This is a genomic window from Streptomyces sp. NPDC041129, from assembly GCF_055592265.1.
The window spans coordinates 138,368-194,871 of the sequence record NZ_JBVIYV010000012.1 but is presented as its reverse complement, the minus strand read 5'-3'; the positions used below and the strand labels follow the sequence as shown (position 1 = coordinate 194,871).

Here is a 56,504-nt window from a genome sequence, read left to right as displayed (position 1 = left end):
TGCTTCTGCTCCTATACCGCCTCCTCCCTCTATCCCGCCGACTCCTGCCACCGGTCGTCGTGTTCCCTCCCGGTGGATCGCGCCGTTGGTGGCTGCCGTCGTCGCCGCCGGTGCGGGCATCGGCATCGGCTGGGTCCTGTGGGCAGGCCCGGGCAGCGCGGCGTCCGGGACCGGCCTCGACAACGCGGCGGCGGATGCGGCGGGCGCCTGCCAGGCGTGGAATCGGGTTCCGGAGTTGAGCAAGATATACAGCGACGACGACACCTCCAGGGCCTACTTCACCCGCGCCGGCGGTGCTGCCGCTCTGGCCCAGTCCGCGGCCCAACTGGACCACCGTTACGACGCTCTGGACAAGGCCTTCCAAAACATCACCAGACGTCTGCAGACCTTCGATGTGAAGGGAGCCGAGGCGGTGGCGGCCCACAAGAAGGTGAGCACCCTCTGCGCCGGCCTGGACAGCTGACAGGCAGGCAGACACAGAGTCCCCTTCCCGCAGTGCCGGCTGACGGATCGTCTCCCTACCGGACAGCGCGCACGCCTCCGCGCCACATGCTGCGTGATGTAGACGTGCTTTGTGGTCAGGCCGCGGGCGGAGCCGAACGTGATGAGAACAGCGCCGGCGTGCTGGTGGGCGTGATCACTCCCACCAAAGTAGCTTCCGGCCAGAGCTGTTCCGCCGACCGCGTGTCCAAGGCGTTGCGAGGATCTTGCCCTTGGCAGTGAGGGCGGCCACCTGTCACGATCAAGCCGTGGTCAACCTTGCAAGGATCGCGACGCGGATGGACATCCTCCTCCCAACGATCGCGAGGCAGGTGAATCTTCTCCTCGATCTGGTGGGTGGGCCCGTGGTCGGTGCACTGATGCTGTCTACCGGGATCGAGACCTACCACGAGGGTGGATCCGTAGGCTGGCCCATTGCGGGATCCACACTGCTCCTGATCAACCTGTGGGTTGCCTGGCGACGATTCTTCCGACTCAGGAGGCGCGCTACGCCGCTGTAGCGGCGCACAGACGCCCTCGGCCGAGGCCAAGACCACGGGGAAGAGCTGTGACACGCGGGACAGTGGTCATCAGCACCTGGCCGTGGAAGACCCTGATCACCCCTTAGCTCAGGTGGGCGGTGACAGGGGAGGCCGGCCAGCCGGTCGGCCCCTTGCAGGCACCCGCGAGCCCCAGGCGGTAGCGGGCTGGGCAGGGCGGCATGCAGAACCGGGCGCATGTAGGCCGAACGAGTGATGCCTTGTCGTATGGATGCGCGCGACCGGCGGCGAAACGCAGGGGTTTGTGCACTGCCGGTGTCGGCGGCCACGAGTACGAGCACCCGACGCCTCCAGTCCGTTCGGCTCCCAGTCGAAGGCGGGGACGACGTAAGGCGTTGCGCCGGCCTCCTGGAGTCGAGAAACGAGCAGCGGCGATTGCCGCTCGGGATCCGGACCTGCCTGCTCTCCCTGGCAGCTTCTTCGTTCATCGCGGTCGTGGACCGCCGAGGGCGGTTCGCTCACCCTCACTCACCGTGATCGTCTGGGGTGCGCAGCCGCACCCCGGCACCTACCTTCGCTGGTGAAACCAGCCAGGGAGCGGACATGAGCCCAGCCAGGCGCAGCAGGACCCGCAGCACGGCCCGTAAGCGGGCACAGAGAATCACGTCCCACATTGTGGCGACACCCGTACCCGAGTCGCTGCAGTCGCCACCGACCCGCGATCGCACGTCCCCGGACACTCCACCGCGTCGATCCAATCGCATACGAATATCCAGAACCAGCCCCTGGTCGGTAACGGCGATGGCCTTCCTCCTCCTGGGGGGCCTGGGGGTGTGCGTCCTCGGCGCTGTGCTCGCCACCTCGGTGCTTCTGGACATCGTTGCCCCGGGTGCCTGGCTGACGCCGTCGCAGACGCTGGTCATCGCCGCTGTGATCGTCGCGCTCGAGGTACTCCTGGGCACCGTCGTGGCCTGCCTGTGCGGCCTCATTTACAACCACACCGCGCGGTTCGGAGGCGGCTTCGAATTGACACTTACCGACGACCTCAGCGATCCGCTGTCAGGCCAGCCCGACAAGTCCCATCGGCTGCCCCGCCTGTAGTCGGCACTGAGGGGCGGGCACGTCGGTGACCGAGGTCAGGGTCGCCCTGTCTGCCAGACCGGGTCATCAGGTGTGGGGCGGCCGTCGAGGCGCTGGAGCGGGCCCCCAGTGAGCGAGAGATGGCCACCGGCGACGGCTATGAAGTTCCCCTGTGCCGCAACGACTCTCCCTCGAAGTTCCATCCAGTCCTCCTCGGGCGTCAGACCCCGCCGAATGGCGATGTGAAACCGCCAGAGACGAGCTGGACTACGCCGAGGAGGACCCCTACGCGCTCGCACTGCGACCCGGCCGTGAACCGGTGTATCTGCGGCTGGCCGACGGGCGTCGGATCCCGACGCCGGTGCACCGCCAGACGCCAGCAGTCGGCACCAACACCCAGTCCTCCGCCGGCTCCGACCCTGCCCGGCGACGACGCCGACACCGAGGAAGCTACCTGCGGATCAGGCACACTCGGACGAGTCGCTGCCGACGTAAAACACGTATCCGCCTGACCAGTTGACGAGGTTCGACGTGCCGGCCTCGTTCTTCATGAGCGCGGAGATGCCGACACAGCGACCGCCGACCGCCTGGGTGCTGCTGTACACGGGGCCCGCGTATTGCGAGAAGGTCCCATAGTCCCGGTCACCTGCGGCCTTGTTGTCGCCCGGCCAGATCCGCAGATCCATGTAGTTGGCCGCGCCACCCGTGTTGTTGTCGAGAATCGCGCAGGCACTGTCGCCCTTCATGTAGAAGAAGAGCGTCGCATAGCGCTTGTCGGCGCTGGGCAGTGCCTTGGCATCGGTGAACTCGTAACCGCTGCCGCACACCGTCGCGGAGGCGGCGGCCGCCGGCGTGCTTGGTACTGCGACACCCATTGCAGCAACGGCAGAAGCCGCGACGGCGACGCGCATCAAGTTCTTACCGAGCGAAGACATAAATCCCCCAGGATTGCGAGTGTTGCGGATGTTCGAATGCGTGAATACAGCAGGACTCTAGTCACTCGGATTCCTCGCGGACAACAGCGGTGCGGTCTGCGGCAGTTGGGTAAGAGCGCGAAGAGTAGCGAACTGATCTCTGCGTCTGTATTTTCTGCCGAAATTTCCAGTATGCACCCATTTTGGCAGCCACTCTCCGTGGCGATCCAAGATTATGCTGTGCGCCACAGTCGGACCGAGCGGATTCCGAGGGCGTGGGCCTGACGCAAGTCGTGCAGGGTGCCCATGCCGGGGAGCAGAAGCGTGGTGGGCACCGCGTGGTGGACGCAGACCCTGCACGGCGACAGCATGAAGCAGTGGCAGCGCCTGGTCCTGTACGCCCTGACCGACGACCTCGCCCACAACCCCCTCCTGGTCGGCACTCTCGCCGCCCACCCCCAGCACCAGGACTTCGACTTCGACCTGCTGTGCCGCTACGTGCAGTCCCCCGACCCCGACCGCCACATCACCCGCGAGGCCGTGCAACACCTCGAAGGCCTCACCGGCGCAGTGCCCGAGGAAGCGGCCGAGCCGGTGCGGATGACCGTCGGGGGGGGGGGGGGGCATCGCCCGCGACGGCAGCTGACGACCGGACCGGGCAGCACACGTGACTTCGCTGGAGTCAGGCGAGGGCGGTGCGCAGGTAGGCGGGCAGGACTTGGCGGATGGCAGGATCCGCTTTCCAGCCGGGCTCGGTGAGGTGGCCGGCGGTGATGACGGCCTGGCAGCCGTTGGGGGTTTGGACGACGACGCGGCACATTTCACCGCGGCTGTCGCGGGCGGCGAGGGAGGCGCCGCGGACGGCCCGGCCCAGCTCGGCGGGATCCGCGCGGTGGTCGCGCGGCCGAAGCCTTGCAGATACACACGTCGCTGAACCGTTCGTGCATCAGGCTTTCCCACCGCACGCAGCCGGTCATGTCTTCGCACCAAAGACGGCAAGTATCACGTGATCCACCCCGTCATCATGCGGCGGAACGAGCCCGCATGGAACTGGGCTGGAGCGGTCGTCGCGGCCCGGGCTTCATACATCGGCCGCGGTGGCCTCCATCGGCGGCGCTGGCCCCCGCATCGGGGCAGCGCGCCCAGCTGCTCCGCGCTGGGCTTGTCCTGCCGGGACTTGGTGTTCGAGACCACCGCACGCCAGACCGGGCCCGGCGGGAAATGAACGCCGTCGGACGGGGTAGTCGGGCTGCTGCCGTGTAAGACCCGTCTGAGGAGAACTTGTGAGCGAACCAGCAGGTCTGGGTGTCGAGGTGGCCGTGATCAGCTCCGACGCCGCGATCATCACCGTCTGTGGACAGCTGGACGCCGACACCGGCCTCGTCCTTCAGCACCAGTTGGCCGGCCAGGTGGTGCACGGACGACGTCACCTAGTGCTGGACCTGGCGGACGTGCCGTTCATGGACTCCTCCGGGCTGCGTGTCATCATACGGACCGTCAATGACATGCGGAACGTCGACGGGTCCGTATCCCTGGCCGCGCCCAGCCAAGTGGTGCGACGTGTGCTCGACCTGACCGGGGTCGGCATGACCTGCCGGATATTCGACACCACGGACGCGGCCTGTGAAGCCCTCCTCGGCCGGAAGGGCGAGGTGCCTGATCGCACGGCGCGCGACACGGCGGATCGATAGCGAATCCACCATCAGCGGCGCCGCTGTTCGGGGCGCAGCTCGTGGTCGCCGTAGCTGGCGTGTCATGGCGAGAGGGAAGCACCGCCGGGATGTGAGGCGTCACCCTTTCCGGCGTGGGTACCTCGCCCGATAGGTGTGTATTGAAGGCACCGTATGTCGATGCCCGCCAGCCGTCGAGACGGCGCATATTCGGTCACGCTGACCGATGGAACCGCCACCCGAACCCGCAAGGCGGCCCCTGAAGACCTGGTGCCTGGTGACCGCTCCCACCGAACGTACGGACCACATCATCGCCATGACGAATGTCATGCGCACCGATCAGCAAGGGGTGGGTCGATGCTCCGTCATGAAATCGGGGCGTGGCCGGGGCCTTCGGCCGCCCCCGAAGCGACGTGACCGTGGCCTGGGTAAGCGGCCTCCGGGCTGCTGTCGCACCGGCCCCTGCACGTGCGCCCCGTACGGCTGCCCAACTGGTCGAAGTGACGCTCCAGTCCGTGTCCTCGGCGAACCGTCCGAGGACCCGCCGGAGGTGGCCGGCCCGGCGCCTCCACACACAGCCAGTCGGCCCGGACGGCGCGCGGGTACGGCTCGGGGCGGGCGGCGTGCAGCCGCCCGGCGACGGCGGGAAGGCTGGCCGCGTTCGCCCCGCTGGGCTCGGCAAGCTCACAGGCGGCCGGGCTCTCCACGGTCGCCTCCGCCGGCGACTTGCGGGTCGGGTCCGGAACCTCGCGGTCGGCCGCGGCGTAGCCGACGAAAACAACGCCCAGCTCCACCCAGCGTTCCGTCCCCTCTGGGGACACGGAGGCCCCGGCGACGCTGATCTCCTGTTCCGTGACCGGCTACAGCGCGAATTCGAGGTCTATCAGGTCGCTGAATTCTCGTGGACGCGCACCATGCTGGAGCCTGCACGAAATCCTCCAGGCGGGCCACGGATGATCACCGCAGGTACTGGTCGACCCTGGCAGAAGGGATGGCGCGGGCGGGCGGACGCCAGTGCGGCGCCGTCGGCGGTTCCTGCCCTGAGGCGGCGGAGCTCGACGCCCTGCCCGCTCCACGGCTTGACGGCCCGGCCGGTGGGCGGCGGAAGCGCGGATGATCGCCGGTAGGCTGCGGTGGTGCGCACGGTCGAGGTTCTGTTGGATGAGGCGGCAGAGCTGGCGGTTCGGGAGGCCTGGCGGCGGCTCGCGGGCGCGGGGCTGCCGAGTCAGGCGCGTCACCGCTCACCGACCAACAGGCCGCACCTCACCCTGGCCGCCTGCCCGGAGCTGACCGCTCCGATCCGCTGGGAGCTTGCCGAGGTGGCAGCCGTCCTGCCGCTGCCGGTGCGGTTCACCGGCGTGGTCCGCTTCGAGCGGCCGACCTCGGTGCTGGCCTGGGCGCTGGACCTCGACTCCGCGCTAGCCGGCTTGCACCGCCGGGTGTGGGAGGCGGTGGCCTCGGACAGTCCGCCCGAGACCCTCAACCCATTGCACGAACCTGGGCGCTGGAGCCCGCACGTCACTCTCGGGCGTACTCGGCGGCCGGGTGCCTTCGCCGACCGGCGGGTCCCCGAACTGCTGCCGGCGCCGCCGCTGTCGGTTCGGCTCATCACCCTGCGCAGCTACGACACCGAGACCGGCGCCCTGGAGGTGCTGGAGCCTCGCCTCTGAGCCGCCCGACCCGGGCCGGCCGTGCGGCCCCTGCCGGCCGTCTTGCCCGCGGTCCGGCTCGTGGTGGGAAAACGTTCAGGGCCGTGCTCGTCATCGGCAGCGGCGGCCGTCTGGCCGTCTCGGCGGACGAACTTTGCTGTTGCCGTCCACCGACCCGGGAACCGCGCCGACCCGCTACCCCACTGTCCCCTCGGTCGCCTTTCTCCAGCTGTACAACCACCTCGTCGGGGACGCCACCATCAGAGACTGCGTCAACGAAACTTGCCGCTGCCACTTCATACGCCAAGGCGGCGGCGCCGAGTAAGGCCAGAAGCGCACCAGGGGCATCGCGTACTGCACTCCCACGAATGCGCCCACGGCCGCGGGGGAGGGGAGTCTCAGTCGGTGCGGCTCACTGTCGCGGCCCGGCGGATCCGGTTGGCGGCTCCTGCGCCAGCCGCTCCTTCTCCGCCTTGAGCTTGCGCCACACCGCGCCGAGCGCCTCGAGATCGTGCTCGTCGAGGAGATCGGTGAACACCGGTGCCAGGACCTCGCGGCGGGTGGCGTCGGCCTGCTCGAAGAGGCGGCGGCCGTCTTCGGTCAGTGAAATCTCGACCGACCGCGCGTCACGAGCGGACGGGGTACGGCTGACGAGACCCCGGGCCTGCAGGGCGTCGACCACCCGTGAGACCTGGCTACGGCTGAGCATGGTGCTGTTGCCGAGGACGGACGCGGGTACCGGATCCGGGCTGGAAGCCAGCCAGAGCATGACCTCGAACCAGGACACCGGGAGATCGTGCGCCTTGGTGAGAGCCCGGTCGACGCGTTCGGTCATGACGGTGCCGGCCCAGACCAGTCCGTAGAAGGCGTAGTCGGCGGCGGGCATCTCGGCCTGGGGCAGCTTCTTCGGCATGCGGCGGAGTATACGGGGTTGCGTGTGCACACACATAAAGCTATGTTGTGTGTGCACGCACATAAATGGAGCTGCGTGAGAACCCGAACGCTCGGAAGGCCCAGCATGTCCGCAACCCCCCGCACAGTCCTCATCACCGGTACCTCCTCCGGTATCGGCCTCGCCGCCGCCGTCGCCGCCGCACGGGCAGGCTGGCGCACCGTCGCGACCCTCCGCGACACCACGCGTGCCGACGCGCTGCGCAAGGCCGCGGCCGAGGCGGGCGTCCAGCTCGACATCCGGCGGCTCGACGTCACCGACGAGGCCTCGGTGACCGCCGCGATTGACGGCGTGATCGCCGACTACGGCCGCCTGGACGCCGTCGTCAACAACGCGGGCGCCGGCCACCTGGGCACCCTGGAGAACGACTCCCTCGCGGACGTCCGCAAGGTGATGGAGGTCAACTTCTTCGGCGTGCTCAGCGTCTCCAAGGCCGCGCTGCCGCACCTCCGCGCCGTCGGTGGCCGCCTGATCACCGTCACCAGCGTCGGCGCAGTCGTCGGTCAGCCGTTCAACGAGGCCTACTGCGCGGCGAAGTTCGCCGTGGAGGGCTATATGGAGAGCCTGGCCCCCGTCGCGAAGACGCTCGGTGTGAGCGTGTCCGTCGTGGAACCCGGGGCCGTGGCGACCGAGTTCGTGAACAACATCGGTTTCGACCTCGAAGCCGGTATCGACGCCGGCCCGTACACCGACGCGCTGCGCCACTACATCGACCGCACCGTGGAGCAGTTCCAAGAGGGCACCGCACAGACCCCGGCCGGTGCGGCGGAGGCGGTCATGGATGCCCTGGACTCCGAGCGGCCCGCGTTCCGGATACAGACCACCGACTGGGCCCGTGCCTTCGTCGCCACCAAGCTGGCCGACGCCGACGGCGCCGCGGTGCAGACTCTCACCGGTTCCTGGGTCGCCTGACCGGGCGGCGAGATCGGGTCCGCCGAGCGTCAGAGCCCGCTGAAGGGAGCCGCTCGCCGCGCGCGCCGCGCTCGGGACGGCTTCTCAGGGCGCTGCACGCCCGGCCGGTGCGGACTTTACCGTCCTCGTGCCCGGCCCCCCGTACCGTTTCGCCATGCAGCAGTCCGGGGAACTCGGAGCGAGGCGTGGCTGCGTGCGGTCGAGGAAGGACGGAGCCTGGAACGGAGCGCGCCCGGACCGCACGACTGCCGGGGAGAGGCGGTAGCCGGCCGGGCTGCGGTCCGTCGGCGCCACGATTCCGCGATCGGACTGGAACCGAATGGTCCAGACCACCAAACCGGTCCGCCGAGCCAGTCGCCGATCGAGTCAGCACGGCCGACGGTAGGGCACTTTGCCGAGGTAGCGACGCCATTGCTCGTGAGTGACGGGTTGGCCTGCGTATGTGCATGCGTGGGTGAGGAGCCGGCCGAAGTCGGCCGGCAGCGTGTGGACGGTCCCGTCGAACACACCGGTGACCAGCTGTTTGCCGTCCGGAGTGAACCTGAGTCCCAATACCGCGGTGGGGAACCCCGTGAGCACGGCCTCCCTCCGGGGCCGCCCGGGTGACGACAGTCGCCAGATCCGGGCGGTACGGTCGTCGCTGCCCGCCGTCAGCATGCGGCCATCGGGGCTGAACCCGACGCTGCCGACCACGTCGGTGGGCCCGTCCAGCGCGGCGAGCATCACCGGGCGGTGCGTCCCCGCGACGCGCCACAATTTCACCGGACGGTCCCCGCCGCCGGACGTGGCAAGGACGCCGGTGCGCGGGTTGAAGGCGACGGAGAGAGCGATCGTGGTGTGCGCCTGCCAGGCGGCGCGCTCGACGGGGTGATCCGGAGATGTGGTGTCCCAGAGGATGACGCGTTCGTCACCGCCGCCCGCGCTCGCCAGCAGCCGTCCGTCCGCGCTGAAGGCGACGGCCCGGACTTCGTCGTGATGGCCGTGCAGACTGACGCCGCGGACGGGCTTCCTGAGGGACCGGGTGTTCCACAGCACCATGTCCCCGTCACTGCCGGCGCTGACGAGGGTCTGCCCGGAGGGGCTGAAGGCGAGCGCGCGTACCGTCTTCGTCTGCGTCCGCAAGGTGGAGAGCCGGTGCGGCCGGTGCGGGTCGGCGATGTCCCACAGGGTGAGGGCTCCGTCAGCCCCCGCGCTGGCCAGTACGGGGCGACTGGGGTGCATGGCGACCGCGTAGACGGCGTCCTTGTGGCCGGTGAGCACGGCTGTTTCGCGGGGGTGGCGTGGAGCACGCATGTCCCACAGGCGAACGGTGCGGTCCCGTCCTGCCGTGGCCAGGATGTTGCTGTCCGGGCTTACGTCCATGGCGTACATCTCGGCCCTGTGCGCGGTCCACGTGGACATCAGTGTGCTGAGGAGCGCGTCGCGGCTGTGCCGGCCCGGCTGTAGCCGGTAGGCGGCGAGGGCGATCTGGGTGGCGAGGCCCGGTGACCGGCGCGACAGTGCGGTGGCTGCCGCGCTCGCGTTGCGGGCGACGGCTTCGTCGCGCTGGGCCGTGACCTCACGGTCGGCGTGCACGGCGAGGACGGAGGTGGCCAGAGAGATTACGAGCAGCACCGCCGACGCGGCGATCATCAGACGGCGTCGGCGCCTGCGCCGGGCCGCAGCGGCCCTGTCCGCGCTCTCCGCTGCCAGACTCGCATCGAGGAACGCCCTCTCGCGCGCGGTGAGGCCCGCGTCCTCGGCCCCGGCCAAAGGGCGAGCCGCTTCCAGTCGAGTGCCTCGCAGCAGGGCGCCCGGATCCTGCTCCAGGTGCGCCCAGGTCGCGGCCGCTTCCGTGAGCTGTCGACGGGTGCGCAGCAGCTCGCGGTCCTCCGCGAGCCATCCGCCGAGTCGTGGCCACCAGCGGATGAGTGCTTCGTGGGTCAGCTCCACGTGCTGGCCGTCCACGGTGATCAGCCGTTCAGCGGCGGCCCGATCGACGACCGCCATGGTGTCCGGGTCGGGGGACAACTCGTAGCGGCCGATGCGGCGCTTGCTGTAGTCGATGCCCTCGCCGACGGCGACGAGCCGCAGGAAGAGATGGCGGGCCGCGTCCTTCTGCCGGGCGGTGAGTGCCTCGTAGAAGCGTTCAGCGGTGCGAGTCAGGGCATGTTCGATGGATCCCGCGCTCCGGCAGGCCTCCATCGTCAGCAGCGTGCCCCGGCGGTGCCTCCATGTCTCCCGGAGCGCGTGGGAGAGCAGCGGGAGCATCCCGGCGTTGTCCCGGGCCTGAGAGATCAGGTACGCCAGCAGCCGCCCTTCGACGCGGCTTCCGACCGCCTCCGCAGGGCGGCAGATGGCTCGGTGCAGCTCCTCGCTGTCCATCGGGCCGAGCGTCACCATCGCCGCGTCAAGGGCCCTGGCGAGGTCGACGTGGGCGATGCAGCGGGCGTAGAAGTCCGCCCGCACGCCCAGCACGACGCGGCACGCACTGTTCTCGGCCCTGGCGGCCAGCAGGAGAGCGTCGATGAAGTGGTCACGTTCCTCGGGGCGGGAGCAGAGCGTGAAGAGTTCCTCGAACTGGTCGACGATGATGATCACCTCGTCCCGCCCGGGCCTGTCGGCGGCGATCTGGCGGAGCAGGAGGTGCAGGTTCCCGGGGTGCGCCCGCAGCTCCTCCAGCAGCCGGCCCGGCGTGGTCGAACCGTGGCCCGCCAGACGCACCGCCAGTTCCTCCAACGGCCGGACGCCTGGAGTGAGCGTGATGACGGCCCGGTCCTCGGATCGCAGGTACGGCGACAACCCCGCGTGCAGCACCGAGGACTTCCCGGCTCCCGAAGCGCCGAAGAGGGCGATGAACCGTTGTTCCGTGAGCCGCCTCCGCAGTTGCTCGACCACGCGCTCGCGCCCGAAGAAGAACCGGCTGTGCCGCGAACCGAAGAAGGCCAGCCCCGGGTAGGGCGAGTCGTCCTGATCCGGTGGGGGAGCGGCGGCATCCGCCGGTTCCTCCTCGAGAGCGATGGCGGCGGCCGTGGTGTGCCAGAAGGTCTCCCACCGCTCCACGTCGCCGCCGCAGGCACCGACATACCCCCGGGTCACCTCCAAGGACGGCAGCCTCCGGCCCGCGGCGGCGCTCGACAGAGTCGCCACCGAATAGTGCGCCCGTGACGCGAGATCGCGGTAGGAGGGCCCGCCCGCTGCCCGGCGAAGTTCCCTCAGCTCCGCGGCGAACCGCACCACCGGGCCGTCGCCCTCAGGAAGCGGTGACTCCTTGCGTGGCATGTTTCCCCCGATCCGGCCTGCTCCACGACAAGTGTCGTGGCCTGTGGAGGTCGCCGGTGCCGGGGCGATGACTTTCGGCCCGGTCACAGCCGTCGGCTCGGCGGTGTTCAGCCCCTCCGTCCAGCGGAGAACGCCTCACGCAAGGAGCCGTCACCGGCCGGACAGCTCGTCTGACCGGCCGGTGACGCGATGTTCCGCGATTGATTGTTCATCGCTCCGGTCCGGACACCGAACAAAGAACTCCGGCTATCCCTGAGACGAGACCCCAGGGGACGGCCCTCGGGGCGCGACACCCTCACACAGGAGGCTCGATGCGTTCGGTACTCGTCACGGCGGCGGTGTTCGGCCTGGTGGTAGCAAGCGGCGCGGCGTCTGGTGCCGCGGAGACGGCCCAGCCGTCCAGCGCGAGCTGGACATGCGCGAAGGAAGTGTGTCTGCGGGTGGGCGGCCCGGCGCAGCTGAAGGACGCGCGCGGATGCAACCACAAGGTCTGCATCAGCGTGACCGGCAACGCGTCGGGCTACACGACCCGAGGCAGTTACAGCGGTACGAACCGGTTCTACGGCCACATCAACGTGTGGGGCCCCAACATGAGGGTCAACGGCCAGGACAGCGCCTATCCCGGCGTGGTGGGGTCCGGTAGGGGGACCGGCCAGACCTGCGCCGAAGGGTGGGAGCTGTCCGGCGGCACCTACAGCTCCGTCGGACTGCCCTGCAAAGACGTCAGCTGACGCCCACGGACGGGCACCGGGGACGAGCCGAACTGTGACCGGTGCCCGGCGGAGATCGACCACAGGAAAGCCCAGGGCGCGGCATGACCTCGGCCGGAAACCACCGGTCGCCCCGGTCGAGGGCCCGGGAGCCGACCGGACTGACGGGCCGGGCGGCGCTGCCCCCTGCTGCGGCGGACTCGGAGACCGCAAGTGGCGGCTGGGCAGCGGCCGTCGGCATACCAATCCTCGACTCCCTCCGGCGCAGCACGAGAGAGGTCGTATGCTCCGTATCCATTTCACCCCCCGCGACTTGCAGAGCATCCGGATTTCACGCCGCCCCCAGCCGCTGTGGGAACTCGTCTGTGCGACGTGCCGATACGTCACCCAGCAGGGGCCGCTCGAATTCGGGGCATGGCGCCGTTCGGTGCGTGAGCGGTTGGCCGGGGATCCGGTCGCGAACCGGGCCGTGTCCACGCTGCAGACACTCGTTCCTCCGGTCGGGTACATCCCGGACTTCCTTACTCCCTCTGTTCCGGAGGGAGGCCTGCCCGGGGCCCTGGAGGAGGTGCGGGCCACCCCTCCCGACCGGCTGCGCCGCGACCTGTCCAGACTCCGGCTGACCACCCCGCTCCCTTCCTGGACCACAGAGCTCGGCCGGCCGGGAGGTCGCGGTATGCGATCTCTGACCAAGGTCCTGGAGGTCTCCAGCAGGGCCCTGCTCGAACCGCGCTGGGACCACATCCGAAAAGCCATCAGCGAGGAGATCGACAGGCGTTCTCGTGTCCTGCTCGACGGCGGCGTGCTCGCCCTGCTGGAGAGTCTGCACCCGCTCGCCCAGTGGCGTCCGCCCGTACTGGAAGTTGACTATCCCGCCCACCGGGACCTGCACTTGGAAGGGCGCGGACTGCTGCTCATCCCCTCCTATTTCTGCTGGCGCAGACCGACAGCCCTCGCCGATCCCGCCCTCGGCCCCGTACTCGTCTACCCGGTCACGGCACGGCCGCTCGACGTGATCCCCGAGAGGGACAACCGACTGGACCGTCTGCTGGGCCGCACTAGGGCATCCGTTCTCATCGAGGTCGCCCGCGGACGGCCCCGGAGCACATCCGAAGTCGCCACAGCCGTCGGCATCGCGCTGGCGAGCGCGAGCTACCAGTTGACCGTCCTACGCGACGGAGGACTGGTGACGAGCCGCCGAGAAGGACAGCACGTGCGCCACTCGGCGACACACATCGGCCACCGTCTTCTCGAGGGAGATCAAGCAAGGCTGCACTAGGCGGTTTTGTTCGGGGGGGCGTTTGCACGTCCAGCGATCCGGCCGGACGTGGGCAGGCCCAGGTGGGTGACCGTGGGCTTGAGGGCCGCATCGAGTTGGGTCGGCTTGTCCTCGGCGCCGGCCAGGCTGATCTCCACGCCCTCGACCTCGCCGAGCCAGCCCTCGCGCTGAGCATCGACGCTTCCACCCGTACAGCCTCACTCGACCGGGCACAGCATCTCGCCCGGTGCGGCCTTGCGCGTCGCCAGGGACGCCCAAGGCCGCACCGGAGACAGCTGGGTGTGCCGCACCACAGAGAGGTTGGGTGTACGGGACGGCCGGTCAGGCGGTGGGCGCGGTGTGGACGCGTTGTCCGTTGACGTAGGTGAGGTCGACGCGAGTCTCGGCGATGGCCTCGGCCGGAACCGCGAAGGGGTCCCTGTCGAGGACGACGAGGTCGGCCCGGTTGCCGGGGCGGAGGCTTCCGGCGTCGTCGAGGTGGTTCACGTAGGCGCTGCCCGCCGTGTAGGCGGTGAGCGCGGCGGTGAGATCCAGAGCTTGCCCGGGCAGGAACGGCTTGTCGTTGGCGCCGGGCAGGACGCGGTTGACCGCTACGTGGACGCCGGCCAGGGGATCGGGACTGGAGACGGGCCAGTCACTGCCGGCGGCGAGGGTGGTTCCGGCGCGCAGGAGATCACCGAAGGGGTACTGCCAGGCTGAGCGTTCCGGGCCGAGGAAGGGGATGGTGAGCTCGTCCATCTGGGGCTCGTGGGCGGCCCAGAGGGCCTGGATGTTGGCGGTGGCCCCCAACTGCCGGAAACGGTGAATGTCGTCGGGGTGGACAACCTGGAGGTGCGCCAGGTGGGGGCGGGTGTCACGGGCGCCGTTGGCGGCGCGAGCGGCGGCGACGGCGTCGAGGGCTTCGCGCACCGCGCGGTCGCCCAGAGCGTGGAAGTGGACCTGGAAGTCGGCGGCGTCCAGGGCGGTGACGTACCGCTTGAGGGCCTCGGGATCGACGAAGCTCAGACCGCTGTTACCGGTGGCGCATCCGCAGCCGTCGAGGTAGGGGGCGGTCATGGCCGCGGTGTGGTTCTCCGCGACCCCGTCCTGCATGATCTTGACCGTGGAGCAGCGGAGATTGCCGTGGGTGAGGCGCTGCCGGTTGTACAGCAGATCGGGGATCTGTTCTTCGCCCACGGACCTGCGCCACCACAGCGCGCCGGCCACCGAGGCGGTCAGGGTGCGGTCGCGGGCTGCGGTGAGATAGGCGTCGGAGGGATCGGGGTAGCCGTCCGCCCCGCACAGCAGGGCGTCCTGCCAGGCGGTGATGCCGAGGCCGTGCAGGAGTTCCTGGGCGCGCAGCAGTCCGGCGAGCCGGTCGGCCGCGGTCTTCAGCGGCAGGTGGGTGCCGACCAGGCTCACCGCGCCTTCCTGGAGCATGCCCACGGGAGCGCCGGCCGGGTCGCGTTCGATGCGGCCGTCCTGCGGGTCGGGGGTGGCGGCGGTGATACCGGCGATGTCCAGGGCCCGGGAGTTGACCCAGGCGCCGTGGTGGTCCCGGTTGAGGAGGTAGACGGGCCGGTCGGGTACGAGGGTGTCGAGGAACTGCCGGGTCGGTATGCCGCCCTCGAAGCTCTCCATGGACCAGCCGCCACCGGTGATCCACTCCTTGTCCGGGTGGGCGTCGGCATAGGCGCGGATGCGGCGGGCGTACTCGTCGGGGTCGGTGGTCCCGGTCAGGTCGCACTCGCCGAGTTCCATGCCGCCCATGACGGCGTGGATGTGAGCGTCCTGGAAGCCGGGCAGCAGCAGGCGGCCGCGCAGGTCGACGACCTCGGTGCACGTTCCGATGAGGTCCTTGACCTCGTCGTGACCGACGGCGGTGATACGGCCGTCGGTGACGGCCAGGGTGGTGGCCCGGGTGCGGGCCGGGTCCGTGGTCAGGACCGGGCCGTTGGTGAAGACAAGGTCTGCGGCGGGCTGGGACATGAGGTGGGAAGGTCCAATCGTTGGGGTGGGCGGCGGAGTTGGAAGGAGGCCGTGGTCAGGGCAGGGACTCGGCTTCGGCGGCCGGGACGGTGACACCGGGAGTCGTCGGGGTGAAGGCGGGTGCACGGCGGTACCACTTGGCGACCGCGGACACCACGAGGCCGGCCCCGAGGATCACGGCGGGGCACAACAGGTTGAACCAGCCGTTGTCGACACTGACGGCGAAGGTGTCGCTGAGGGTCGCGTAGTACAGCACGAGGTAGGCGCCGAGGGCGAACAGGAGGACGGCGCACACGGACGGCACGAGGACGGCCATGACGGCTTCGCGCGGTCCGGTGCGGACGAGACCGCGGAAGCGCAGGGCACAGGCGATGGCGGTGAGTCCGTAGTACAGCGCGACGAGGATGCCGATGGCGTTGACCGCAGCCAGGATCGCCTCGTTGAGCTTGGGAATCACCACGGTCAGGACGGCGACGGCGGCGGAGATGACCGTGACGATGACGGTGCCGGCGGTGGGCCCGCCGTGCCGGGCGCTGATGCGTGCCCAGACGGGCCCGAGGGTGCGCTCGCGGCTCATGGCCAGGGTCAGCCGGGCGGTGGGGATGATGCCGGCCTGCAGGGAGGCCACGGCCGAGAACATCAGGGCGATCAGCGGCAAGGTGGCCCAGGGCTCGTCGGCGAGCCGGGAGGCGTAGTAGGTCAGGCCCTGGGCACCGGTGCCGCTCATCTCGGAGGCGGTCATGACCCGCTGGAAGGCGACGGCGCCCAGGAGGAACAGGCCGAGCATGGTGAACAGGGCGATGTAGCTGCCCCGGGCCGCGTCACCGGCCCGCTCCGTCTCCTCGGTGACCGCGAACGCGGCGTCCCAGCCCCAGTAGAAGAAGACCGCCAGGACGAGGCCCTGGGCCAGGGCGGAGGGAGAGTCGAAGGCGAACGGACTGAACCAGGACAGGGAGAAGGACTGTTTGCCCGCGATCAGGCCCCAACAACTGAAGACCAGCAGCACGGCGTACTCGAAGACGAGCAGGTAGGTCTGCAGCCGCGTGGCCTTGTGGACGCCGGTCACTGCGGTCACGGTGACCGCGGCCAGGACGAGCAGGCCGATCAGGGTGCACTGGAGAGTGGAGTCGGCGTCAAGGTGCCAGCCCAAGAGGCTGCCGATGCCGGCCTTGTGGGCGCACTGCACCAGGACGGAGCCGGTCACGGACGTGGTGTAGGCGAGGAAGACGACGCCACCGGCGAGCGGGACCCAGCCGGCGATCATCCCGAGCCACGGGCCCATGCTGCGCCCCACCCATGTGTATCCGGCGCCACAGTTCGGTTCCGCCTTGTTCAGGCGGGCGTACGCGCTGGCGATGCCGAGCATCGGCAGGAAGCCGAGCAGCAGGATCAGTGGCGTCTGCCGTCCGGTGATCGAGGCGAGCACGCCCATTCCGATACCGATGCTGGTGGTCGCGGCGGTACTCGAAGCGGCCAGTACGACGCCGTCGACGACGCCCAGCGATTTCTTCAGCTGTGCGGACGAGGTGGTGTGTTCCATGGGCAACCGATCCAGGGTGGCGGGACGCACGTACGGCGTCCGTGAGCGGCGGAGGAGGGTGTGCCGGTGCGGCGGCTGGGCCGCGGTGGTCTGCGGACCGTCGTTGCGGCGACGGAGGAGTGGTGGATGGGCCGGACCCGTCCAGGCGCAGCCCTGCCGTTGGACTGCCGGGTAGGCCGGTCCGCACCGACCTACCCCGCGCAGTGACCGACGGCTCGGGCCGGCGCGGACGTGTCGCGCTGGCGGAGCCACATCAAACAGCTCTGGACTTTTAAGGTCAATCGCGTTGTCATAAGAGCGTCCGCCGCACGTTCCCTCATAGATCGGACTTTGGGTGAGCACCTTCGGTGACACGGATGACGCCGGCCCTGCCAGCCGGCTAGCGGCCGGGCGGCGGCGCCGTACGACGCGGTCGGGCACGGTGCTCAGCCAGGAGCTGATCGTGCAGGCAGCGATCCGCCTGTTGAGCCAGCACGGAAACGACGCGCTGAGCGTGCGACGCCTCGGCATCGCGCTGGGGGCCGACCCGTCGGCGCTGTATCGCTACTTCCGCAGCACCGACGACCTCGTCCTCGCGGTAGCTGACGAACTGATCGGCATGAGCCTCAAGAACGTGCGGCCCACCGGCGACTGGCGTGAGGACCTGCGCCTCGTCGGGATGAACCTGCATCGCACGTACACCGCTCATCCGCACGTCGCGGTGCTTGCGGCCTCCCGGGTCACCCGCCGTCCCAACGAGATGAGAGGTGTGGAGCTGGGGCTGGGTATCCTGCGGGGCGCCGGCTTCGGACCGCAGGACGCGGGCCTCTACTACCACCGGTTCATAGACTTCACCCTGGGCTTCGCCGCCATCGACGCGGCCGCCAACGCCCTGCCGCTGGAAGCCGGCGCAGCCGACCGCGCGGCCTGGCAGGGGGTGTACGCCTCCCTGCCCCCCGACCAGTACCCCCGCATCGCCGAATCCGCACACACCCTGGCGCGGACGATGAGCACCAGCGCCTACCCCGGCGCTCTGGAGGTCTTCCTCGACGGACTGAAGGCCGCCCTCGACCGGAACGCCCAGTGACCACGAAATCCGGTCCTCGATCGATGCGGTCGGGGATGACGGGGATGTTGCATTGCCCGGTGCCCCCTCGGCGTGCGCATGTCCCCGCGACGTGTCCGGTTGCCGGGGTGTCGGTCTGCAGGCGGTGTTCGTCCCAGATGGTGTAGACGCGCCAGTGCAGGAAGTGGCGGCAACTGGGCGCCGGTCAACAGTGTCCAGCAGGTCGGTGACGGCCAGGTTCTGTCTCTCAGTGGTCAACTCCAGCCCTTCGGGGCCTGACGGGATTGGTGTGGCTGTGTGGGGCACGGCAGGCTGGGCAGCGGCCAAGGCCGCTGCCCAGCGTTGACGAGGGTCGTGAGGGGTCGCTCCCGCGTCCGAGGTGATCCCTTCCTGGCCTGACGGGGTTCCTCGCGGGAGCCGCCTTGTGGTCGGCGCTTTCTGCGTGTTGTCAGGCGACGCGAAGGATGCTCTTGCCATGGGTTGTGCCCTCGGCGAGGTGCTGTACGGCCATGGCCAGGTCCACGAGGGCGTACTCGGTGGTGATGTCCATGCGGACCTTGCCGTCGGCGACGAGGCCGAGCGCGCGGCGGGCACTGTCGGCGAGCCGCTCGGGGCGCGTCTGGCCGAGCAGGTTGCTGTTGTAGGTCAGTAGTGACTTGCCGTGCACGAGGAGGTCGTTGGCGTTGGCGAGGACGGGTTCGTACGTGGCGAGGTTGCCGTATGCCACCAGTCGGCCGTGTGCGGCGAGCTGCTCGAGGCCGGCGGTGCGGGTCGAGCCGCCGACCGGGTCGAGGATGACGTCGGGCTTCTCGTCGCCGAGTTTGGTCGGGAACTCCTCGCGGAGCAGGAGCTGGTCGTACCCGAACTGCGCGGCGTAGTGGGCCCTGTCGGCAGTGCCGACCACACCGACGATCCGATCTGCTCCAGCCAGTCGGGCGAACTGGGCGGCGAGCGTGCCGACCGAGCCGGCGGCGGCGTGGATCAGCACGCTTTCGCCGGGCCGCACGCGCGCGGCGGTGTTGATCAGGTCGTAGGCGGTCGGTGCGCCCCACCCGAGACCTGCGGCTGTCCTCAGCGGCATGCTGCCGATGCCGAACGTGAGCGTGGCGGATGCCAGGACCACCTCGGCGTAGGCGCCTGAGGTGGTCAGCGCGGTGACAGCCTCACCGACACGGCGTGCGTCTACGCCCTCGCCGACCGCGGCGATGTGCCCGGATGCCTCGAACCCCGGGATGAAGGGACGCGGTACGGGGAAGTGGCCGTCCCGGACCATGGTGTCGCCCCACTGGATCCCGGCGTAGGCGACGCGGATCGCCACTTGGCCGGGGCCGGGGGTGGGCTCATCGAGTTCGGTGACCCGGTAGTGGTCATCAGTGTCGAGGACGACAGCCTTCATGGTTACAGCCCCCTGTGTTGACTCAGTATCCTTACAGTTGAAAACGGTAGGTATATAAGGTTCCTGAGTCAACCCATGAACCTGTCAATGGAGGGAGTGCATGGTGGAAGCCCCGATCGAGAACGACCTCTGCACCCGGATCAGGCGGTCGGAGCAGGCGCTGATGGCGCACCACGAGGCAGTACTGCGTGCCTACGGACTGACCATGACGCAGTACACCGTGCTGATGATCCTCTCGCGCGAAGGCGGCATGTCCGGCGCCCAACTGGCCCGCTCCTGCGGGGTGACGCAGCAGAGCATGAGCAGCGTGCTGACCAATATGGAGAACAAGGGACTCATCCGCCGCGAGACGTCCCCGGTGCACGCCAAGGTGCAGATCGCCACCCTCACCGATGAGGGCCAGACGCTGCTGGACCGCGCCTACCAGGAAGTGGTCATCCTTGAGCGCGCGCTCACCGACGCGTTCACACCCTCCGAACACGCCGCACTCTGCGACCTTCTGGAACGCGCCACCACCGTCCTGATCCAGCAGACGCGCCACGCGACAGCCCCGCCCGCCACCTGAGCCTGCGGCCGCCACATCCGCGGGAGCCCCATAACTGCGTACCCGCTCAGGAAGGCTTTTCGAGGCTCCCCATGCGTACCACCGTTTACCTGCTGCGGAGCGCGCTGGGCCTCGGTGGCGGCCTGGTGTTCGTGTGGGAGTTGAACCGTCAGGCTTCGGGTGCGGCGGGGTGATCTATCGGACGACGAGTGGGCTCGACTCGAACCGCATCTGCCCAAGAACCTTGGACGAGGCGGACGTTGGCAGTGTCACCGGCGCGTGGTCAACGGGATTCTGTTCCGGCAGCGCACTGGCCTGCCGGGGCGTGATCTTCCGACCCGCTTCGGGAAGTGGAAGACGGTCTATGACCGGCATCGCAGGTGGTCCGCGGATGCCACGTGGGAGAGTCTCCTGCGGACGGTCCGATGTCGAGGGGCGGATCGACTGGAGTGTGGTGAGCGTGGATCGACGTTCTGCCGCGCCCATCAGCATGCGGCCGGGGCTCATCACCGCTTGCCGCGGGTGCTGGGGCGCTGGCGCCGTCCCGCCGAACATCGTCCCGATGAGGTGCTCGGCCGTTCACGGGGTGGCCTCACGACGAAGATTCATCTGGCGAGTGACGGCAGCTGCCCCCCATTGGCCGTGCTGATCACCCCCGGTCAGTGGGGTGACGCGCCATAGTTGATCAACGTTCTCGATCGCGTTCGTGTCCCGCGCCCGACTGGCGGTCACCCGCGGACGCGACCGGACCACGTGTGTGGCGATAAGGCGTACAGCTCCCGCCGGAACCGCCGCTATCTGCGGCGACGCCAGATCAAGCACACCATCCCCGAGCGGAAGAATCAGAAGGTCAACCGCCAGCGGCGCGGTAGCCACGGCGGGCGGCCGACCGGCTTCGACAGCACTACTACAAAAGGAGGAACGAAGTCGAGCGTTGCTTCAATGCGCTCAAGGGCTCCAGAGCAGTGGCGACCCGCTACGACAAGAGGGCCTACGTCTTCCACGGCACGGTCATTCTTGCCGCGATTCGGCTGTGGCTCCGCTACTGATATCAGCCACTGCAGCGGATGCTCCGGATAGTTGGCTCAGTCGTCGGCCGCGACGACGAGGGTGATCTGCCCAGCCGAGCGGTCGATGAGCACGAACTCGTGGAAGTAGTCGTGCACACGTCCCCAGTCGTGAATCGCCTCATCACCGAGCTCGCTGAGGTAGTAGATGCCATCGGCTGCAGCCAGGCGGTCGAACACCTCCCGCTGCACATCTGCCTCCGGCTCGGTGGGCACGTCCCAGAGCGGATCCACCCACTCCCGCCGGATCTGCACGGCCTTCTCCTGGCTGAAGGGCCCGTAGAGGTCGGGAGTGATCAACCGCAGCCAATACGGACCATGCCTGGGCCCGCCCGGCAGCACTCCACCACCTGCATAGTCGTCCCGGAACTACTCATGCCCAATCAGTGCGGCAAGCAGCCCCCTATCGTCCAGGGCCCCCGCGGAGAAGCGGAGCCGCTTGATATCGACCCACCGAAACCGTGCTCCTTCGGATCCGGGACGTAGTGTCGAAATTGATGAAGGTGCTCCCTCGTGAGGAGCCCGTTGTCCATGGCGCCAGCCTAGAAGGCAGGCAAGGGGACCCCGCCGACCCACCGGATAGCCCCTAAGCCGTGGCGACGAGCATCGACGTGACATCGATCAGCATGTACTGCACGTTGGCGATCTTGTGGCGGGGTCCTGTCGCCTCGCTGACTGGCGAGCGCACCGCGGGCGACCGCGCGGGTAATGTGCTTCGTCAGCTGGCCAGGATCACGGAGGCGACCGTCCGCCATCCCGCGTCGGTACGGGCGGCCAGGTAGAGCACACGGACACGCTGGAACTCCCGCCCCTGGCTGTCCTGGCGCGCCCAGGTCACCTCGATTTGCGCGGCCCGCTCGTTGAGCACGCGTACCACCGGGTCGAGGGCCTTGCTGCCCCCGTAGTCGGCGTCGCGCAGTGCGCCCAGCTCGTGTGCGAGCCCCTGGGAGAGCGCCTCGGCGGAGGTGAGAGCGGTGTGGGCCGTGCCCGTGGTCATGCTGATCGGCACCGAGAAGTAGTCGAGGAGCGGCGCCGGATCGGTGCTCCCCTTTGCTGCCAGTCCGATGAACGTCTCGACGTAGCTGTCGAACCATGCCTGTGCTTCGTTCGCGACGGCGGCCAGATCGGTGTGCGTCATGATTTCGTGACCCTTCTTGCAGAGATTTCAGGTGCGGGCTTCTTGGAGGGGAGTGCGCTATGCCGTCGTGTCACCGGTTCGCGAACGCGTTGGTGCCGGTCAGCTGGGCGGACAGGGTCCACAGGCGTGCGGCCTGTTCGGGGTCGACCGCGTAGGGCCGTACTCCGGGTGCGTCATCCTGGGAGAGGGGGGCGATGTCGCAGTCGTTCAGGTAGACGCCGCCGGTGTGGGCCAGCTGCGGGGAGGCGGCCGCCCAGACCTGGGTAGCGGCACCCTGTTCGGGGGTCTTGAAACTGGGGGCCGTGTTGCCCTGGTCGTCGATCCAGCCGAAGGCGATCATCTCCTCGCGGGTCATGTGCCGCTGGAGCGGGGTCAGGACGGCACCGGGGGCGACGGCGAAGGCCCGCACCTGGTGCTCGCGGCCGAGTGCGTCGAGGTGGACGGCGAACAGCGCGATCGCGGTTTTGGACTGTCCGTAGGCGACGGCCTTGTCATAGTCGTTTGCGAACATGACGTCGTCCCAGCGGATCGGCGAATAGCGGTGTCCGGCAGAGCTGAGCGCGACCACGCGCGCGCCGCCGTCGGCTGCCAGGGCGGGCCACAGCCGGTTCGTGAGTGTGTAGTGGCCCAGGTGGTTGGTGGCGAACTGCGCCTCCCAGCCGGGTCCGAGGCGGGTCTCGGGCAGGGCCATCACGCCGGCGTTGTTGATGAGGATGTCGATGCTGCGGCCGCTTGCCAGGAACACGTCCGCGAAGGTGTGCACGCTGGCCTGGTCGCCCAGGTCGAGACGGCGCACCTCGACCCCGTCCACTGCGGTGAAGGCTTCCGCGGCCGCTTCCGGGCGGCGGACGGCTGCGACGACAGTCGCGCCAGCGCCCCGCAGGGCGCGTGTGGTCTCGAGCCCCAGTCCGGAACTACCGCCGGTCACGACTGCGAGCTTTTCGGTGAGGTCGAGGCCGGCCAGGACGTCGGCCGTGGTGCTGCGGGCCCCGAAGCCGGATCCGATGGGCTGCTGTGCTGTCATGATCGCCATTCCTTGCGCGTGGAGCGTCACGGTCAACGCCGTAACCGGGGAGTTCCCCGGTTAGTCATGACGGTAAGCGGGGAACTCCCCGGTTGTCCAGTTAGACTGGTCCCCCGATGAAGGGAGCAGCCTTGACCACCAAGCCGAGCGTGTTGCGCGCCGATGCCCGCCGTAACCGGGAGCGCATCCTCGAAGCGGCCGTACGCGCCTTCTCCGAGAAGGGCCCGGACGTCGCGATCGACACGATCGCCAAGGCCGCGGGCGTCGGCTCGGCCACGCTCTACCGCCACTTCCCCACGCGCGAGGCGCTCGTCGAGGCGGCGTACCGCAACGAGCTGGCCCGCGTCTGCGACAGCGCCGCGAAGCTGCTGGCCGACAACCCGCCCGACCGGGCGATCCGCCGGTGGATGGACGACTTCATCGACTACCTGGCTGCCAAGCAGGGCATGGCGGACGCGCTGCGGGCCGCGGTCGCATCCGGTGCGGACCCCTTCGCCGAGACCCTCGACAAGCTCGCCACCGCGCTGGGCACCCTGCTGCACGCCGGCGCCGACGCCGGTCTCCTGCGCCCGGGCATCGACCCCTTCGATGTCGGCTTCAGCCTGGCCGGCATCGGGCTGATCACCAGCGCTCCCGACCAGCGCGAACGGGCCGGACGCCTCCTCGACCTGCTCCTTGACGGCCTCCGGTACGGAGCGGACGGATCGGCGTCCAGCTCGTGACCCGGCTTTGGCCGCAATCCTCGCCGGCTTTGTGACGTCAGCGGTCCAGCAGCCCCGACCGCGTTGCGGAGCGCGAGCCACTGACACGGGTCAGGAAATGCGAAACAGGCCCTGAATCGGTTTCGGACCCATCGGACAGGCCCTAGACAACCTCGCCAGGGTCGCTGGGCCGCAGGGGCGATCGGCGTGGCGGGAGCGGCGCTGTTGAGTGCGAAGGCCCAGCAGGTCGTACGCCACCACCAAACCGGTCTTCGGTCGCCGGGCTGGGTCGAACGTGGCAGGGAACTGACTCATGCCGGCCAGGCCCGGCACATGGTGCGCGGCTCCACTTGCGGGGCTGCCGAAGACCCGTGGCCATCCGTCGTGCATGAGGGCGGGTCCGCCTGGCAGTCAGCTGAATCTGCGGTGTCGGTGGCATGTCGGGGGCTGTCGGTCGGATGTCGGTGGCTCGTCGGCGGGGGCTGGCACCTTTCCAGAGGCGGCCGGCCGGAGCTCGCCGGGTGGCCCGATCCCGAAGGAGCCACCATGCACACCCCAGTCACGATCATCGGCGCCGGACTCGGCGGACTGACACTGGCCCGCGTCCTGCACGTTCACGGCATCCCGGTCACGGTCTGCGAGTCCGATCCCTCCCCGTCGGCGCGCACACAGGGCGGGATGCTCGACATCCACGACTACAACGGGCAGCTCGCCCTCAAGGCGGCAGGCCTGATGGACGAGTTCCACGCCATCGTCCTGGAAGGCCGCCAGGCGATGCGGGTCCTCGACCGGGACGGGACCGTCCAGTTCGAGGAGGCCGACGACGGCACGGGCGGACGCCCCGAGGTGATGCGCGGCGCGCTGCGACGGATCCTGCTCGACTCGCTTGCGGCCGACACCGTCCGTTGGGGGCACAAGGTCAGCCGCACCCGTTCCCTCGGCGAGGGGCGCCACGAGGTGACGTTCGCCGACGGCACCTCCGTCGTCGCCGGCCTGTTGGTCGGCGCGGACGGCGCGTGGTCACGGGTACGGCCGCTGCTGTCTGCCGCAACACCCGAGTACGACGGCACGTCGTTCGTCGAGACCTACCTGTTCGACGCCGACACCCGGCACCCCGCCGCCGCGCAAGCGGTCGGCGGCGCCTCCGGGACGCCCACGGGCCCGCAGAATCTTCAAGAGACCGTCGCTTTCTGAGGATCGGTCGGCTCGGTAAATCCTTTGCGGGTTGAGTGTGGAGCCGGTGTGGTGCGGGGTGAGGTGCTGGGGTCCAGGCCGTAGGCGCAATCGACGGCGCCTACGGGGGTGCCGGCGGGGCCGCTGGTGTGCAGGATGGCTTCTTGATACTCATCGGTGCTCGCGAGGTAGAGGACGAAGCGCGAGGTACTGGCGGGTCCGCCGTAGCGCAGATGCATCTGTTCGCCGTCATTCGATCGAGGCGTTTGACAGCGAGCCCAGTCGTTCAGGCTTCCTTGTCAGCCGACGTGGTCGCTCTTCGGCCCGATGCCTTTGATCCTGGTCGGAGTTCCCTCCGGGGTGTACGAGTGGTGGAAGGTGAAGGCGTGCGGCGCGGGGCCGTGGTCGTCGAGGTGTTCCAGTCTGGAAACCCCGTCCTGCCAGGTGGGTATCACGCCGTCGGAGACCCACCAGAACACGTAGTTCGGGTGTCCTGTCCTCTCGAACCAGTCGTAACGCCTGTTCAGCGCCTCACGGTGCAGACCGGTGTAGATGGCGTCGAAGGCCGGGCGCAGGTCGGTCCAGAGTGAGAGGGTCGCGGCCAGGGCGGTGGTTTCCACGGTGCGGCCTTGGCCGTACCAGGCCGGTACGGCGAACTTTCCCCACGCACCCCAGTCCGCCTCGAAGAGCGCGCCCCGGTCACCCGCGGCCGCTTCAGCATGGGCGAGGTATCCGGGGTGCTGACTGATCTTCCGGTAGACGGCCTCACCAATGTCGTAGAACTCGGACGTGAGAGGTGCGGGATCGGCGAGAGGTGACTTCAGGACGCCGAATGTGTACAGCGCAAGATGGGGCATGCGTCTCTCCCTGGTCGGGGGTGCCTGGTGTGGACCCGGTTCGGTGGCTTTCGCATGGGGGCCGAGGATTCATGGGGCGTGGCCGGCTCATCCCGTCGCGGGTGGCTCATCCGGAGGGAACTCCCGTGGCGCCGTGGGCGATTGCCGAGGACCAGGTGAAGGTAGCCGCCTCTGAGGGCCATGTCGAAGTTGCGTTTTCCCCGTCCAAGTGGCCTCTTGCACCGGCTCGTTGCGGGGGCCGGGGCGGTGACGTGCGGGGCGGGCCGCCCAGATCTACTTCTCTGCCGTCCAGCGCAAGGCCTTCTCGTTCAGCGGTTCTTCACCGTGGACACCCGCCGCCGACCAGCGCGAGCACGGCAACTCGCCCGCACATCAACCCACTCACCTGCACGTTTCACGATGCACGCAGGAGTCGTCCGGCCGGGCGCTTCAAGCTGAATCGAGCCGCTGGGCCGGGGCGGGATGGGAGAGTTCCGACGGTGTGAACCGCGGAGGGGCTGGCCGCTGCCCACGATCGGGGGCTGTCCACCGGGACCTGAATCCGGGGAGGGTGCTGTCTTCGAACCGACCACGCCCATGCACCGAAACTGGCTCGGCGTAAGGGCCGTTGGTCTAGCCTGGGTGGCTCCTGACTTGGGTATCGGTGCTTGTCAACGGTCAGTGGCCGTGGGGAGCGAGGGGGCTGACAGTGGGGGTTGTGGCGCGGTTGCCACTGGAGGGCGGGGGCTCGGTCCTGGTGGAGGGGGGACGGGAACCGGACGGGCCGGTGAAGGTGGGACGGCTGGCGGACGCCGTGCAGGATCTGCCGCACACGGTCCAGCAGGCGCTGCGTCCGGTGGCGGGCCTGGCGCGAGCGGCGCTGGAGCAGCTGCGCCAGGCCGGTCCGGACGAGGTGGTGATCGAGTTCGGCGTCGATCTGGCCGCGGAGGCCGGTGCGGTGATCGCCAAGAGCGAGACGGGCTGCCACCTGACCGTCACGGTGACCTGGCACGCCTCTGCCTCGCCGGACGGTGCCGGGCCTGGTAGCGGCGGCGCATGACCAACGTGGTGCGCCCGCCGGGCGGGTCGGCGCAAGGGTTCCACCACGCGGTCGCCGAAGTCCGCAGTGCGAGCGGAGCGGTGGCAGGAGCGGGCTTCCTCATCGGTCCCGGTCTGCTGGCCACGTGCGCCCACGTGGTCGAGAAGGCCGGATTCGGCCCCGGGCAGCGGGTGCCGCTGTCTTTCCCCGTCCGGCCCGAACTCGGCCGGCTACAGGGGGCCGTGGAGACCAGCACCTGGCGGGACCCGGACGCCGAGGACGTGGCGTTCCTGCGGCTCGAAGGCACCCCGCCGGACGTGGCCGCGCTCGCGCTGGGCCTCGCGGAGGACTGCGCCGACCACCGCGGACGCAGTTACGGCTTCCCCCAGCAGGCCAGACGTGGAGGGCACTTCGCCACGTTCAAGGTCGGCCGCCTGCTGGAGGGCTCCACCGCGCGAGGGGCGGGACCGCTGCTGCAGCTGTCCGACGCCAACGACCTGACCGAGGGATTCAGCGGCGGCCCCGTCGTCGACGACATCACCGGGCTGGTGATCGGCATGACCACGGCCATCACCCACCCCGACCGGCACTCCCGCGGGCTGGAAATCGCCTACGCCACCCCCGCCCGGATCCTGCGCACCCTGCACCCCGAGCTGGCGGAGCACGCGGTGTGCCCCTACCCGGGCCTGGAGCCGTTCACCGCAGACGATGCCGCGGTGTTCCGCGGTCGTACCACCGCCGTGGACGCCGTCCTCACGGCGTTGCGCGGGCCCGCCCGGACGCTACTCCTGCTGGGGCCGTCCGGATCGGGCAAGTCCTCCCTCCTGCAAGCCGGGGTGCTGCCCGCGCTGGCCGAGGGAGGGACGGTGCCCGGCAGCGACCGCTGGCTGCCCGTCCTGATCCCCAGCCCCGGCCACGACCTGCTGCTCGCCGCCGAGCACCACGGGCTGCCCGGCGCTGCGACGTACGGCATCGAGGCCGCAGCCGAACACCTCCTGGCCGGCCACCCCGACAGCACCCGCGTCCTGCTGGTCATCGACCAATTCGAGGAGCTCCTCGCCCCCGCCGCCGCACAGGGCGACGGGGGCGGTATCGGTGCGGCAGCCGACCAGCTGGCCGGACTGGCCGCATCCTGGGCCCCGCTCACCGTGGTTCTGGCCATGCGCGACGACTTCTACGCCCCCCTTGCCTCCCGTGCCCCGGCCCTCCTGGAGGCCGCTTCCCCGCACCTGAACATCCCCGCCACCCTGAGCGAGCACGACCTTCGCGCCATGATCGAGCACGGCGACCGCGGCCCACGAATCGAGAACGGCCTGACCGCCCGTCTGATCGGCGACCTCATACCCCCTGCCGACGGCACGCAGCCCCGCAGCGCCCGGAGCACCCCCGTCAGCTGCCTGCCCGCCCTGCAGCTGACTTTGCGCCAGCTGTGGGAGAGCCGCACCTACGGGGTCCTCACGCACGAGGCCTACGAGCGCATCGGCACCGTGACCGGTGCCCTGAGTACCTGGTGCACCGCCGAGTTCCGAAAACTGCCGCAACGCGACGCCGCCCAGAGGATTCTGACCACCCTGGTCCAGCCCGCCGACCCCGACCACGCCACGCCCGCCGCCCGTCGCCGCCTGCCCTTGTCCACCCTCCGCGACCTGACCACAGGCCCCCACCCCACCCCCCGTCAGGACGATTTCGACACGGCCCTGGCCGCCCTCGCCCGCCACCGGTTCATCACCATCCGCGTCCCCCGGCAGGGCCCCACACCCACCGATCCAGCTCAAGGTCACGCCACGGGAGAACCCCGCGAGCTGGTGGCGCCGCCCGAACCGGTCGCAGAGCTCATCCATGACTCCCTCGTCCGCGACTGGCCCCACCTGCACGCCTGGGTCACCGAGGACCAGGACTTCCACCGCTGGCTCCGGCGTGCCGAGGACCGGCACACACGCTGGCTCCGAGGCGCCGCGGACCGGGCCGAACGTCAGAAGCGGCCCCGCAAGGCGGACGAGTTACTGCACGGCAGCGACTTGGCCGTCGGCCTCGACTACGCGCGTCGCCGCGGCCTGCCCGCGCACATCCGCGGCTACCTCGCCGTCAGCCGACGCCGTGCCCGCCGCCGCACCTCCATTCTGGCCGGGCTGCTCGCCCTCGTCCTCGTAGCTGCCGGGGTGGCGAGCTGGCAGTGGTACGGCGCCGCTGTCGCCCGCGGAGAAGCCGAGTCCCGCCAGCACGAGGCCGAGTCTCGCGAGATCGTCACCGAATCCGACCACCTCACGGGCACGCATCCCGATGTCGCCATGCTCCTGGCTGCCCATGCCTACCGCACAAGCCACACACCGGAAGCCACCGCGGCCGTCCGTGCCTTCGGGACAGCCCCCTTGCCACGCGCCCTCATCGGCCATACCGAGTGGGTGCGGGCGGTGGTGTTCAGTCCCAGCGGCACCGTCCTGGCCACCGCGGGCGAGGACGGCACGGCCCGCCTGTGGGACACCGCCACCGGCCGCCCGCTGCACACCCTCACCCACACGGGCTGGGTGAACGCGACCGCCTTCAGTCCTGACGGCACGAAGGTGGCCACAGCCGGCAGGGACGGCACGGCCCGCCTGTGGGACGCCGCCACCGGCCGCCCGCTGCACACCCTCACCCACAACGGGAACGTGCGGGCCGCGGTGTTCAGCCCTGATGGCAAGAAGCTGGCCACCGGCGGCAGCGACGGCACCGCTCGCCTGTGGGACGCCGCCACCGGCCGTCCGCTGCACACCCTCACCCCCAACGAGGATGTGCGGGCCGCGGTGTTCAGCCCTGATGGCAAGAAGCTGGCCACCGGCGGCAGCGACGGCACCGCTCGCCTGTGGGACACCACCACTGGCCGCCCGCTGCACATCCTCACCCACACGGGCCCGGTGAACGTGACCGCCTTCAGCCCCGACGGCAAGAAGCTGGCCACCGCGGGCGAGGACGGCACCGCCCGGCTGTGGGACACCGGTTCCGGCCGCCCGCTGCACACCCTGCCCCACAACGGGAACGTGCGGGCCGCGGTGTTCAGCCCTGATGGCAAGAAGCTGGCCACCGCGGGCGAGGACGGCACCGCCCGCCTGTGGGACACCGGTTCCGGCCGCCCCCTGCACACCCTCACCCACACAGGCTCCGTGAACGCCACCGCCTTCAGCCCCGACGGCACGATCCTGGCCACCGCCGGCAGCGACGGCACCGCCCGCCTGTGGGACACCGCCACCGGTCACCCCTCACGCACCCTCACCCACCTGGACAGCGTGAACGCGGTGGCGTTCAGTCCCGACGGCAGGACCCTGGCGACCGCCGGCAGTGACGGCGCCGTACAGCTGTGGGACCTCACGGTCGGCCACCCGCTGCGTACCCTCACCGGGGTGCCCAAGGACCCGTACAAAGCGGTGTTCAGTCCCGACGGCAGGACCCTGGCCACCGCTGACGAAGACGGCACAGTGCAACTGCGGGACACCGCCACCGGCCATCCTCTGCACACCCTCGCTGGTCGGCGCAGTGTGAACGCGGTGGCGTTCAGTCCCGACGGCAGGACCCTGGCGACCGCCGGCAGCGACGGCGCCGTACAGCTGTGGGATCCCACCGTCGGCCACCCGCTGCGTACCCTCACCGGGCTGCCCAAGGACCCGTACAAAGCGGTGTTCAGTCCCGACGGCAGGACCCTGGCCGCCGCTGACGAAGACGGGACCGTGCAACTGTGGGAGACGGCCACCGGCCACCCCCTGCACACCATCGGTATCGGCGCCGGTTCCCTGTTCGCGTTGGCGTTCAGCCCGGACGGCCGCACCCTGGCCACGGGTGGGCTCGCGTGCCCCCTGCAGTTGTGGGACACCGCCACCGGCCAACCGCGGCGCACCCTCCCCGTCACCGGTGTCGTGTATCAGATCGTGTTCAGCCCGGACGGCCGCACCCTGGCCACCGCCAGCGACTATGCCGCCTTGTGGGACACCGCCACCGGCCACCCCCTGCACACGCTCACCGGCCACACCAGCACCGTGCTCTCGGTGTCGTTCAGCCCGGACGGCGCCACCCTGGCCACCGCGAGCAGGGACGGCACCGCCCGCCTGTGGGACACCGCCACCGGCCGCCCCCTGCAGACCCTGGCCGGCCACACCGCCAACGTCTCCTCAGCGGCGTTCAGCCCGGACGGCGCCACCCTGGCCACCGCGAGCAGGGACGGCACCGCCCGCCTGTGGGACACCGCCACCGGCCGCCCCCTGCAGACCCTGACCGGCCACACCGCCAACGTCTCCTCAGCGGCGTTCAGCCCCGACGGCGCCACCCTGGCCACCGTCGGCGAGGACCACACCGCGCGTCTCTGGGACACGGGCCTGTCCGGCCCGGCAGAGGCCACCGCCAGGATCTGCAAGGTTGTGGGGCGGGACCTCACCACGAGCGAGCGGACCACTTATCTCCCCCCGGGAGCGAGCGACCGCGTATGCCCAACCTGAATGTCCCGACCCGCTCGAGACGGACGTCGCCGCGCGTGCCGCAGCACGCAAGCCTCAGCTCTGCCCGGCCGGTTCACGAGCGGCTCGGAGCGCCTGATCACGGGGCCGGGAGGGCCTCCCGCGGGCCCTTGCGCCCCGCCGGCACCATCTCGTTCACGGGTGCGTGGCTCACCGGCCTGATCGGTTCCCTGGCTGTGGCGACGCAGGCTTGCATCGGGATCGGTGATGTGGATCACAGGTTCTGGACCTCAACCAACCTTGAGGGAGCAGGCTGTCGGACATCACGGGGCGGCCGGGCAACGGCAGCCCATCCCTCGAAGTCCAGGAGAACCGGCATGGCCACGCTGCTGCACATCGACACGTCCCTCAACGGTGAGAACTCACACTCCCGCGCCGTGACCACCGCCTTCCGCGAGGTCTGGGAGAGCCGGCATCCTCATGGCACGGTGATCCACCGGGATCTCGACGCCGACCCCGTGCCCCACCTGCGGGCCGACGCCTACTACGCCGGGTACGTCGCCCCCGCCGACCGGTCCCCCGAGGAGAGGGAGGCCTTCGCCCTGCGCGCCCGGCTGATCGAGGAGGCCGAGGCGGCGGACGTGATCCTCCTCAGCGCCCCGATGTACAACTACTCCATCCCCTCCACGCTGAAGGCCTGGATCGACCACGTCTTCGCCGTGGGCCGCACCGCGATGACCGAGCACCCCTCGCTCGCGGGCAAGCCGGCCGTCGTCGTGACCAGCCGCGGCGGGTCGTACCAGGAAGGCACCCCTCAGTACGGCAACGACTACGTACAGAGCTACCTGCGACAGGCCCTCGGCGGCGGTCTCGGTCTGAACGTCAGCTTCATCGTCCCCGAGCTGACCCTGGCCCCGGCCGTCCCGGCGATGGCCGACCTGGTCCCGCTCTTCGAGGCCTCCCGCACCGAGGCCCTCGCGGCCGCCGCGTCCCACGCCGAGGAACTGGTAACACGTCTGGCCGCCTAGGACTCGTCCGGCCGATGATGTGCGGAGCCAGACACCAGGGCTGCCGCTGCGGTGGTTCCTTGCGTGTCTGGCAGCGGTCTTCGCCCAAGCCGGACTGCGCCGATCGACGAGGCGGCTGTCACCGAGGACGACGGCGAGCTCAGGGAGGCTCAGCTCGGCGGGATACTCCTGGGATCGTCCGAACGGCTCGCACAGCTGAAGCAGCTTGGGAGCCCGCTCATCGCCGGCTCTCGATGTCCCAGAACCCCGATCCTCGTCTCAGGAGTCGTCGGAGAGGAAGTGCTCGGCGAGTGGGGTGCCGGCGAACTCTTCATGCATCAGCCGGGAGAAGAGCAGCAGTGAGTTGCGGGGCCGGTGGAGCACCGCGAGGTCCTGGGCCTGCCCCGCGGCGTTGCGGGTGACGGTGACGACGACTTTCAGGGGCACGCCCTGGACCGAACTGTCGTAGATCTCCAGGAAGCCGTTGTCGCCGAAGTCGTCGGCGTAGCTGAAGTCCTGGAAATCGTACAGTTCGCGGGCCTTGACCACGATGGACCGGACCGCTTCCGCTCCGCGCGCCGTGCCGTTCATCGCGGCACCCTCCAGGGTGGCGTCGTCGGCAAGGTTGTCCAGCCACCACGGGTAGTAGCTCGGGCCCTGGGGATCGGTGCCGCCGCGTTCCGTGCTTGTCATGTCGTGTCTCCTTGATGTTCCGGCGCAGGCCGGGTTTCTGGCGCGGGTCGACGGTTTGGGTCTACGTCTGTTTGGCGACCAACTGGACGATTTCCGCGCGCTGGTGTGCGCCCGGTGCGCTGCCGGCACTGCCGATGCCAGTTGAGAACCAGCGAGCGCGCTTCGGCGCGTGGTCTCGCCTTTCTGCCGAGAGGGCGGGTCAGCGGCCGGGGAACCTCTGTGTGATTTCCTGGAGGACCCAGCCGTTGCCGTCCGGGTCGCTGAAAGTGGCGTAGGAGCCGTAGCTGGCACGGTCGGGCCGCGGTCCGGTGATTCGTTCCTGGCCCTGGCTGTTGTGGACGACCTCTCCGGCATCGTGGCCGTGGAAGAAGATGCCCTTGTCGTCGTGGAACACCTCGCTCACCTCGATTCCACGGCCGGCCAGGTCCGCGCGAGCCTCTTCTATGTTCTCGACGACGAGGTACAGACCCTGAGCCGAACCGGGCGCGGCCGTGGTGAGGCCCTTTCCGAAGATGATCGATGATTCGGAGCCGGGCGGCGTGAGGTGGACCACGCGGTAGTCGTCGGTGATGTCCGCGGCGAGGTCGAGGCGGAATCCGGCCTTCTCGTAGAAGGCCCTGGAGTGGTCGACGTCCGAGACCGGCAGGACGAAAAGCTCCAGTTTCATGTTCATTTCTTTGATCACTTTCGTTGTCCGTGTCCCACACGTAGCGCGGGACACACGGAGGGTCCGGCACAGCTCTTCGCTCGATGAGCGGGTGCGAGTGACAGGGGGACCCGCGACCCGGGGCAGGCGCTTGTCCTCTTGACGTTCGCCACCCGCGTGCGACGAGCCCTCGGGAAAGGTCAGGCGAGGTAGAAGTCCTTGCGTGCCGCGACGAATTCCTCGATCGTGCCGGCGGGAGTACCTGTCAGGCGCTCGACGTCGTCCGAAGCCCGGTCGTATCGGTTCTGCTGGTGCAGGCGGCACATGGTGACGATGTGCTGCTCGATGTGGGACGGCAGACCGATCGTGGAGAGCACTTCCTCCCGCCACTGCTCCAGGGGGACGTCCACATACGAGACCGGCCGGCCCAGCGCCTTGGAAAAGGCCTCGGCCATCTCGGTCATGTCGACCGTGCGCGGGCCGGTCAGCTCGTAGACGTGACCCCCGTGGGGGGAGGGATCGCGCAGCACGGTGGCGACCACCCTGGCGACGTCGTCCACGGCGATCGGCGAGGTGCGCCCGGTTCCGAACGGCAGCTCGATCGTGCCGCTCTTGCGGATCGTCTGCGCCGGGAGCGTGGTGAACAGCGGGTTGTCCAGGAACGACGTGGGCCGGATGTGGACCACCGGCAGACCTGACCAGTCGAACACCTGCTCCGCCAGCCAGTGCAGCCGCTGCTGGCGGGACTCCGCGGTGCTGGTGGCGGTCATCTGCGACACGGTCATCTGCGACATGTCCACGAGTGCGTCCAGCCTGCCGTACTCCCGCGCGACGCTCGCCACAATGGTTGCCGCGAGCAGGTGGTCCGGTGACACAGGCATGGCGAAGTACATGCTCCGAGCACCCTCCAAAGCGACCGCCACGGTCTCGGGTTGCGTGAGGTCACCGATGACGACCTCAGCCCCGAGCGCCCGCAGCTCCGCGGCACGGTCGTCGTCCCGACGGACCATGACACGCACCGGTACGTCCCGTGCGCGCAGCTTCTCGAGGACGTTGCGGCCCACGCCGCCCGCGCCTGTGATGAGGACGAGGTGACTGCCAGCCATAGGTCTGTCCACCTTTCTATGTGACTGGACGGGAACGCATTCCCGGACGCGGTCGGAACCGGGGGAGCGGCCGACCCGGCGGCGCTTCCCTGGGTGTCGCGGGAGTAGCAGGGAAGGGGCTAGGTGAGGGCCATCCCGGAGTTAGGAGCATATGCTCCTAATTGGGGAGGTGCAAGGAGTCTCTTTCTTCCCGCAGGGGAGTCGCACAGGGTTGTGGCGCGCTCACGAGCAGATACCCCTGGGGTCGTGATTGAGGTCTCGGGGCAATGCCGGCTGAGGCTGCGGCTCCGCGCGATGCGAGGGCTCGCGCCTCTGGCGGCCGGACCGCCGCACCCGAAAACTTGCGCCTTTCGAGCCTACGCCCCGGTGAAACGGTCGTCGCGGCCGGCCGGTGAGCGCCATCCCGCGCCGCATCGATGGCTGCCGTGCGCCCCACGCCTGGCCACGTCGACGCGCTGGAGCGACCTCAGGGGGTTATGTGCATATACTCGTACTTTGATCCCGCATCTGGAGGAGAGCATGGCCGGCATCGAGAGGGACGCTGATTCCTGCAACAGCCTGGCCCTGCGCAAGGCAGCCCGGTATCTCAGCGCCACCTACGACAAGGCGCTCGCGCCGACGGGGCTGCGCGCCACGCAGTTCAGCATCCTCCAGAAGCTGAGCACCCACGAGCAGATCACCATCAGCAGCCTCGCCGAGATGATCGCCATGGACCGCACCACCTTGGCAAGCAACCTCAAACCCCTCGCTCGCGAGGGCCTCGTCACCGTCGAACCGTCCCCGACGGATCGCCGCGCTCGCATCGTCACCCTCACCTCCCATGGCCTCGACCGGATGACAGCCGCACTCCCGTACTGGCGTAACGTGCAGTCCGAATTCGAAGAGAGCTTCGGCGGCGACAAGGCGGCCCAGCTCCGCGCCGCGCTCGAAGATGTCCTCGACACCGGATTCCACCCCTGGGCCGAGTAGGCGGCGACACCCCCAGAACATCGAGTCGGTCGGCGACAGCGCACCCCATAGGGGCCGACGCGTCCGCCTGTGCAGGCGGACGCGTCGCTGCGGCCCAGCACCTGGGCCTGATGTGACCGGCTCCGCCGAGCGGCGCTCCCGGGCCCGGCCCAGGTGGGACCGCGATGGCTGCCGCGACCGGGGCACCAGCGGCGAACCCGCCAGGCCGGCTTCCGGTGCACCAGGAGCGAACCCGCCAGGCCGGCTTCCGCCTCAAACGCCCCGGCGGCGACTCCTGGCTTCGTGGCACGCTTCGGCTAGAGGACGTGGAGGAAGCATCCGACCGCGACCGCTCCGGCGGCCACGATCGATGTCAGCCGGACAAGGACCTTCCAGGACTTCACGACGGCCTCTCTCAGGACTCGAGCAGCGTACGAAGGACGGCGCAGCGCTGCGCTTCTACGAGGACCCCAGCCGGAGCGGTGCCCGGCCGCAGTGGTGCCGATGGGCGGAACCGCTCCGGCCTGCCGGGGTGGCGACTCACAGGCCGCCCATGCGTATGAGCCACCAATCCGGGTTGTAGGCCCCGCTCACCGAGTCGTGCGCAACAGCCGGCCGCTCTTCCACGGTGTCCTCGAGCCGGATGGGCTCCGGCAGCTTGGAGAACCGCAGACTGCGCTGCCGCTGTGCCGCGTCGGCGGATGTGCGTTCGTGCTCCATACCAGTGTCTCCTCATTGCGGCGTTCGCGCCGCGCTCGACGGCTCCGCCCTGTCGGCGGCATGGACGGAAGCGGACTTGCGGTGGCTTCGAGCAGCCACGACGGGCTCGTACGCAGCGGCTCCGACCAGTCGTTGGCGGCCGCGTCAACTCGAGGCCTCAGGCCCCGCAACCACAGGTGCGGGGACCGAGGCGTCGGTCAGGCGACGGCTGCTCGACGTCGTGTCAGGCGGGGGCGCAGGGTCAGCAGGATCCCGGCGAAGGTGGCCCACACAGTCAGGGTGATCACGGGGCCGCCCAGGTGTGAGCCGTTGTAGTAGCTGAGATCGGCGATACCCCTCACGGCCGCTCCGGGTGGCAGCAGGGCGGAGACGGCCCGGGCCCCGGAGGGCAGCAGGTCGGCTCCGATGACCGCGCCGCTCGTGGCGTTGCCGACGGTCAGCAGCAACAGCGTGGTGACCGGCAGCCCGATCGGGCCGAGCAGAGCACCCAGGAGCTTGGTCGTGAACGCCGTCGCGACGGCCAGCAGGGCCAGGACGAAGATCAGCGGCACCAGCGGGGCCGGGGCGGCGCCCAGGACGGGCCCGACGACGAGTGCCCCGACGGCACCGATGGCGGCGGAGGTTCCGATGAGCAGGGAGAATCGGTGGCGCAGACGCATGACGCCGGCCAGCCCGAGGACGTTCGAGCCCAGGACGAAGCCGGCCAGGCTCACGCCGAAGGCCAGATAGAACCCGACCAGGCCCCGGGCGTCGTGCTTGGCCAGAGGGACGACGTCCGCGGTGGTCACGTGCGCGCCGGCTCCGCGGGCGTAGGCGTCGACCAGTGCGCTCACGGCAGACGTGGTGGACGCACCGGCGGCTCCGGCGATCTCCAGTTTCAGGTGGCCGGGAGCCGCGGTACCGAGCGCCGCCACGACGTCATGCCGCTCCAGCGCGAGGCGTGCCGTCGCGGCGTTCGCAGCGGGGTGGACCTCGACGGCGTCCCCCAGGGCCTGCTGTATCTCGCCCGGCAGGCTGGATCCGGTGACGGCGATGGGCACCTGGTGGGGCTGCGGGTCACGCTGGAGACCGACGTAGCACGCGATGAAGGCGGCCACGACGACCAGGGAAATCAGAGCCGGCTGGAGCCACGCCTTCACGGGCGGCCGACGAGTGCCCTGCTCCGGCCTGAGGGTCTGCTCCACCATCGCGGGGCGCGTCCGCTCACGCTCAGCGGTCGATCCAGTGGAGATAGCCATGACACAACCTTCTACTGGGGAACTCGGGAAGAGAGGGAGGCCCGGTGCGGACCCCACCTGCAATAGGAGCATATGCTCCTATTGCGTGGACGGCAAGCGCGCGGAGGGGGCCCGTACCTGTGAGCGCCCACACCGCGGAGGCCGGCAGCGGGGAAAAACTGAATGACGTCCCGAATGACAGAGGAGAGATGACCATGCGCATCGCCGTCGCCGGAGCAACCGGGAACATCGGAGCCCGCACCGCCGCCGCCCTGGAGCAGGCCGCACACGAAGTGGTGCGCATCAGCCGCTCGCTCGGCGTGGACCTGATCACCGGGGACGGCCTCGACGCAGCCCTGAAGGGCGTCGACGCCGTCGTGGACGCCACGAGCTACGAGGCAGCAGACCGGGACGATGCGATGGCCTACTTCGGCACCGCTACCCGCAACCTGCTCGCCGCCGAGGAACGAGCCGGTGTCCGTCACCACGTACTGCTCTCGATCGTCGGGATCGGCCGTATCGAGGGCAACGCACACTACGCCGGCAAGCGTGAGCAGGAGCGCCTCGTGGCCCAGAGCCCGGTGCCGTGGACGATCGTTCCCTTCACTCAGTTCCACGACTTCGCCGCGACGGTGACCAGCTGGACCGAACAGGACGGCGTCGCCCCGATCCCACCGCTGCTCGTCCAGCCGATCGCGCCCGCGGACGTGGCCGACGTCCTCGCCGAAATCGCCACGGGCCCTCCGCAGGGGCGCTACCGCGACGTCTCCGGCCCGGAACCGCAGGACCTGGTCGACATGGCCCGTCGCACCAACGACGCCCGCGGACACACGGTCAAGCTTGTCCCGACATGGTCATCGATACTGGGACCGGAGACGGCCGGTAACGTCCTCCTGCCCGGAGAGGGCGCCCGCATCGCGCCTACCACCTTCGACGAGTGGCTCTCGAACGCTCGGCCCTGACGCGTCGGCACGCACGCATCATTCGCAGGCAACGCCCTCGGCCTCCCAGCGCAACAGGCCGCCCGGCCGGCACTCTCGCACCTCGCGGTGCTGCTTGCTTTCCCGCCCCGGGCGGGGCAACGATCGGACCGGTTCGGCAGTCGTAGGGAGTGATACACATCGGTCTCCTGCGCTCGCCACCGACTGCCTGCGTGTGCGGTGGTGGGCAGCAAGGCCTGTCATCCCTGGGAGGACTCATGAGCCGTTTCGCCGCACCGCCGAGCGACAGACAAGGCGGTGGGCGTGACATCGCCCCGCTCATCGCCGTCTCGCGCGCCATACAGGGCAAACCCGTCGGCCGCATCACAAGCCGCAGCGGTGTCCTGGTAGGGGCCATCGCCATTTCACTGATGGGAGCGGGAGCCTCGGCCGATGCCGCGCCCAGCGACCCGGTGGTCAGCGGTGCCACCGTCAACTCCGGACATGACGTCATCGTAGGAATAACGCACAACGTGCAGTTCCCGGTCACGGTCACCGGATCGGATGACCCCGGTCTGTCTTTCGCCGACGTGGATCTGAAGGGACCGCACGGCGGCTTCTACACCACCGACGCCTTCTGCGAGACCCCGACGGCATGCACGACGGTATTCACCGTCAACGCCCACCCGGCTCCGAGCAGCGACGACCCCGTGGACCTGGCCAACGCCAACGCGGGAACATGGACAGTCGACGCCTTGGTCGACGCCAACAACGGCGATTCCGTATTCGCCCCCGGTGTGGGCTCGTTCAGCCTCAAACGTGCCGCTCAGCTGACGGTCAACGCCTCACCGGAACCGGTGGCCAAGGGCGCTCACATCACCGTCACCGGCAAGCTCGTCAGGGCCAACTGGGACGCCTACCGGTACGCGGGATACGCAGGCCAAGCCGTCAAACTGCAGTTCCGCCCGAAAGGCAGCAACACCTACACCACAGTGGCCACGGTGAACACCAGCGGCACCGGAACCCTTCGCACCACAGTCAAGGCAGTCGAAGACGGCTACTGGCGCTGGAACTTCACCGGCACCCACACCACCGGCCCCGCCAAAGCCACCGGCGACTACGTCGACGTACGCCCCTGACAGCGATGCACCAACTTCGGGTAGAGCAACAGCCTTGCGGGCGGCGGCCCGCTGGTTCTTCGACACGGCGTCTTCTCATTGTTCGACTGGTTGCGACAGAGCGTGCTTGATCTGTCTGGTCCGCTCGTCGGTAAGCACTTCGACCCGGTCGTTCGCCAGAGCGTCCATGGTCTGCTCTGCAACGTCCTCCACGCTGATCTTCGGTGCGTCCGTGAAGGAGCTGAGATCTGTCTCCACGAAACTGGCGTGGACACCGATCACGAGGGTTCCCTGCTCACGCAGGCCTTCGCGCAGCGCGCCCGTCAAGGACCACTGGGCTGCCTTGGAGGCCGCATACCCGGGGTAGTCCGGCCGGGAGGCCCAGGAGGCCGTCGACAGCATGTTGATCAGTGCGCCGCCGCCGTTGCGGGCCAGGACCGGCGCGAAGGCACGGGACACGGCCCAGGTTCCGAAGTAGTTGATCTCCATCGCCTCGCGTGCGCCGTCGAAGGAGCCGGTCAGCAGTTTGGTGTCGAAACCTCCGACGCCCGCATTGTTGATCACGATGGTGACGTCACCGGCGGCCGCGGCCGCCGCGGCGACGTCCTCCGGAGCGGTGACGTCCAGACGGAGCGCGGTCAGGTCCTCGTCGCTCACGCTCGCCGGATCGCGGACACCGGCGTAGATCTTGGCGGCTCCCCGCTCGATCAACGCGCGTGCGAACGCATAGCCGATGCCACGATTCGCCCCCGTCACCAGGGCGGTCGATCCTTTGATCTCCATCACGCTTCCTTCCCATGGCCCCTGCTGAGCACAGCAGGCACTGGGGCGAGGGACGACCCAGCGAGGGAGGGCCTTGGGCGTAACCCCCCGGCCTTCGCGGAACTCGCACGAAAACGAGAACTGTCGGGCCAGAACCGGAACACTCCGGACGACGCGCACGCAAGGCCCATTGCAGAGTCCACTCCACCACCAGCGTGCATCGAACGCCGCAGTGACGCATGTGAGACGTGCTCCCGTTTCACCGGCGGTGACCAGTCCTCACAGAGTGCCCCTCATCGACATGACCTGCGGGGCCTCCCAGGGCCCGGCCCTGGTGCAGGAACCTGGCCGGATGGCCGGGCATCCTCGGGCTTGGTCGCGTGCGCCTGGCGGCCCTGGAACGCCGTAGCCGCACCGCCGACACACCCGAAGGGCGGCTTCCTACCCGTTGTCTTCATCCTGGCCGTCTTCGAAGACGAACAGTGGATTGGTGCCGTGTGCGGGTGCTTCGGCGAGTGAGACGGCTTCTGCGAATTCTTCGAGCGGGAATGGCCGACCCCGGGGAATGCTCAGGGTCCCGTCGGCGACGAGACCACGCACCTGGGCCAGCGCGCGCAGCGCGTCTTCGGGCGAGGCGGTGCCGAACCAGCGGTTCAGCCAGAAGCCACGGACCGTTTTGGTCTCATATATGACCGAGCGTGCCTGAAGCGGGATCGTCAGCGCCGCCGGGTCGGTCTGCCGATGGGTGGAGAGCGCACCGTAGACCACGAGCTGCCCTCCCGGGGCCAGTGCCCGGGACACCTGAGCGCCAACGGGGCCCGCGACACAGTCGACGGCCTTCCGCACGCCAGCCGGTCCCGCAATTTCTGCGACTCGCTGCAGCAGATTCTCGTCCTAGGTGCATATGACCTCGTCGCCACCGAGCACTTTGATCTCCTCCACGGCAGCGCGCCGCCGCACGACGTTGATCGTGCGGATGCCGACCTGCCTGCACAGCTGGATGACGAGCCGGCCGACGGTGGAGCCTGCCGCCGTCTGCAGCAGCCATTCGCCCGGCTGCACGTCGAGTTCGCGCGTCACGAGGAGCAGGGCGGTCAACGGATTGACGGCCAGCTGGCAGGCGCTGGAGTCGCTCAGGTCGTCGGGGACCGGCAGGAGCCTTTGCGTGTCGGCGACGAGGTACTCCTGCCAGGTGCCGGCCGCCGGGGGCCCGGGTACCGCGGGGATCGCGGCGACCACCACCCGCTCGTCGACCGTCGGTGCCCCGGTGTCCGGGCCCAAGGCCGCGACACGGCCCACACACTCCATGGCGCCCCCGACAGCGGGGAACTCAGGAGAGAAACCGTAACGGCCGCGCAGCACGTGCAGATCACTGGCGTGAATCGGAGTCGCCTTCACACGGATCAGCGCCTGACCGGCTTTCGGCGTAGGAACAGGCCGGGATTCCAGCCGCAGGACGTCGGTGGGCTCGCCGGCCTTCACGGCCACGAGCGCGCGCATGGATCGAGGCATGAGCGGCCCCTCGTCTCTCAGCACCCGAGGAGTTCGCCGCGACGCCGACGCCTGCACCCTCATCAGCCCCGGGCTGTCATCGGCGTCGCCAAGGCCGGGGATCAGGACCACTCGCCGCAGCGCACCCCTGCGAGTACAGATATAAGTCCGTCACCTCACGCTACGCCCGGATCCGGCAAGATCACAGCAGCGGATCGTGGCACGCCCCCCGCGTGAGGGGCCACCGGTTGCAGCGCCCCCTTCCTGAGCGTCACCGACTCGCCGCGTCGAGCGGGCGTACATCGGCCGGGCTTACATCGTTGGGCACGGGGCCTGCGTTCGGGCCCCACCTCCACGGCAGAAGCTGGAGGAGGCCGACGTCACCTCGATGCCGAAGAACAGCCACAGGAGCCGCGACGCACCATGGGCCAGTGCGTACGCCTGCCACGTCGCGAACAGGGTACGCGCGACGCCGTCGAACAGTCCGTGCTCCGGCAGCGGCCTGACGATTCGCAGAACGGCCCAGACGACCACCACCGAGCCCATCAGGTTGGCGAACAGGATCTGCCAGGTGTCGAGTTCGGGCAAGGCGCCAAACCCCAGCGCTTGGCCCCAGACGACAGCGCATCGTGTACCAATGCGTAGGTCCACGGAGTTGCGAATTCCATCGTGATGGTGCTGCCGTGCTCGCGGGCCCATGTTCGTCCGGCCGGTGCTGCACCTGGACCAGCACGCATGGACGGAAGCGCACGTCGCGGCCTTCCGTTACTTCGGCGGCGTCCCGAGCCGACTCGTCCCGGACAACCTCAAGATTGGGGTGGACAAGCCCGACGTCTACGACCCGAAGATCAACAAGGCTTATGCCGAACTCGCCACGCACTACGGCGCGTTCGTTGATCCGGCCCGGGCGCCGAAGCCGAAGGACAAGCCGCAGGTCGAACGGCTCATGCCCTACGTCCGCGACTCGTTCTGGCGAGGCCGGGAATTCACCTCGATCGAGCACATGCAGGCCGAGGCCGTGACCTGGAGCCAGCAGGTTGCCGGGCGGCGGAAGTGTCGGCCGCTGGGCGGGGCCGCCCCACCGACAAGAGTGACGGACAGCGAGTGGCCGAGGGCCTGGGCGAGCGGCAGGGAAGGTCTCTGATCATCACCAGCGACCGGGCGCCCAGCGACCGGTATCCCCTCTTCCCTAACCCCCTCGTCGCCGAGTCACTCTTGGACCGGCTGATCAATACCAGCCATCAGGTCATCATGAACGGCCCCAGCTACCGCCCGAACAAGCGCCTTGAGAACTGCACTGACAAGCCCTCAATCAAGTGACCGGATCAGTCCCACCAGTTGAACATCAGCTCGCCGACTGTGCTGGGACGCCAGTAACGCACCTGTTCCAGCTCTGCTTCGGCGAGCTCGCTGGTGTCAGCCCTCGCCAACGGCGTGCTCAGTTCCTCGACGTCCAGCAGCCGGAAGCCGCCCCGCTCAAATGCGTCCGCCCAGGCTGGTGGGGACGCGAAGTTCGTCAGGGGCACACCTGCCTGCGGCGGACTCGCCGCAAAGGCAACAACCGGGAGTACCTCGTGGCACAAGACGCTCAACCGAATGCCCGGGGCGGTGATCAGAGCCGCATGGGAGTTCGGCGTGACTCCGGCCGGCGCCACTTCGGCGACCGTGCCCTGAATCGATCGGGCCACCGCATGGCAGACGGTCTTGAAGGTCACTACGTCCACCTGAGGCAACGGGGCATCGCCGTGCCCCCAGAACCCGGTGGCTCCTCGCGCGACGCGGATCAACGCACCACTCAACTCTCATTCCATCCGTCAGGCCCTCTGAGGGTGCCACTCGACCGAGCCGAGTAATCACGCGCCGATTCTGCCACCCGTCGGAGTCCTCCTCGAGGGCCGTCTCAGTCATGAGGGTGGGGAATTACGTGAACTTACCCCTGGGTAAATACGCGATCGTCCACAGCGCTCCGGCAAAAGCACCAGGACCGACCACATTGAGTTCGTAGTCGGAGCCGGCCGGTATCCAATTGCCTGGGACGACGAGAAGACCTCTGGGTGCCCACGTGGATCACCAGGGAAGCGGACGGCCACCGCGGCTTCCACCTCACAGGGACTTCCCGAACCCGGACCACGCACCACCATGGATCCGACGCAGGGACGGAATCGAATGAGCCCCCTCGAGCGCCTCGGAGAGTTCTGCCCCCCGCCCCCCGACGGCTGGGACGAGCACGGACGGGGGAAGGGCAAGGGACGGTACTTCCACGACTGAACGCGGGTGGTCGGGTCACCGGGCCGTGATGAGCCTATGGCGCCGCTGGACCACCATCGCTGAGCGCGGATGGTTGTCACTCACTTTCGGGTGGCGGCGGGGTGGGGGGTGGGGCCGCGGAGCAGCGTTCGCGGCGGTGAGACGGCTTGATGGGGTTTCAAAGGGTGCATTCTGTGAGTTGATGGAGCATGAAGGTAAGAGTCACGGAATTATGGGTGATGTGTAACATCGCCCGTGTACTGCGCGTACTTGGCGGGTCGGTGGGGAGGGTGGGGTGTGCGGCCAGCCGGCCGTCACCGCCTTCGCGTAAACCCTGCTCGCGGCCTGTGGCCGCGGGAGGATTGCGCTCTTGCCCTGACGGGAGAGCCTGTGTACGTTTCCGCTTTCGTGCCCGGTGCCGGTAAACGCTCGGGGCGTGTCCTGGCCTGCAAGAGGCAATGCGTCGGCGCTGTGCACCCTCGGTTGCAGCGCTTTGGCCGACGAACGCCGGCCACCGGGGCCCGGCGTCGGCGACTGACGAGGTGAAGGTCCGGCACCGCGGACGCCTCCAAGAGCGTCGGCGTCGCCTGAATCGTCCTTCTGGCGACGGCTGGGTTCTTCGTCACCGATCCACTTCTCAGCCGTCGCTGGCCGTGGACGCCTATCGCCTCGATGGCGACCGTCGCGAGGGCCGGGCGGAAGCGGTCTGCCCTTGGTGGCGATCTCTGCCACGGGGCCAATGGACGGCGGCCGCGTAAGAGGGCCAGGACGGGTAGCGAACCAAGTGAACAGCACACTCGGACCCAGGGGTGCGAGGCGTGCGAACGAAGCTTAGGCAGAACGGAGCGAGATCATGCAGACCACCATCGCATCAACCGATCGAGCACGGGACGACGCCCCGGCGGAGGACTTCCTGCTGGCGCCGCCCAAGCCCGCAGACCGCATTGCCTGCCGAGTCGATCCTCGCGACCTGCGGCGCCTGAACCTGTACGCAGTGCTGACCGCTGCTGGGATCGCTCCCTGGCCAGGGGACCGGGAAGTGATCGAGGAGCTCAGCGCACTGCCCGACAGCGTGCACGACGCCCTCCACCACTGGCTCAGCTCCGGCAGGTGACGCGCTGGACGCCGGCAGAGCGCGTCCACGGGACAGGATGCGGGGCAGAAGGCCTGCTTCGACGCGCCGGGGGCGCTGCGTCCCTTCGCCGGCATCGTCGCGCTCTCCTCTGCCGACGGCGTCTGTCACTGCGGTCGTGCGGCTGGCTGCACTGCGGGACGTTCCAGGCGGAGATGATTGGTGGACGGGGACGACACGGTCACCCAAGCCAGTCACCTGGTTGGCGCCTTCCTCACCCGCGTGCAGGCCGGCCACGGCCTGCCGGTCACATGGTGATCTGCCCCGGCTGACGGTCAGCGAGCTGGTCACCAAGAGCTCGCACGAGAGGGAACGCTGCCAGCGACGAGCTGGCGTGGACGTTCAGCGTCGGCCGCGGCCACGGCCGACGGGTTGGTCTCCGCCGTCGCCATGGTGGAGACACTCTTGACAGCGGGGTTGCGGTTCGCCGCGAGCAGGGCCGCACCACCGCCCATGGAGTGGCTCAGGACGCCGAGTCGGTCGGTCTTCACCGCTCCTGCGAAGCGCGAGCCGCTGGTGGCGTTCTGAGCCGTGAGCCAGGTAAGTGCCGCGTTCAGCTCGTCGGCGAATGCCGCGTGCGTCGCATACCCGCCCGGAGCACCCGAAGTCCCAGAGCGGCCTGTTCCCGAACCCCGGATCGACCATCCGCGCACTGACCCGGTGATCGTCTGAGCGGTCAGACCAGGCCGATCCTCTGGGCGATGTCCTCACCGTGCCGCAGGTGTTGGCGCGCCGTCTCACCGAGCGACACGATGACCGCAGCGACGACGGTTTCGATCACGGCCATGGTCGGAACCAGGCTGTCGTACGGTGACGGTGACGTGACCTGGCTGGGCAGGACGACCTCCGCGTGCGCCGCCACCGGAGAGAGCCAGGTGTCGGTGAACAGGACCACCTTTCCGCCCCTTTCCCGCAGCAGCTGAGCCATGGCGACCTTGTCGTCCTCGTAGCGCCGGTAGTCGAAGACGATCAGCACGTCGCGGCGTGTCAGCGCGGCCAGGGCGGCGGTACGTTCGACGTCACGGGGCAGTAAGGCCACGTCATCGCGTAGTTGCATGAGGTGAAGACCAAGATACTGCGCCAGCAGGTGGGTGAACCGCCCGCCGACCAGGTTGATCCGCCGCTTGGGGTCGGCGAGGAGCTGGGTGGCTCGGTCCAGGTCGTGCGGCGGGAGTTCGGCCAGGGACCGGGTGAGCGCCGCCGCGAACAGCCTGCTGCCGCTGTTCAGCAGCGGTTCGTTTCCTTCCAGGTCGCCGGAGTCGTCGGACCGTGTCAGAGAACCGCCCCACCTGCGGCTACTACCGGCGCAGCGTCACCAACGGAGTCGCCGACCCCAACCTGTACAACGGCACACCCGAAACAGGCTGCGGCACCTCGGGGAGCGGTACCACGGTGAACGAGAGCGAGCCGAACGACTCACGCTCCGCCGCCGACGACATCACCGCAAGCACTTCCGTGACCCTGACGGGCGCCCTGAGCACCGCCTCCGACCGGGACTACTTCAAGTTCACCCTGGCCTCCGGCGAAACCGCGACCACCTCCTGCGCGATACCCGACGCCTACGACGCGGATGCCTATCTCCTCGACTCGTCCGGATCCACACTGACGAGGTCGGTCGACGACGGCCGGGGCAGCGACGAGTCCCTCACCTATACCCGCACGGCCTCGGGCAGCGGAACGTACTACCTGGACCTCGAGGCCTACGCCGGATCCGGCTCCGCCCCCTACGCCTGTGACCTGAACTCGGCCTGAGAGCGGGCCAGAAGTCGAAGGACGTCGTGCGTTGCCGGAGGAACGGTTCGGTGGCTTCTTCGTCCGGGCCCGGCTCACCGATGTGCTCCAGCGCCTGCGCCGTAGGCTCGGTGCGAGTGGGGGGTGTACCCCGGCGAAGCAGTGCCCGGCGCCGGGTGCCCCTCACGTGCCCGGCTCGCCACCACCCGCGCCACACAGCAGGGCGTCGGGCCCGGGGCGGCTGCCGAACCGGGTGGTGAACGCGATCCCGGCGGCGTACTCGTTCGCCGCGCACTGCCCCTTGTAGTCGCCCTCGGCGAAGTCACCGCCCGCCGCCCCGCCGGGACGGTTGTCGGACCGGTCGAACCACACCGTGCGGGCGGCTCCCGCGAGCGCGGTACGGCCCGGCGCGCACAGCGCCGCCGACACCCGCTCCCCGCGCACGCTGTAACCGGTCAGGAGAGCGCCCGGCGGGCACTGGAGCTTGGTGTACCCCGACGCCCAGTCGCCGCCGGCGGGAACGTACCGCTCGTCGGTGACGACGGTCTGCCCCGCGTCCACGGCCGGAGTCGCCGTGCCGGCGTCGGTGCACAGGCCGCGGCCGCTGGTGTGGCCCAGGCCGATCAGCCGCAGCCCGTCGGGGCATGCGGCCTTGCGGGCCCCGGGGTCCCAGTCGCCCGTGGCCCGTGCGCGCAGCGACTCCACAGCGTCGCCGTGGTCGGTGGCGAGCATCCGCCAGACGGGCACGGACGCGATGGGGCCCGTCGTGCCGGGCGCGGACATCAGATGCCGCCAGGCCGTGCCGCGCCAGTCGGCGCCGTCGAGCACACCGGAGCGGTGCCCGGCGCCGTCGTAGCGCAGCAGCGCCCAATCGTCGTGACCCTCGAAGCCGACCAGCGGCCAGTACGCGAAGTCGGCGTCGTGGTCGGCGAGGTAGTCGGTCATGTTGCCGAACCAGGTGCGGGCCGCCGGGTTCGTCTCGCCGGACCCGATGCCGAACTCGCTCACCCAGACGGGCGCGGTGTAGTGCCGGCCGCTCTCCTCGACGAAGAACGCCTCGTCGTCCAGCGCCGCGCCCAACTGCTCGCGGGTCATGTCCTGGTAGCGCGCGTCGTGCGTCTCGCCGATGCCGGTGGCGCCGCTGTGATGCGGACCGGTGTAGCCGTAGAAGTGGGCCGAGTACACCAGCTTGCGGGAGTCCACGAGGGTGTGCGAGAGCGTGCGCACGGGAGTGAGCTGCGGTCGCCCGTGCGGGAGGCCGTCCACGGGCAGGCCGGTCCAGTTGATGCCCTCGACGACGATGAGCAGACGAGGGTCGCCCTCCGTCAGGATCCGGTCGGCGGCGAGCTGGGCGGCCGCGTACCAGTCGTGGTCGTCGCCCAGGCCCCAGTTGGGGTCGTCCAGGACGTCGCGCCTGACCTCGTTGTACAGGTCGGCGCCCACCACCCCCGGGACCCGGGCGTAGCGGCGGGCCATGAAGACCCAGTCGTCGGCCCACTGCCGGGTGGACTGCCCGGTGTTCCACCGCTCGTTGCCGTCGACCCCGCAGCACCAACGGGAGCTGTTGGTGTGGTTGTTGAGGATGACCGCGAACCCGCTCCGGCTGAGCGCGTCCACGACGGCGTCGTAGACCTGGAGCGGCGTCCTGCCGCGCAGCTGGGGGTTGGCGCCCACGGCGCTGTCGGGCACCGCGGCCGTGCTGTGGATCATCTCGTTGGAGAACGGCAGCCGGACGGTGTTGATGCCCAGTTCGTGGAAGTCGGCGAGCAGCCCGTCCAGCGGCACGCGGTCGAGACCGAGCGGTATCCCGTGGGAGTCCTGGCCCGCGTGGTGGCTTGCGGGATCGCCGATCTCGCCGCTGCCCGTCCACGAACCCTGCGCGCCGTCCCAGTTGGCGCCCTTCAGCCGGAATCGGTCACCCCGGGCGTCGACGATGTAGCGGCCCCGGGTGGACAGCGGCGGATACCAGGTCGCCGCGGCCGCGGCCCCGGAGGCGGAGGCGGAGGCACGCGGGGCGGGCGAGCGGGGCGGCGGCGCGGCGGACGCCATGGTCGTCTGTGTGGCAAGGAGCACGAGGCCGGCTACCGTTCCGGCCAGACGCAGGACAGTTGGTGCCATCGACATGTGGACAGCCCTCGGTTGGTGTGGGGGAACCGTTCTCCGGGGCTGTACGGTGCCCTGTCCCGCCGGGAAGGTCCAGACGGCCGGCGCGCGCGGCGGAATTTCACGCACTGCGGCGCTCAGATGTAGCGCAGACCGCTTGCTGTGCCCTCCGCCACGGTGATCGGATCAGCACCTGTTCGAGCGGCAACGACCGTTCACCAATGGGGGGAAGCACATGGAACACGAGCGTCATGGCAGACCGGCAGCCCCTGCCCGGTAGCAGATGAGGGTGCAGGCGATGCCGACGAAGGCGAGGAAGTGCTCGGCCTTGTGCTCGTAGCGGCGGTGCAGGCGCCGGCATCCGTTGAGCCAGGACGTGATCCGTTCCACGACTCAGCGATGCCGGCCCAGGCGGTTGGAAGGTTCGCCGCCGCGGCGGGTGACGCGGGGCGCGATCTGGCGGCGGGGCAGCCAGTTGCGCAGATGGTCGAAGTCGTAGCCCTTGTCCGCGTGGAGCTTGGCCGGGCGACGGCGCCTTGCCCTGACGGGATGCCCCGCCATTGATGCTGGGGCGTGCTGGTCCGGAGGGTTCGGCGGGCCGAGGGTTCAGCATCGCTGTTCGGCCCGTTACTCGTACCGGTACTTCAGCGAGTCGGCCTCCGCCCGCTCGATGTCGTCGATCGTCAGCTCCGGCATGCGCAGCTGGGCCAGCGTCACCTCGGCCGAGGTCGGCTGGGTATCCGCCGGCAGCCACTGTTCCGGCTTCCAGGCCCCGCTGCGCAGGAGCGACTTGGGGCAGTGCGGGTAGACCTCCTCGATCCCGATCACCAGCGCGCTGGCCGGCGGCTTGCCCACGGCGGTCAGCTGAGACAGCAGCTCCGGGCGGGTGGAGACGCAGGCCCGGCCGTTCACCCTGAGCGTCGTGGTGCGCCCCGGGATGACGAACAGCAGCCCGGCCCGTCCAGTAGTGATGACGTTCTGCAGGGTGTCCAGACGCTTGTTGCCGGTCGCGTCCGGTATCGCCACCGTCCGTTCGTCCAGGACGGCGACGAACCCGGCGGGGCCGCCGCGCGGGGAGACGTCACAGTTGCCCTCGGCGTCCGCGCTGGCGACCAGGACCAGCGACGAGCAACCGATCAACCACCGTGTCTGGTCGGTGAGTTCGGTCATCTGCTTGCGCACGGCCGCGTCGCCGGGGAGTTCGTAGACCCGGCGCAGCGCCTCCTGATCGGGCACGGCGTCGAGACGGAGCGAGTCGAAGGCACTGCTGGCGAGGGGTTTCGTCATGCGCCCGACCCTAGTTGGACGACCTGCTATTGATCTCGGTCGGCGAGTGCGGGGCCACGGAACACCCGCGCTAGGAGGCGCAGCACAGGCCCCGGAAGACAAGTTGGGGCGTAGAACCAGGCGCAGGGGGCGGGAGCAGCCTGACGGTATGTGCGCGGCGGTTCTGACGGCCCCCGATCGGCGCCGGGGCCGTCAGCCGCCATCAGCTGCTGAGGTCGAACACGCCCCACGCGGTGAACGGCTCGGCCTGGACGTAGATCCTGCTTCCCCGGCCGACGACCCGCCGGCGGCCGGGGGCAGAGCCATCGGGCAGGGTGAGCAGGCCGACGTCTGTCCGCTCGACGCATGTGTCGGTGAGCTCTCCGTGGGCGAGTCGGTCCCGCTTTTCGCCGTAGCCGCCGTAGAAGGCGACCCGATCGCCGTGGACGGCCACCGCATGGGCGCCCCGTACGCGGTTCGCCCACACCGTCACGGGCCGGTCGGGGCGGTTTGGGAGTATTTCGACGAGCGGGAAGTCCGTGTATGGGCACGCCCAGGCGGTGGTGCCCGTCACGTTCAGGGCGTAGCAGTCGAAGAGACCGGGGATGTGCGCGCCGTCTGACGTCCAGGTGAGTCGGCCCGTGGCGTCCCAGCGGCGGATTCCGGCCGGGTTCTCGTCGAAGTGCCCGACCCAGATATGGCCGGCCTCGTCCACGAGCAGGTGCTCGATGGCGTCCCCGACGGAGAAGGACGAGGTCTCACCGCCGAGCGCGTCGAAGACCTGGACCTGGTTCGCGTCCTCGTACCGGCGGGCGCGCGACGCGGCGACGACGAACCCGCCGTCGGGCAGGCGGTCTAGGTGCGGCCAGCGGGCCCGCACGGCGCTCAGCTCGGTGAGTTCGATGTTGCCGCCCGGATGGACGGAGACGACCAGGGCGTCGAAGGGCAGGACATCGCCGCCAGGCTGCGGAGCGCGTTCGGCAAGCAGCCAGTGGGCGGAGCCGAAGACGTCGACGGCGCTGGTCAGGACGTGGCGGTCGTGGTGCGCTCGGGGGAGGTGGGCATATGGAACGAGGGCGGTCTTCTGCACAGGCGGGCTCTCCTGGGTGGGCGGTCACGGCCATCGGGCGCTGCGGTCAGGGGCGGCCGGCGGCGCGCGAGCGGTGGAGGGTGGAGCGGAGCGTCCCGACGGCATGGCCCTTTCTGGGCCTCATGAAGTGATCATCGTCGACGTCCGACCTCGTGACAAACTTTTTCGGCGCGCCACAACATCGATCGAATGCTGCGAGAGCAGGGACCTGACCGCACTCGAGCGCTACGACTTGGAACACTTCCAACTCCTCCCGGCAGGAGGAGAATGGCGCAAGGTCCGCCGGACCACTTACCGGGCGCTCGGCCGGGACCGAATGGCCGCCCCTCGCAGCCGCGACCGGGTTCGTTGATCCGGAGCGGCGGTTTTCCCGGGAGACAGGTTTCTTCCAACCGCCACTCGCCCCTCACCCGGGCGCGTAGGCGGACCGGGAACCCCAGTAGCTACACCGCCGGGCGCGAGGCTTGCTGCATTGGCTTTGCGTCGACCGCCTCGCCATGAACAGCCGCCGGGTTGCGCCCAGGCCGCTACCATCCTGCGACATCCCAGCAAGGAGACCACCACTCCTCCCGGTCCTTGTCTGCTTTCCGTCGTGCGTCTGACAGCGCAGTCTCATCGCCTTGGTCATAGGCCTGCTGGGCCGCCTCAACATCCTGGATCGTGTATCGAATCGACCTGGCAATCTTGGAATCGCCCACGATCCGAGCCGCCTCTTCCAGTTGTTCGACGTACCTTGTCGCCGACACGTCATTGGGAAGCAGCAGTGATACGGGAACTCCGCCTTGATAGAAAGCGTTCAGTGCTTGGTCGCAGCCTGCATGTTTCGCGTGTGCCCTCTGGTTCCTCTTCTGGACGTGGTCGTAGGTCCACCACGCTCCACCGCCGAGGATTCCCACCACGATCAGAGTGACGAACCCCTTCTTCACCGACGTGACAGCAGCACTCCACGGGAAGGCCACGGTGCGCTTGCCGGGAGCGTGGAAGTGGTTGTTCTGGACGCTATGGTTCCCGTCCTGGACGGCAGCCGGACCGTGGAATTCACTGCGCTTGGAACTACTGCGGCCATGGTCATCGCCCTGCGGTGCGGTCATCCGCTGTGGCCGAAGTGATTGTCCTGACGATTGTTGTAGCCCGTCTGGATCGCGGTCGGACCGTGGAAGACACTGCCCGTGAAGGGGGCTGAGGCGTCACTCGGAGCGATGGGCCCACTTTCGACCAGCGCACGAAGTTCCGCGACCGCGGCGTGTAGCTCATCACCTTCAAGCCGGGTCAGCAGGATCACGAACCCAGCCTGCCAGGCAGCGGCCTGGCTGCCCGCCGCACCCTCGTCCGGGCTGTCCGTCAATGCTGCCGCGGTCCGGTCCAGACGCCGCCGCTCCGATTCCTCACTCTCGTGGCTCCCCCGAGCCATCAGGCGCGCGGCGCGATCCCGGATCGCATTCCACCCATCCGTGCCGGCCGCCTGCACCATTGATGCGCTCCCAGCAGAGGCCAACGCCAAGAGTGACTCCGAAATCATCCGCCCACTCCCTCCGACTACGGCCCTTCACAACAGGCCCGCCTCCCCCTAACTGCCCACGAAATCAGGCTAGGTGATCGCGCGCGCGACGTGGCGCGAACCAGGCATCTCAGACCAACAATCCGCCTGCTTCACCGGCCGTGGGCCGCCCGCCACCCACATCAGCCCTGGCAGCGGGGCCCATGTCCAGATCGGGGCGCCGCCGGAACAGGCTCTTGGGGAGGACCAGGCGATTGAGCACGAGGCACGGGTCTGCCAGCGTCCTGGTGCTTCTTCACCTTCTTGGCCGGGCCGTTGACCCACCGACCCGGCTCGACCTTGTTGTGGCCGCTCCGATTCCTCAGGATCGGCCACCGCATCGGCTTCTTGATCGCTCGAGGTCACTCCTGGCCCGACTGGGCCGGTAGCAGTCGAAAGCGTGCTTCCTGGGCGGCCTCGTTCCAAGCGCCGATCGGCAGCCAGGACCGGGCCGCTCGCTGCGGCCTCGTGGGCTGACCGGCGGACGGCCTGATGGACCGCGAGCAGGGCCCACGACGCCGCTGTGCACCGGCTCAGTCACGTCGTCAGTTCCGCTCTCGCCCCGGAGACCCAACGCGCATTCGTCCAGATCGGCCTCACGGTCGCCTACGCGCTGGCCTACGCCTGACCGCTCGGGTGGTCAGCGGCGGGAGTAGCCGCAACGAAACCGACTTCATGCCGTACTGCTTGAGGGCTGGTTCACGAACATTGCGTTCACTTCTCAGTGTCGGGCTGGGCCTCTTCCTTGGGCGCTGATGTCGCCTCCGTCGACGCCGAAGCGGTGTAGAAGACAGAGCTACCCTGCTTGTTCCGTTGCACCAGGCTCTTGGCGACGAGGTTTTCAAGAGTGGTGCGCACAACGTTGGGCGAGATCTTACGGTCGGGGTGCGCGTCGCAGAGTGCCTTCGACACCTCTGCCGCAGAACGGGGTTCGTTCTCCTTGCCGAGGTGACGGTGAATGAGATCGACCAGGGTGGGTTGAGTGTCGGTCCGGGCGACCGCCTTTTTGGCGACGGGCTTCACCTCGGTCTGCTTCCTGCTCTTGGGTGACTTCGCCGCCCCCGTCTTGGCTCGTCGTGCACCGGAACCGGTGGTGGGGGCCTTCTTCCTGGGGGCAGGCACAGCAGTGTTGTCTGCGGGGAAGAATGCGGTGGCCGGGGTTGAGACGCCGAGTGCCTGCTGCATGCTCACCAGTACGTCGTGGTCGTGCTGAAGTGCGGTCAACTGCTGTTGCAGTGCGCTGAGTTCCGCAGTAATGCGTTCCTGCTCCTTGGCGTTGCGTTCGAGGTCACTGGCTACCTGGCTCAGGTACTGCGAAGTCAACGTGGTCGCTGACGCCGTGTCTTTGGACATGGTTGTCTCCTTGTTCGGCGGCCGGATGTGGCTCTGGCGGGCCGCTGACAGCGGGCCAGGGTGGCGTTGCGGCCGCAATGTGTCCTGGTGCAGCGATGATACGGGTGAGGCGCCCCGTTTCTACGGCACGAGTAGCCTCCTTACGGTCCCAAGTCCCTTGTGCGGGTTCTGAGAACGAAGAGTGTGCCTTCCGGTGCTCCGCGGCGCAGTCCGCACCGCGGAGCACGCAGCCCGACCAGCTTGCCCGGCTGCCCGTGCTCGCCTCGGCGAGGCCCGACGGTGGCCTTCCCTGACCACGGCGAAGGCACAACGAGCGCTGTGATCCGACGGCTGCGCGAGATCCGGCCTGAGAGGTGGCCGCCCGAGGTCTGGCAGGCGGCGAGCGGCCGCCTGGGTGAGAGTGGGCGCCTGGTCGCGCTGTAGCTGCTCGTCCAGGTCGTGGCGGTGCGCAGTCCCGCGGCGTACGCCAAGCGCCTCTGCTGGACCGCCGCCGAGCTGCGACGACACTTCCTCTCGTGCGGAAGGTGCGCCCCCCCGTCGACGACACCGATGCCGCAGGCGCTTTCCGCGGCGGAGGCGCAGCGGCTACCGGCTCGCCGACGTCCTGCGGTACCGGGAAATCCTGGAGCAAGCCGAGCAGCCCGACCTCAGTCCGGACCCGACGACGAACACGGCCGCTACGCCCCGCACCGGGCGACGTCCCGCCCCTACACGACGGGAAGCGGGGGAGGGCGGCGTACACGGGCCGGTTGGCGGGGTGGTTCCGGACATCTGGCGGATGTTCCCGCAATGCGTTTCCTAGCACCCTGGAGCCCACGAGTCACGACACAGCGCCGCCCGTGCCCGTGCCATGCCGTGGTGCCCGCGCGGTCTCATGCCACCGGTCTCATGTCACCGGACTCATAGCGGGCCAAGAAGGAGGTCGGTCCCATGATCCGCCTGACGCTTCTGTGCGCCCCCGCCGGGGACCCGTTTCTCGGTGACCGCCCCCTCAGCGACCGCAGCGTGTGTGAGGCAGGCGTGACGGGAGCAGGCATACCTCCGCCCGACATGGTTGTACGGGCCCCTTCCCTGCGCTGCTCGCAGGCCGCCGACGCCCTCGGTCTGGCGGCAGCGTCCGAACCCGCGCTGCGGGACCTCGACCTTGGCAGGTGGTGCGGTCGCACCCTCGGCGACATCGCCGCGCGCGACCCCGACGGGTTCACCGCCTGGCTCACCGACCCCGATGCCGCACCGCACGAAGGAGAGACCGTGCGTCAGCTTTGCGGCCGGATCGCGTCCTGGCTGAGCGACGTAGCGCCCGCGGGCCACGTACTGGCCATCGTCGAAGCGGCCGTCGTCCGGGCCGCGCTCATCCACGCTCTGGCCGTACCCGCAAGGACGTTCTGGCATGTCCACGTGCCGCCCCGGTCCGCAGTCACTCTCACGTCGCGCGACGGCTGCTGGGACGTACTGCTCGGCCACGCCCCTGTCCCGAAGTCCCACCCACGGCCCGTTCCGCGTTCGGCGATGTCCGTGCCCGCCGCCAGTGATCGACCCCTGCCGGTGGCCCGCCTGGGGGGCGGGGAACGATCGGATTCTTCCCGGGAGGCGATGTTCGTCGGCCATGGGTAGGCCCTGGGATGAAGCATTCGGGCCCGGCGCAGCGGTGAGGCTGTGTCTCACCTCTGCGATCGCGGGCCGTCGCCGCCTGCGCGCTCGGCACCCGGGCCATGCGCCGGTGCTCAACCGGCCGGGCCGGCGCGGTGCAACTGTTCGGCCGAAGTCGGTTCGCCGTGTCAAGCCACGGATACCCAGGGCAGGACGAAGGCCGAACAACCGAGCCGGCCCATTGAGCGGGAAAGCGTTCGGTACCGAGCCACGCGCCGTGTTCCAGGACCGCTGTCACTTCACCGCGTACACACAGCGACGGGGCCGCTGCCCGGGCGTCAGACAGTGGACAGGCCTGACTGGAGGCGAGAGCACATGCACTCCGATGCCACTGCCAAAGGCACGACCAGCGCGGCGACAGTCACCGAGACGCAACTGGCGGAGGTGCTGGCCGGTGTGCTGCGTGCCGAGCGGGTGCCGGTGGACGGCGACTTCTTCGCAGATCTGGGTGCTGATTCGCTGGTGATG

At 69.2% G+C, this 56,504-nt stretch carries 49 protein-coding genes and 6 pseudogenes; 24 read left to right on the top strand and 31 right to left on the bottom strand.

The features are described 5' to 3' along the window. Window positions 1-88: 88 nt before the first annotated feature. Window positions 89-463 carry a hypothetical protein gene (locus tag ACZ6B1_RS31150; RefSeq protein WP_468783831.1) on the top strand — a complete coding sequence of 125 codons (375 nt, stop codon included), beginning with the start codon at window positions 89-91 and terminating at the stop codon, window positions 461-463. Between the two features lie 1,318 nt (window positions 464-1,781). Continuing rightward, complete coding sequence (locus ACZ6B1_RS31145; protein ID WP_468783829.1) at window positions 1,782-2,081, top strand: DUF3566 domain-containing protein; 300 nt, start codon at window positions 1,782-1,784, stop codon at window positions 2,079-2,081. Between the two features lie 440 nt (window positions 2,082-2,521). Here the strand turns inward: ACZ6B1_RS31145 and ACZ6B1_RS31140 are convergent, their stop codons facing one another. After that, a complete protein-coding gene (locus ACZ6B1_RS31140; protein WP_468783827.1) occupies window positions 2,522-2,971 on the bottom strand; it encodes a hypothetical protein in 450 nt (149 codons plus the stop codon). Between the two features lie 327 nt (window positions 2,972-3,298). Here ACZ6B1_RS31140 and ACZ6B1_RS31135 point away from each other — a divergent pair, with 327 nt between their 5' ends. The 3 genes from ACZ6B1_RS31135 to ACZ6B1_RS31125 all read left to right on the top strand — a co-directional run bounded on the left by ACZ6B1_RS31135 (window position 3,299) and on the right by ACZ6B1_RS31125 (window position 6,314). Next, on the top strand, window positions 3,299-3,733 hold the full coding sequence (locus tag ACZ6B1_RS31135; RefSeq protein ID WP_468783921.1) for a hypothetical protein: 435 nt from the start codon (window positions 3,299-3,301) through the stop codon (window positions 3,731-3,733). 560 nt (window positions 3,734-4,293) lie between these two features. Further along, window positions 4,294-4,665 (top strand): STAS domain-containing protein, encoded by a 372-nt coding sequence (locus ACZ6B1_RS31130; protein WP_468783825.1) that lies wholly within the window; start codon window positions 4,294-4,296, stop codon window positions 4,663-4,665. 1,115 nt (window positions 4,666-5,780) lie between these two features. Beyond that, window positions 5,781-6,314 carry a 2'-5' RNA ligase family protein gene (locus tag ACZ6B1_RS31125; RefSeq protein ID WP_468783823.1) on the top strand — a complete coding sequence of 178 codons (534 nt, stop codon included), beginning with the start codon at window positions 5,781-5,783 and terminating at the stop codon, window positions 6,312-6,314. 391 nt (window positions 6,315-6,705) lie between these two features. Here the strand turns inward: ACZ6B1_RS31125 and ACZ6B1_RS31120 are convergent, their stop codons facing one another. Beyond that, window positions 6,706-7,206 (bottom strand): MarR family winged helix-turn-helix transcriptional regulator, encoded by a 501-nt coding sequence (locus ACZ6B1_RS31120; RefSeq protein WP_468783821.1) that lies wholly within the window; start codon window positions 7,204-7,206, stop codon window positions 6,706-6,708. A gap of 105 nt (window positions 7,207-7,311) precedes the next feature. Between ACZ6B1_RS31120 and ACZ6B1_RS31115 the strand changes: the two genes are divergently transcribed. Beyond that, on the top strand, window positions 7,312-8,157 hold the full coding sequence (locus tag ACZ6B1_RS31115; RefSeq protein WP_468783819.1) for an SDR family oxidoreductase: 846 nt from the start codon (window positions 7,312-7,314) through the stop codon (window positions 8,155-8,157). A 255-nt stretch (window positions 8,158-8,412) separates the two neighbouring features. Here ACZ6B1_RS31115 and ACZ6B1_RS31110 read toward each other — a convergent pair. Next, window positions 8,413-8,511, bottom strand: a pseudogene (locus ACZ6B1_RS31110) (MerR family transcriptional regulator); the annotation flags it as partial. Between the two features lie 12 nt (window positions 8,512-8,523). Further along, on the bottom strand, window positions 8,524-11,418 hold the full coding sequence (locus tag ACZ6B1_RS31105; protein WP_468783817.1) for an nSTAND1 domain-containing NTPase: 2,895 nt from the start codon (window positions 11,416-11,418) through the stop codon (window positions 8,524-8,526). A 311-nt stretch (window positions 11,419-11,729) separates the two neighbouring features. On the opposite strand from ACZ6B1_RS31105, the gene ACZ6B1_RS31100 reads away from it, so the two are divergent. Further along, window positions 11,730-12,149 (top strand): hypothetical protein, encoded by a 420-nt coding sequence (locus tag ACZ6B1_RS31100; RefSeq protein ID WP_468783815.1) that lies wholly within the window; start codon window positions 11,730-11,732, stop codon window positions 12,147-12,149. Window positions 12,150-12,804: 655 nt separating this feature from the next. After that, on the top strand, window positions 12,805-13,407 hold the full coding sequence (locus ACZ6B1_RS31095; RefSeq protein WP_468783814.1) for an ArsR/SmtB family transcription factor: 603 nt from the start codon (window positions 12,805-12,807) through the stop codon (window positions 13,405-13,407). Here ACZ6B1_RS31095 and ACZ6B1_RS31090 read toward each other — a convergent pair. The 3 genes from ACZ6B1_RS31090 to ACZ6B1_RS31080 all read right to left on the bottom strand — a co-directional run bounded on the left by ACZ6B1_RS31090 (window position 13,404) and on the right by ACZ6B1_RS31080 (window position 16,915). Further along, window positions 13,404-13,544, bottom strand: coding sequence for a hypothetical protein (locus ACZ6B1_RS31090; RefSeq protein WP_468783813.1), 141 nt, complete (start codon window positions 13,542-13,544; stop codon window positions 13,404-13,406). The genes ACZ6B1_RS31095 and ACZ6B1_RS31090 overlap by 4 nt on opposite strands. A gap of 184 nt (window positions 13,545-13,728) precedes the next feature. Next, window positions 13,729-15,375: an amidohydrolase gene (locus ACZ6B1_RS31085; protein ID WP_468783811.1), complete on the bottom strand. Its 1,647-nt coding sequence runs from the start codon at window positions 15,373-15,375 to the stop codon at window positions 13,729-13,731. 55 nt (window positions 15,376-15,430) lie between these two features. Continuing rightward, window positions 15,431-16,915: an APC family permease gene (locus ACZ6B1_RS31080; RefSeq protein WP_468783809.1), complete on the bottom strand. Its 1,485-nt coding sequence runs from the start codon at window positions 16,913-16,915 to the stop codon at window positions 15,431-15,433. Between the two features lie 442 nt (window positions 16,916-17,357). Here ACZ6B1_RS31080 and ACZ6B1_RS31075 point away from each other — a divergent pair, with 442 nt between their 5' ends. Beyond that, window positions 17,358-17,981 carry a TetR/AcrR family transcriptional regulator gene (locus ACZ6B1_RS31075; RefSeq protein WP_468783806.1) on the top strand — a complete coding sequence of 208 codons (624 nt, stop codon included), beginning with the start codon at window positions 17,358-17,360 and terminating at the stop codon, window positions 17,979-17,981. 427 nt (window positions 17,982-18,408) lie between these two features. Here the strand turns inward: ACZ6B1_RS31075 and ACZ6B1_RS31070 are convergent, their stop codons facing one another. Further along, complete coding sequence (locus ACZ6B1_RS31070; RefSeq protein ID WP_468783804.1) at window positions 18,409-19,356, bottom strand: quinone oxidoreductase family protein; 948 nt, start codon at window positions 19,354-19,356, stop codon at window positions 18,409-18,411. Window positions 19,357-19,456: 100 nt separating this feature from the next. Here ACZ6B1_RS31070 and ACZ6B1_RS31065 point away from each other — a divergent pair, with 100 nt between their 5' ends. Next, window positions 19,457-19,921 (top strand): MarR family winged helix-turn-helix transcriptional regulator, encoded by a 465-nt coding sequence (locus ACZ6B1_RS31065; protein WP_468783802.1) that lies wholly within the window; start codon window positions 19,457-19,459, stop codon window positions 19,919-19,921. Window positions 19,922-20,080: 159 nt separating this feature from the next. Further along, window positions 20,081-20,949 (top strand): annotated as a pseudogene (locus tag ACZ6B1_RS31060) (IS5 family transposase). Between the two features lie 36 nt (window positions 20,950-20,985). On the opposite strand, the gene ACZ6B1_RS31055 reads toward ACZ6B1_RS31060, so the two are convergent. The 3 genes from ACZ6B1_RS31055 to ACZ6B1_RS31045 form a co-directional block, all read right to left on the bottom strand. Continuing rightward, complete coding sequence (locus ACZ6B1_RS31055; protein ID WP_468783800.1) at window positions 20,986-21,267, bottom strand: hypothetical protein; 282 nt, start codon at window positions 21,265-21,267, stop codon at window positions 20,986-20,988. 418 nt (window positions 21,268-21,685) lie between these two features. Further along, window positions 21,686-22,105 (bottom strand): DUF6841 family protein, encoded by a 420-nt coding sequence (locus tag ACZ6B1_RS31050; protein WP_468783798.1) that lies wholly within the window; start codon window positions 22,103-22,105, stop codon window positions 21,686-21,688. A 70-nt stretch (window positions 22,106-22,175) separates the two neighbouring features. Continuing rightward, window positions 22,176-23,132 (bottom strand): SDR family NAD(P)-dependent oxidoreductase, encoded by a 957-nt coding sequence (locus ACZ6B1_RS31045; RefSeq protein WP_468783911.1) that lies wholly within the window; start codon window positions 23,130-23,132, stop codon window positions 22,176-22,178. 128 nt (window positions 23,133-23,260) lie between these two features. On the opposite strand from ACZ6B1_RS31045, the gene ACZ6B1_RS31040 reads away from it, so the two are divergent. After that, entirely contained in the window at window positions 23,261-23,851 is a 591-nt protein-coding gene (locus ACZ6B1_RS31040; RefSeq protein WP_468783796.1) for a TetR/AcrR family transcriptional regulator, read from the top strand. Window positions 23,852-24,376: 525 nt separating this feature from the next. Continuing rightward, window positions 24,377-24,970 (top strand): annotated as a pseudogene (locus tag ACZ6B1_RS31035) (FAD-dependent oxidoreductase); the annotation flags it as partial. Window positions 24,971-25,302: 332 nt separating this feature from the next. Here the strand turns inward: ACZ6B1_RS31035 and ACZ6B1_RS31030 are convergent. After that, window positions 25,303-25,860 (bottom strand): DUF3291 domain-containing protein, encoded by a 558-nt coding sequence (locus ACZ6B1_RS31030; RefSeq protein WP_468783794.1) that lies wholly within the window; start codon window positions 25,858-25,860, stop codon window positions 25,303-25,305. Between the two features lie 697 nt (window positions 25,861-26,557). Here ACZ6B1_RS31030 and ACZ6B1_RS31025 point away from each other — a divergent pair. From ACZ6B1_RS31025 to ACZ6B1_RS31015, 3 genes are all read left to right on the top strand, one after another. Continuing rightward, entirely contained in the window at window positions 26,558-26,899 is a 342-nt protein-coding gene (locus ACZ6B1_RS31025) for a CU044_2847 family protein (RefSeq protein WP_468783792.1), read from the top strand. Then, window positions 26,896-31,341: an nSTAND1 domain-containing NTPase gene (locus tag ACZ6B1_RS31020; protein ID WP_468783790.1), complete on the top strand. Its 4,446-nt coding sequence runs from the start codon at window positions 26,896-26,898 to the stop codon at window positions 31,339-31,341. Before ACZ6B1_RS31025 ends, ACZ6B1_RS31020 begins: the two co-directional genes overlap by 4 nt. 335 nt (window positions 31,342-31,676) lie before the next feature. Then, entirely contained in the window at window positions 31,677-32,327 is a 651-nt protein-coding gene (locus ACZ6B1_RS31015; RefSeq protein WP_468783789.1) for an FMN-dependent NADH-azoreductase, read from the top strand. A gap of 258 nt (window positions 32,328-32,585) precedes the next feature. Here the strand turns inward: ACZ6B1_RS31015 and ACZ6B1_RS31010 are convergent, their stop codons facing one another. The 3 genes from ACZ6B1_RS31010 to ACZ6B1_RS31000 all read right to left on the bottom strand — a co-directional run bounded on the left by ACZ6B1_RS31010 (window position 32,586) and on the right by ACZ6B1_RS31000 (window position 34,751). After that, window positions 32,586-32,999 carry a hypothetical protein gene (locus ACZ6B1_RS31010; RefSeq protein WP_468783787.1) on the bottom strand — a complete coding sequence of 138 codons (414 nt, stop codon included), beginning with the start codon at window positions 32,997-32,999 and terminating at the stop codon, window positions 32,586-32,588. A gap of 199 nt (window positions 33,000-33,198) precedes the next feature. Beyond that, window positions 33,199-33,672, bottom strand: coding sequence for a VOC family protein (locus ACZ6B1_RS31005; RefSeq protein WP_468783785.1), 474 nt, complete (start codon window positions 33,670-33,672; stop codon window positions 33,199-33,201). A 173-nt stretch (window positions 33,673-33,845) separates the two neighbouring features. Further along, window positions 33,846-34,751 carry an NmrA family NAD(P)-binding protein gene (locus ACZ6B1_RS31000; RefSeq protein ID WP_468783783.1) on the bottom strand — a complete coding sequence of 302 codons (906 nt, stop codon included), beginning with the start codon at window positions 34,749-34,751 and terminating at the stop codon, window positions 33,846-33,848. A 519-nt stretch (window positions 34,752-35,270) separates the two neighbouring features. Here ACZ6B1_RS31000 and ACZ6B1_RS30995 point away from each other — a divergent pair. Then, window positions 35,271-35,720 carry a MarR family winged helix-turn-helix transcriptional regulator gene (locus ACZ6B1_RS30995; protein ID WP_468783781.1) on the top strand — a complete coding sequence of 150 codons (450 nt, stop codon included), beginning with the start codon at window positions 35,271-35,273 and terminating at the stop codon, window positions 35,718-35,720. Window positions 35,721-36,239: 519 nt separating this feature from the next. On the opposite strand, the gene ACZ6B1_RS30990 is transcribed toward ACZ6B1_RS30995, so the two are convergent. Both ACZ6B1_RS30990 and ACZ6B1_RS30985 read right to left on the bottom strand, forming a co-directional pair. After that, window positions 36,240-36,419 carry a hypothetical protein gene (locus tag ACZ6B1_RS30990; RefSeq protein WP_468783779.1) on the bottom strand — a complete coding sequence of 60 codons (180 nt, stop codon included), beginning with the start codon at window positions 36,417-36,419 and terminating at the stop codon, window positions 36,240-36,242. A 197-nt stretch (window positions 36,420-36,616) separates the two neighbouring features. Further along, window positions 36,617-37,657: a hypothetical protein gene (locus tag ACZ6B1_RS30985; protein ID WP_468783777.1), complete on the bottom strand. Its 1,041-nt coding sequence runs from the start codon at window positions 37,655-37,657 to the stop codon at window positions 36,617-36,619. Between the two features lie 119 nt (window positions 37,658-37,776). Between ACZ6B1_RS30985 and ACZ6B1_RS30980 the strand changes: the two genes are divergently transcribed. Together ACZ6B1_RS30980 and ACZ6B1_RS30975 are read left to right on the top strand one after the other, a co-directional pair. Then, window positions 37,777-38,598, top strand: coding sequence for an SDR family oxidoreductase (locus tag ACZ6B1_RS30980; RefSeq protein ID WP_468783775.1), 822 nt, complete (start codon window positions 37,777-37,779; stop codon window positions 38,596-38,598). 236 nt (window positions 38,599-38,834) lie between these two features. Continuing rightward, on the top strand, window positions 38,835-39,695 hold the full coding sequence (locus ACZ6B1_RS30975) for a calcium-binding protein (protein ID WP_468783773.1): 861 nt from the start codon (window positions 38,835-38,837) through the stop codon (window positions 39,693-39,695). A gap of 75 nt (window positions 39,696-39,770) precedes the next feature. Here the strand turns inward: ACZ6B1_RS30975 and ACZ6B1_RS30970 are convergent, their stop codons facing one another. From ACZ6B1_RS30970 to ACZ6B1_RS30955, 4 genes and pseudogenes are all read right to left on the bottom strand, one after another. Beyond that, window positions 39,771-40,457, bottom strand: a complete 687-nt coding sequence (locus ACZ6B1_RS30970; RefSeq protein ID WP_468783771.1) for an SDR family oxidoreductase — start codon at window positions 40,455-40,457, stop codon at window positions 39,771-39,773. Between the two features lie 420 nt (window positions 40,458-40,877). Further along, complete coding sequence (locus ACZ6B1_RS30965) at window positions 40,878-41,318, bottom strand: zinc-binding dehydrogenase (RefSeq protein WP_468783909.1); 441 nt, start codon at window positions 41,316-41,318, stop codon at window positions 40,878-40,880. A gap of 12 nt (window positions 41,319-41,330) precedes the next feature. Beyond that, on the bottom strand, window positions 41,331-41,936 hold the full coding sequence (locus ACZ6B1_RS30960) for an alcohol dehydrogenase catalytic domain-containing protein (RefSeq protein ID WP_468783769.1): 606 nt from the start codon (window positions 41,934-41,936) through the stop codon (window positions 41,331-41,333). A gap of 262 nt (window positions 41,937-42,198) precedes the next feature. Continuing rightward, window positions 42,199-42,595, bottom strand: a pseudogene (locus tag ACZ6B1_RS30955) (hypothetical protein). 29 nt (window positions 42,596-42,624) lie between these two features. Here ACZ6B1_RS30955 and ACZ6B1_RS30950 point away from each other — a divergent pair. Together ACZ6B1_RS30950 and ACZ6B1_RS30945 are read left to right on the top strand one after the other, a co-directional pair. Then, window positions 42,625-43,008: pseudogene (locus tag ACZ6B1_RS30950) on the top strand (IS21 family transposase); the annotation flags it as partial. Continuing rightward, the gene (locus tag ACZ6B1_RS30945; RefSeq protein WP_468783767.1) at window positions 42,981-43,247 is read left to right on the top strand and encodes an ATP-binding protein; all 267 of its coding nucleotides are present in this window, start codon (window positions 42,981-42,983) and stop codon (window positions 43,245-43,247) included. The pseudogene ACZ6B1_RS30950 and the gene ACZ6B1_RS30945, both read left to right, overlap by 28 nt. 5 nt (window positions 43,248-43,252) lie before the next feature. Here the strand turns inward: ACZ6B1_RS30945 and ACZ6B1_RS30940 are convergent, their stop codons facing one another. Next, a complete protein-coding gene (locus ACZ6B1_RS30940; RefSeq protein ID WP_468783765.1) occupies window positions 43,253-43,642 on the bottom strand; it encodes a hypothetical protein in 390 nt (129 codons plus the stop codon). 1,385 nt (window positions 43,643-45,027) lie between these two features. On the opposite strand from ACZ6B1_RS30940, the gene ACZ6B1_RS30935 reads away from it, so the two are divergent. Further along, window positions 45,028-45,288: a hypothetical protein gene (locus ACZ6B1_RS30935; RefSeq protein WP_468783763.1), complete on the top strand. Its 261-nt coding sequence runs from the start codon at window positions 45,028-45,030 to the stop codon at window positions 45,286-45,288. 305 nt (window positions 45,289-45,593) lie between these two features. On the opposite strand, the gene ACZ6B1_RS30930 is transcribed toward ACZ6B1_RS30935, so the two are convergent. After that, window positions 45,594-45,959: a poly(ethylene terephthalate) hydrolase family protein gene (locus tag ACZ6B1_RS30930; protein WP_468783761.1), complete on the bottom strand. Its 366-nt coding sequence runs from the start codon at window positions 45,957-45,959 to the stop codon at window positions 45,594-45,596. A gap of 23 nt (window positions 45,960-45,982) precedes the next feature. Then, on the bottom strand, window positions 45,983-46,465 hold the full coding sequence (locus ACZ6B1_RS30925; RefSeq protein ID WP_468783907.1) for a MurR/RpiR family transcriptional regulator: 483 nt from the start codon (window positions 46,463-46,465) through the stop codon (window positions 45,983-45,985). 110 nt (window positions 46,466-46,575) lie between these two features. On the opposite strand from ACZ6B1_RS30925, the gene ACZ6B1_RS30920 reads away from it, so the two are divergent. Then, the gene (locus tag ACZ6B1_RS30920) at window positions 46,576-47,058 is read left to right on the top strand and encodes a pre-peptidase C-terminal domain-containing protein (protein WP_468783760.1); all 483 of its coding nucleotides are present in this window, start codon (window positions 46,576-46,578) and stop codon (window positions 47,056-47,058) included. Window positions 47,059-47,220: 162 nt separating this feature from the next. Here ACZ6B1_RS30920 and ACZ6B1_RS30915 read toward each other — a convergent pair whose 3' ends face one another. From ACZ6B1_RS30915 to ACZ6B1_RS30885, 7 genes and pseudogenes are all read right to left on the bottom strand, one after another. Then, on the bottom strand, window positions 47,221-49,161 hold the full coding sequence (locus ACZ6B1_RS30915) for a glycoside hydrolase family 5 protein (protein WP_468783758.1): 1,941 nt from the start codon (window positions 49,159-49,161) through the stop codon (window positions 47,221-47,223). A gap of 228 nt (window positions 49,162-49,389) precedes the next feature. After that, a pseudogene (locus ACZ6B1_RS30910) lies at window positions 49,390-49,698 on the bottom strand (transposase); the annotation flags it as partial. A gap of 69 nt (window positions 49,699-49,767) precedes the next feature. Further along, window positions 49,768-50,427 (bottom strand): MSMEG_1061 family FMN-dependent PPOX-type flavoprotein, encoded by a 660-nt coding sequence (locus ACZ6B1_RS30905; protein ID WP_468783756.1) that lies wholly within the window; start codon window positions 50,425-50,427, stop codon window positions 49,768-49,770. A 202-nt stretch (window positions 50,428-50,629) separates the two neighbouring features. After that, window positions 50,630-51,496 (bottom strand): hypothetical protein, encoded by an 867-nt coding sequence (locus ACZ6B1_RS30900; protein ID WP_468783754.1) that lies wholly within the window; start codon window positions 51,494-51,496, stop codon window positions 50,630-50,632. Window positions 51,497-52,023: 527 nt separating this feature from the next. Continuing rightward, window positions 52,024-52,587, bottom strand: coding sequence for a hypothetical protein (locus ACZ6B1_RS30895; protein ID WP_468783752.1), 564 nt, complete (start codon window positions 52,585-52,587; stop codon window positions 52,024-52,026). Then, window positions 52,584-52,967 carry a hypothetical protein gene (locus ACZ6B1_RS30890; RefSeq protein WP_468783750.1) on the bottom strand — a complete coding sequence of 128 codons (384 nt, stop codon included), beginning with the start codon at window positions 52,965-52,967 and terminating at the stop codon, window positions 52,584-52,586. The genes ACZ6B1_RS30895 and ACZ6B1_RS30890 overlap by 4 nt, the downstream gene beginning before the upstream one ends. 780 nt (window positions 52,968-53,747) lie before the next feature. Then, window positions 53,748-54,386: a BlaI/MecI/CopY family transcriptional regulator gene (locus tag ACZ6B1_RS30885; protein ID WP_468783748.1), complete on the bottom strand. Its 639-nt coding sequence runs from the start codon at window positions 54,384-54,386 to the stop codon at window positions 53,748-53,750. 1,050 nt (window positions 54,387-55,436) lie between these two features. Between ACZ6B1_RS30885 and ACZ6B1_RS30880 the strand changes: the two genes are divergently transcribed. Continuing rightward, complete coding sequence (locus tag ACZ6B1_RS30880) at window positions 55,437-56,000, top strand: histidine phosphatase family protein (protein ID WP_468783746.1); 564 nt, start codon at window positions 55,437-55,439, stop codon at window positions 55,998-56,000. Window positions 56,001-56,504: the final 504 nt, after the last annotated feature.

Bases quoted from the DNA above. Each gene is read 5' to 3' on its own strand.
- ACZ6B1_RS31015 (WP_468783789.1), top strand. From the start codon at position 31,677: ATGGCCACGCTGCTGCACATCGACACGTCCCTCAACGGTGAGAACTCA.
- ACZ6B1_RS31065 (WP_468783802.1), top strand. From the start codon at position 19,457: ATGGTGGAAGCCCCGATCGAGAACGACCTCTGCACCCGGATCAGGCGG.
- ACZ6B1_RS30880 (WP_468783746.1), top strand. From the start codon at position 55,437: ATGGTTGTACGGGCCCCTTCCCTGCGCTGCTCGCAGGCCGCCGACGCC.
- ACZ6B1_RS31010 (WP_468783787.1), bottom strand. From the start codon at position 32,999: ATGACAAGCACGGAACGCGGCGGCACCGATCCCCAGGGCCCGAGCTAC.
- ACZ6B1_RS31140 (WP_468783827.1), bottom strand. From the start codon at position 2,971: ATGCGCGTCGCCGTCGCGGCTTCTGCCGTTGCTGCAATGGGTGTCGCA.
- ACZ6B1_RS31000 (WP_468783783.1), bottom strand. From the start codon at position 34,751: ATGGCTGGCAGTCACCTCGTCCTCATCACAGGCGCGGGCGGCGTGGGC.
- ACZ6B1_RS31020 (WP_468783790.1), top strand. From the start codon at position 26,896: ATGACCAACGTGGTGCGCCCGCCGGGCGGGTCGGCGCAAGGGTTCCAC.
- ACZ6B1_RS30985 (WP_468783777.1), bottom strand. From the start codon at position 37,657: ATGGCTATCTCCACTGGATCGACCGCTGAGCGTGAGCGGACGCGCCCC.
- ACZ6B1_RS30970 (WP_468783771.1), bottom strand. From the start codon at position 40,457: ATGGAGATCAAAGGATCGACCGCCCTGGTGACGGGGGCGAATCGTGGC.
- ACZ6B1_RS31050 (WP_468783798.1), bottom strand. From the start codon at position 22,105: ATGACGCACACCGATCTGGCCGCCGTCGCGAACGAAGCACAGGCATGG.
- ACZ6B1_RS30905 (WP_468783756.1), bottom strand. From the start codon at position 50,427: ATGACGAAACCCCTCGCCAGCAGTGCCTTCGACTCGCTCCGTCTCGAC.
- ACZ6B1_RS30885 (WP_468783748.1), bottom strand. From the start codon at position 54,386: ATGTCCAAAGACACGGCGTCAGCGACCACGTTGACTTCGCAGTACCTG.
- ACZ6B1_RS31120 (WP_468783821.1), bottom strand. From the start codon at position 7,206: ATGCCGAAGAAGCTGCCCCAGGCCGAGATGCCCGCCGCCGACTACGCC.
- ACZ6B1_RS30960 (WP_468783769.1), bottom strand. From the start codon at position 41,936: ATGCGCGCGCTCGTGGCCGTGAAGGCCGGCGAGCCCACCGACGTCCTG.
- ACZ6B1_RS30995 (WP_468783781.1), top strand. From the start codon at position 35,271: ATGGCCGGCATCGAGAGGGACGCTGATTCCTGCAACAGCCTGGCCCTG.
- ACZ6B1_RS31105 (WP_468783817.1), bottom strand. From the start codon at position 11,418: ATGCCACGCAAGGAGTCACCGCTTCCTGAGGGCGACGGCCCGGTGGTG.
- ACZ6B1_RS30895 (WP_468783752.1), bottom strand. From the start codon at position 52,587: ATGACCGCACCGCAGGGCGATGACCATGGCCGCAGTAGTTCCAAGCGC.
- ACZ6B1_RS31095 (WP_468783814.1), top strand. From the start codon at position 12,805: ATGCGATCTCTGACCAAGGTCCTGGAGGTCTCCAGCAGGGCCCTGCTC.
- ACZ6B1_RS30975 (WP_468783773.1), top strand. From the start codon at position 38,835: ATGAGCCGTTTCGCCGCACCGCCGAGCGACAGACAAGGCGGTGGGCGT.
- ACZ6B1_RS31145 (WP_468783829.1), top strand. From the start codon at position 1,782: ATGGCCTTCCTCCTCCTGGGGGGCCTGGGGGTGTGCGTCCTCGGCGCT.
- ACZ6B1_RS30990 (WP_468783779.1), bottom strand. From the start codon at position 36,419: ATGGAGCACGAACGCACATCCGCCGACGCGGCACAGCGGCAGCGCAGT.
- ACZ6B1_RS31100 (WP_468783815.1), top strand. From the start codon at position 11,730: ATGCGTTCGGTACTCGTCACGGCGGCGGTGTTCGGCCTGGTGGTAGCA.
- ACZ6B1_RS30935 (WP_468783763.1), top strand. From the start codon at position 45,028: ATGCAGACCACCATCGCATCAACCGATCGAGCACGGGACGACGCCCCG.
- ACZ6B1_RS31085 (WP_468783811.1), bottom strand. From the start codon at position 15,375: ATGTCCCAGCCCGCCGCAGACCTTGTCTTCACCAACGGCCCGGTCCTG.
- ACZ6B1_RS30890 (WP_468783750.1), bottom strand. From the start codon at position 52,967: ATGGTGCAGGCGGCCGGCACGGATGGGTGGAATGCGATCCGGGATCGC.
- ACZ6B1_RS31115 (WP_468783819.1), top strand. From the start codon at position 7,312: ATGTCCGCAACCCCCCGCACAGTCCTCATCACCGGTACCTCCTCCGGT.
- ACZ6B1_RS31070 (WP_468783804.1), bottom strand. From the start codon at position 19,356: ATGAAGGCTGTCGTCCTCGACACTGATGACCACTACCGGGTCACCGAA.
- ACZ6B1_RS31005 (WP_468783785.1), bottom strand. From the start codon at position 33,672: ATGAACATGAAACTGGAGCTTTTCGTCCTGCCGGTCTCGGACGTCGAC.
- ACZ6B1_RS31080 (WP_468783809.1), bottom strand. From the start codon at position 16,915: ATGGAACACACCACCTCGTCCGCACAGCTGAAGAAATCGCTGGGCGTC.
- ACZ6B1_RS30915 (WP_468783758.1), bottom strand. From the start codon at position 49,161: ATGTCGATGGCACCAACTGTCCTGCGTCTGGCCGGAACGGTAGCCGGC.
- ACZ6B1_RS31030 (WP_468783794.1), bottom strand. From the start codon at position 25,860: ATGCCCCATCTTGCGCTGTACACATTCGGCGTCCTGAAGTCACCTCTC.